Below are 52828 nucleotides of genomic sequence, written 5' to 3'. Positions count from 1 at the left end.
CCCGCGACCCCGAAGTGCACGAGTTCCGGTCGTACCGGATCGTGGACGCCGAGATCACCGAGGAGCCGGTCGAGATCGTCGGCTGAGTCCCCTCGGAATAAACCGCCGCGCCACCGGCGTCTGCGTGTAAGAACCCACCGGAGGTAAGAACCCATGGCCGTGACCGTCTCCATCCCGACGATCCTGCGCACCCACACCGGCGGCGAGAAGTCCGTCGAGGCGAAGGGCGCGACCGTCCTCGAGGTCATCGACGACGTCGAGTCCCGCCACGCCGGCATCAAGGGCCGCCTGGTGAAGGAGGAGAAGCTGCACCGCTTCATCAACGTCTACGTCAACGACGAGGACGTGCGCTTCGCCGGCGGGCTCGAGGCCGAGGTCAAGGACGGCGACACCCTGACCATCCTCCCCGCCGTGGCCGGTGGCTGATCGATGGCTCGCTTCGAGTCCCTGCTCGACGCGCTCGGCGGCACCCCGCTGGTCGGGCTGCCCCGGCTTTCGCCCACGCACGACGTGCGCCTGTGGGCGAAGCTGGAGGACCGCAACCCGACCGGCTCGATCAAGGACCGCCCCGCGCTGGCCATGATCGAGGCCGCCGAGCGCGAGGGCAAGCTGCGGCGCGGCTCCACGATCCTGGAGCCGACGTCGGGCAACACCGGCATCTCGCTGGCCATGGCCGCCAAGCTCAAGGGCTACGGGCTGGTCTGCGTGATGCCGGAGAACACCTCGACCGAGCGCAAGCAGCTGCTGCAGGCCTACGGCGCGCGGATCGTGTTTTCGCCGGCCGCGGGCGGCTCGAACGAGGCCGTCCGGCGGGCGAAGGAGCTTGCCGAGGCGAACCCGGACTGGGTGATGCTCTACCAGTACGGCAACCCGGCCAACGCCGAAGCGCACTACCGCGGCACCGGGCCGGAGCTGCTCAAGGACCTGCCGACGCTGACGCACTTCGTCGGCGGCCTCGGCACGACCGGGACGCTGGTGGGCGTCGGCCGGTACCTGCACGAGGCGAAGCCGGACGTCCAGGTCATCGCGGCCGAGCCCCGCTACGGCGAGCTGGTGTACGGCCTGCGCAACCTCGACGAGGGGTTCGTCCCGGAGCTGTACGACCCGAGTGTCCTCAATGGCCGCTACTCCGTCGGCGCGTACGACGCGCTGCGCCGCACGCGTGAGCTGCTGGAGAACGAAGGCATCTTCGCGGGCATTTCGACGGGCGCGGTGCTGCACGCGGCGCTGGCCGTCGCGGAAAAGGCCGCCGCTCGCGGCGAGACCGCGGACGTCGCTTTCGTCGTCGCGGACGCCGGCTGGAAGTACCTCTCGACCGGCGCCTACGCGGGATCGCTCGACGAGGCCGCGGCACGGCTCGACGGGCAGCTCTGGGCCTGAGTCACTCGGCCTTCCAAAGTTCGGGGAGGGCGAGGCCGATCCCGTCTGCCTCGGCGAGCCGCTCGAAGGTGGCCATGGTCGCGCCCAGGTCGTCGAACACCTTCGGCAGCAGCTTGAGCGGCTTCGAGAGCGGGCGCCAGAAGGCGTCCCAGTGGACCGGCCGCACGACGCGCGGGCCGAGCGCGCCGACGGTCTCCCGCCAGTACTGCTCCCGCCACTCCTCGGTCTGCTTTCCCGCCGCGCCGACGCCCAGGTAGACGACGTCCGCCGAGTAGCCCTCGAGGGCTCCGGGCACGAAGTTCGCCGACGCGTGGACCACGACGTTGCGCGCCGCGTGTGCGATGTGGAACGAGTAGCAGCGCCCGGTCTTGAAGGCCTTCGCCTTGGCCGGCAGCCGGACGGGCTCGGTGATCTCACCCGGCACCCGGTCGCCGGCGCTGTGCTCGGCATCGACCGGCGTCACCGTGAAAGCGCCGAACTCCACGGATTTGCCCGGGATGAGCTCCTCGAACGGCTCGGCGGCCAAGCCGTAACCTTCCTGGACCTTCCGGGTCGACGGCGAGCCGGCCAGCGTGGCGCCGGTCAGCTGGGCGACGACCGGCGCGTCGAGGGCGTGGTCGACGTGGGAGTGCGCCACCAGGACGGCGTCGAGCTTCGTGACGCCGAGGCGGCGCAGGGCCTCGTCGATCCGGCCGCGGTCCGGCGCCACGCGCGTCGCCACCTTCAGCAGCGACGGCCGTGAGAAGAAACCGTCGACCAGGACGCTCGAGGTGCCGTCGGTGACCAGGACGTTCGAAACCCCGGCGAAAGCCGTGCGCAGTTCGGGCATGCTGACATCATGAAGGTCATCGGGCTGCTGGGTGGGATGAGCTGGGAATCGTCGATCGAGTACTACCGGCTCGTCAACGAACGGGTGAGGACCGTGCGTGGGGGGTTCCACTCCGCGCACACCGTGCTCTACTCCGTCGACTTCGCCGCCATCGAGCGCATGCAGGCCGAAGACCGCTGGGACGACGCCGGTGCCGAGCTGAACCGGGCGGCTCGCGCGCTCGAAGCGGCGGGCGCCGGCTTCGTCGTGCTCTGCACCAACACCATGCACAAGGTCGCCGACCGGCTCACCGGCGGCCTCGGCATCCCGCTGCTGCACCTCGGCGACGCCACCGCCGCGGCCATCAAGGCCGCCGGGATCCGCCGGGTCGGCCTGCTCGGGACCGGGTTCACCATGGGGCAGCCGTTCTACCGCGACCGGCTGGCCGCGCACGGGCTGGACGTGCTCGTGCCGAGACCCGAAGACCGCGACCTCGTCCACCGCGTCATCTACGACGAGCTGGTGCTCGGCGTCGTGAAGCCCGAGTCCCGCGAGGCCTACCGCGGCGTGATCAACCGGCTGGTCGATGCGGGTGCCGAGGGCGTCATCTACGGGTGCACCGAGATCGAGCTGCTCGTCGGCCCGGAGGACTCGCCGGTGCCGACGTTCCCCACGACCCGCCTGCACGCCGACGCGGCTGTCGACTTCGCGCTGGGCAAGATCCCGCTGCCCGCGCCACCCGCCTGAGTCACACGGCGACCACCGGCCCGCCGCTCACGTGCGCCTCGTGCTGGGTCACGACCTGCCGCCACAGTCGCTCGCGCTCCCCGGCCGTGAACAGGTCCGGCGTGATGCCGAAGACGTCCGACGCGGCCGTCCACCAGTCCGCCGGGGAGTCGACGAGCTCCTTCACGCCGTGACGGTTCAGGGTCAGCGCCCGCAGGGTGTCGACGCCCGCCGAGTCCCGGCGTTGCAGCACGCAGACCCGGACGAACCCCGACTCCGGCGCCGTCGACAGCCACGCGTGCTTCTCCGCGAAGCCGGCCATCTCCGCCGCGCCCGGCGCGAAGTCGAAGCCGGTGAAGCTGCCCGACGGGTCGTGGTCGAACCGCCAGCCGCCCGGCGCCACCTCCGACGGCCGCAGCCGGTAGATGTGCGGGCCCTGGGTGTACAACCCTTCCCGTAGGGGGAGCGGCTCGTGGATGCCGTCGCCGAGCCCGGCGTCCACCAGCCACGTCGTCTCCGGCTCGTCCGGCACGCCGGTGACGGTCAGCGCCAGGTGGTTGCGGTCGATGTTCGGCGCGTCGCCCGCGCTGCCCTGCACCCCGCCGAAGTGACGCGTGACCTGGTAACCGAGCTCGCGCAGCAGGGCCGAGAAGGCGCCGTTCAGGTGATAGCAGTACCCGCCGCGACCACGCAGGATCCGCGCCAGCGACGCCGACGGCTCCAGCGGTGTCGACCGCCCGAGCTGGACTTCCAGCGCCTCGTACGGCACGCGCTCGACGTGCGCCGCGTGCAGCCGCCACAGCGCGGCCACGCTCGGCGGCTCCGCCTCCAGGCCGAGCCGCTCCAGGTATCCGGTTACGTCGAAGTTCCCCATGTCCGAAACGCTAGCGGGAGGCACCGACAAAATGAGGCTTGTTCTGGTTAGACCGGCGCGACGGACCGCAGGCCGCCGACCGGTGGTGACCTTTGCGCCGGGCGACGGCTGAACAAGCCTCACTGCCGGGATCAGGGATTTCACCCGAGGTGCGCGCGCCCGGACCGACGTAGCGTCGATCACGTGAGCACCTTGAACCCCGCCCCGGAAACCGACGCCGCCAAGCGCGTGCTGCCACCGCGGCCGAAGGCGGCCGCGCTCGTCGCGCTCTCGTTCACCCTGCTGCTCTACTTGGTCGAGCTGGTGGACGTGATCCTGCCCGGCGACCTGGACCAGGGCGGCATCCATTCGCGGGCGCTGTCCGGTCTCGACGGCGTGCTGTTCGCGCCGCTGCTGCACGCCGGCTGGTCGCACCTGTTCGCGAACACCGTGCCGGTGCTTGTGTTCTCCTTCCTCGCCATGGCCGCCGGGATCGGCCGGTTCGCCCTGGTCACGGCCATCATCTGGGTGGTGTCCGGGCTCGGGGTGTGGCTGATCGGGCCGGCGAACGCGGTCACCGTCGGCGCGTCCGGGCTGGCCTTCGGCTGGCTCGCCTACCTGCTGGTGCGCGGCATCTTCAACCGCGCGGCCGGGCAGATCCTGGTCGCCGTCGTCCTGCTCGGCGTCTGGAGCGGCATGCTGCTCGGGCTGCTGCCGGGCAACAGCGGTGTTTCGTGGCAGGGACACGTCTTCGGCGCGCTGGCCGGCGTCCTCGCGGCGTGGCTGACCGGCCGCACGGGCAAGTCGCGCAAAACCGAGCCGGCGGTGCCGGGTAACCTCGAAGGGTGACCTCTTCGCCCGCTGATGCCCCGATCGGCGTGTTCGATTCCGGTGTCGGCGGGCTGACGGTCGCGAGGGCGCTCCTCGAGCAGCTGCCCGCGGAGCAGCTCCGCTACGTCGGCGACACGGCGCACAACCCGTACGGCCCGCTCCCGATCGCCACCGCCCGCAGCTACGCGCTCGCGGCCCTCGACGAGATCGTCGAAAGCGGCGTGAAGGCGCTGGTCATCGCCTGCAACACGGCGTCCGCGGCCTGCCTGCGCGATGCCCGCGAGCGCTACGACGTCCCGGTCATCGAGGTCGTCCTGCCCGCCGCGCGCCGCGCCGTCGTGGCCACGCACACCGGCCGCGTCGGCGTGATCGGCACCGAGGGCACCGTGCGGTCGCGCGCCTACGAGGACGCGTTCGCCGCCGCGCCGGGCATCACGCTCACCAGCGTCGCCTGCCCGCGGTTCGTCGACTTCGTCGAGCGCGGCATCACCTCCGGCCGCCAGGTCCTCGGGCTCGCGCAGGGCTACCTGCAGCCGCTGCTCGACGCCGAGGTCGACACGCTCGTGCTCGGCTGCACGCACTACCCGCTCCTGCAGGGCGTGCTGCAGATCGTGATGGGCCAGGAGGTCACCCTGGTGTCGAGCGCGGACGAGACCGCCAAGGACGTCGTCCGGGTGCTCACCGAGCGGGACCTGCTGACGACCCGGGAGACGCCGCCGCGGCACGAGTTCCTCGCCACCGGTTCGGCCGAGCCGTTCACCCGGCTCGCCCAGCGGTTCATGGGGTTCGCCCCGGGTGTCCTCGCTCCCACCACCGCGTGATCAGGCTTCCCGGCGCTTAGGGTGGCGACGTGCGACTGACCATCCTCGGGTGCTCCGGCAGCATCCCCGGGCCCAACACCGCCGCGTCCGGATACCTGGTCGAGGCGGAAGGCTTCCTGCTCGGCCTGGAACTCGGCAACGGAACGCTGGCGCAGCTGCAGGCCGTGGCCGACCCGTTCGACCTGGACGCCCTGGTGCTCACGCACCTGCACCCCGACCACTGCGCCGACGTCAGCGCGCTCACCGTCCTGCGGCGCTACCACCCGGCGCCGCCGTACCCGGCGCGCCCGCGCCTGCTGCCGCTGTACGCACCGCACGACGCGCCTCTGCGGCTCGCGAACGCGTACGCGCCCAACGAAGCCGAACGGGCCATCACGGACCTCACCGACGTCTACGCCTTCCACCCGCTGCGGCCGGAGCCGTTCCGGATCGGGCCGTTCGAGGTCGTCGCGGTCGAGGTCGACCACCCGACTCCGGCGTACGGCGTGCGCATCTCCTACGGCGGCCGGATCCTCGCGTTCACCGGCGACACCGGACCGTGCACGGCGCTGAACGAGCTCGCCGACGGCGTCGACCTGCTGCTGGCCGAGGCGTCGTGGACGGATTCGGCCGAGCGGCCGGCCGGCGTGCACCTGTCGGGGAAGCAGGCCGGCGAGCTGGCGCGCGAGGCCGGCGTCGGGCGGCTGCTGCTGACGCACATCGCGCCGTGGACGGACGCGGGCGCGGTCCTGGCCGAGGCGTCGGCGGAGTTCCCGGGGGCCGAGGTCGTCAAGCAGGGTGCCGTCTACGACGTCTGAGCGGCCGGTCCTAGAGTGCTCCCGTGGCTCGAAAAGATGGCAGGAACGACGACCAGCTCCGTGACATCAAGATCACCCGGGGGTTCCAGCGGTGGCCGGCGGGGTCGGTGCTGATCGAATTCGGCGACACCCGGGTGTTGTGCGCCGCGAGCGTCACCGAGGGAGTGCCGCGCTGGCGGGCCGGGTCCGGGCTCGGCTGGGTGACCGCCGAGTACGCGATGCTGCCGTCCGCGACCAACACGCGTGGTGACCGCGAGTCGGTGAAGGGCCGGATCGGCGGGCGCACGCACGAGATCTCGCGGCTGATCGGCCGTTCGCTGCGCGCCTGCATCGACCTGGCGGCGCTGGGCGAGAACACGATCGTCATCGACTGCGACGTCATCCAGGCCGACGGCGGCACCCGCACGGCCGCGGTGACCGGTGGTTACGTGGCCCTGGCCGACGCGATCACGTGGCTGGGCGCGGCGAACCGGCTCAACGACCCGCAGCCGCTCTCGTCGTCGGTGGCCGCGGTGAGCGTCGGCGTGGTCGACGGCCGCGTGCGGCTCGACCTGCCGTACGAGGAGGACTCGCGCGCCGAGGTCGACATGAACGTGGTGGCGACGGACGCGGGCACGCTGATCGAGGTCCAGGGCACCGGTGAGGGCGCGACCTTCGCCCGGTCCACATTGGACAAGATGCTGGACCTGGCCCAGGCCGGCTGCGAAGAGCTGACCCGGCTGCAGAACGAGGCGCTCGCGCTGCCGTACCCGGGCGAGCTGCCGGAACCGCGTCCGGACAAGAAGAAGGGCTCGAAGTGACGAAGCTGCTTCTGGCCACGCGCAACGCCAAGAAGCTCGGGGAGCTGCGGCGAATCCTTGCTGCCGAAGGCATTTCCGGCATCGAGGTGCTCGGGCTCGCGGACGTCCCCGCGTTCCCGGAGGCCCCGGAGACCGCGCCCGATTTCGAGGGCAACGCGGTGGCGAAGGCCCGTGACGCGGTGGCGGCGTGCGGGTTGCCGGCCATCGCCGACGACTCGGGCATCGCGATCGACGCGTTGAACGGCATGCCGGGCGTGCTGTCGGCGCGCTGGTCGGGCCGGCACGGCGACGACGAGGCGAACCTGAACCTGGTGCTGGGCCAGCTCGGCGACGTCCCGGACGAGCGCCGCGGCGCGCAGTTCGTCTGCGCGGCGGCGTTGGTGCTGGTGTCCGGCGAGGAGACCGTGGTCCGCGGCGAGTGGCGGGGGACGATGGTTCGTTCGCGGCGGGGGACGAACGGGTTCGGCTACGACCCGATCTTCCGGCCGGACGGGGAGTCTCGGACGTCGGCGGAGATGGAGCCGGCGGAGAAGGACGCGGTTTCCCACCGGGGGCGGGCTTTGCGGGCGCTGCTGCCGGCGTTGCGGGAGCTGGCGGAGAGCTAGCCGGGCACCGGCGGCAGCGGCCTCGGGCTGCCGACCGGTGGTGCCGGGCGGGTGATCAGGAAGCCAGGCCCAGATCGCGGATCAGCTTCGCCACGTGGCCGGCCGCGCGGACGTTGTAGAAGGCGTGGGCGATCTTGCCGTCGGGGTCGACGACGAACGTCGAGCGGATCACGCCCTGGTACGTCTTGCCGTAGTTCTTCTTCTCGCCGTACGCGGCCCACGCCTCGATGACCTTCTTCTCCGGGTCGCCCAGCATCGGGAACGTCAGCTTCTCGTTCTCGACGAACTTCGCGAGCTTCGCCTGCTTGTCCGGCGAAATGCCGATCACCTGGTAACCGGCGTCGTTCAGCTCGGCGAGGTTGTCGCGGAAGTCGCACGCCTGCTTGGTGCAGCCCGGGGTGCTCGCCGCCGGGTAGAAGTACACGACGACGGACTTGCCGCGGAAGTCGCGCAGCGAGACGTCCTTGCCCTCGCTGTCGGGCAGGGTGAAGTCCGGGGCTTCGTCGCCGGGGGAAAGTCGCTCGGTCATGGCCCCGAGCCTACTGTGCTGTTTGTTGCCGATCCGACAGCAGTCACGGCGGAGACCGGCGCCTTGCGCTGGCCGGCCGCGAAACGTATCCGCCTGCTTTCAGCCGGATTGGCAAGGTCAGGCGGGACCGCAGTAGGTGACCGCGGCGGCTTCCGTCGCGCTCGGCCGGATCTGCAGCCGCAGCTGCGTCGCTTCCTGCGGTACCGCGAAAGCCAGGGTGACGTGCACCGAGCGGCCGGGTGCGACGTCCTTGCCCGCGTCGGCGATGCCGGTGAACCCCTGGGTCGTGTCCACGACCTGCTTGACCGGGGTGCCCGCCGAGGTGGCGGTGACGGTGAGGCCCGAGAGCTTGTACGTCGTGTCGCCGTCGTTCGTCAGCTGCACGTCGAAGGCCGCGCCGCGCGGGCTGCGCGGGTAGGCCGAAGCGCTGGGCTTGAACGACTCCGGCGAGCCGACCGAGATGGTGACGCCGCTGGGGAACCGGTGGTCGGCGCCGAACTTGAGGTCGTTGCCCGCCTGCGCCGCGCTGGCGCCCGCCTGCCCGCCACCCGCCCCGAGCGCCGCGGTGCCCTCCTGCGCCGAAGGGACCCCGCACGCCACCGCCAGGGAAAGCAGTCCTGTGGTGAACATGATCTTGCACGTGCGCGCGAGCGCCATCGCGGGTACTCCAGTCGGCGGGTCGGGGATGCCGTTCGGCAACGGGGCGTGCCGGGCGAACCCGCTCCACTCTGGCCGTGATCGCGCGTGGTTACGAGCGGACACGGGGGGTTGTCGCGCACCTGGTGCCGCGCCGTGGCCAATCCGTGACCGGAAAGGCACGGGTCGTGACAATCATCGGCGATATGCCACTTAAACCGCGAGGGCGAACAGCAGGATGAAGATCGCCACGCCGGCCACCCACGACGCCATCAGCCAGCCGAAATCGCGGACGGGGTCGACCGCGCGGCTCTCCTCGCCGGGCACGTAGACGCCGCGCTCCTCGAACCAGTCGGCCCAGCGGGTGAACCAGCTCAACGGGTTGCGCGACGACATGCTTCACCTCCGGGCACCGGCTTCCCCGTCACAGTACGGGTATGGCCGCGGCTACCGGAAGGCGCGTGACCGCTCACCGCCCGTGACCTGACGTGCCACGGGCGGGTGAGCGCCGACGTCACTCGTGTAGATCTTCAGAGCACTCCGTTGCGCTGCAGGATCGAGACCGCGCGGACGGTCGCGTAGCCGCTCCACTCGAGCTCCGCCACGGGCGAATAGCTCGCGAAGTCGACCCGCCAGCCGCCGTCGTCGTGCTGCTCGCCGGCGAGCCGCTGCAGCTCCGCGTCGATCACGGCGTCCTTGAACAACGCGCGGGCCGGGCGGTCCGGCAGCGGCGCGAAGTCCAGTGCGCGCAGGGTTTCCCCCTCCGATCCGCCCGCCACCGGGGCCAGGCCGTCGGGTGGGACGAACGGTGCCAGCCGGTCCAGCAGCGTCGCCGCCTCGGCGTGGAAGTCGTGGGCCGCGTCCACGAAGCCGACCGCGAACGACAGCACGATCGCGTGCGGCGTCTCGGTCAGGGCACGGATCTCGCGGAAGCAGTACTCCGTCGCCGCGGCGAGCCACGGGTGTTCGCGCACGGCCCCGTCACGGCGGGCGACGCGCAGGGCGACACCGGCGGCGAACGCCGTGCTCTGCAGCGTGGCCACCGCCGGGTCGGCCTGGACCCAGAACGGCGCGCAGCCCGCCGGATCCGCCACGGGCAGGGCGAAGGGCAGGCCGCCGTCCGGCGTGGACACCGAAGCCAGCCAGTCGCAGAGGAGGGCCGCGTGCGGGGTGGGTCCGGCCTCTTCGAAGACCTCGAAGGCGTGGAGGGCGCCGCCGGGCTGGCTCTCCGGCGCCCGCAGGTCGGGCTCGAGGCCCCAGCCGTAGCCCCCGTCGGGATTGCGGTAGCCGTCGACGGCCGCCAGCACGGCGTCGGCGTTCGTTTCGCCGCTGAGCAGCTCGAAGCGGCGTCGGTCGAGGAGCCGGGCGTGCGTCGCCATGAACGACGCCGCCGCGGAAAGGTTCACAGCCATGCGGTCAGCGTCGCACCGGCCCGGCCGCGGGTCTTGAACGGATCGGACCTCACGGAAGCCGCGCGGCCGGGGCGGCGGCCGCGCGCAGCCGCGCCGCGTCCTGGCCGGGCGGGGCGCCGAACAGGCGGCGGTACTCGCGGTTGAACTGCGACGGGCTGTCGTAGCCGACGAGGTGCCCGACGCCCGCGACGTCACCCGCGTCGGCCAGCAGCAGCGAGCGGGCTTCCTGCAGGCGGATGCGCTTCTGGAACTGCAGCGGGCTCATCGCCGTGACCGCGCGGAAGTGCCGGTGGAACGCCGACGGGCTCAGCCCGCTCAGCTTCGCGAGCTCGTCGACCCGCATCGGCTCGGCGAAGTTCTCGCGGATCCACCGGATCGCGCCGTTGATCGAGTGGGATCCGCTGTCGGCCAAGCCGATCTGCCGGACCAGGCCGCCGTGCGGGCCGGTGAGCAGCCGCCAGAGGATCTCCCGCTCGATCAGCGGCGCGAGCACGCGTGCGTCGGCGGGGTGGTCGAGCAGCCGCACCAGCCGGACGACGGCGTCGAGCAGTTCGGGACTCGCGTCACCGGTCGCGATCGGCGACGCCGGCGGGGTGCGCGAGAACCGGTCGGGCGGGGCTTCGAGCAGCAGCGGGGCGATGGCCGCGGGCCGCAGCGCGAGACCCAGCCCCAGGGCCGGCGTCTCCGGCGTCGCGCCGACGAAGTGGCCGGTCACCGGCAGATCGGTGCTGACCAGCAGGTACTGCCCGGCGCGGTACTCGTGCACCTGCTCGCCGAGCAGCAGGCGCTTGCCGCCCTGGGCCATGACGACGAGGAGCGGCTCGGCCAGCGAGTGGTGCGGCTCGCTGGTGTCCACTTCGGACAGCAGCAGGCCCGGGATCGGTGTGCGCAGGTCGGCGCGCGCGTGGGTGGCGACGAGGTCGCGGAGCTCGGTCAGCACTCCGCCAGGAAAGCACACCGGTTTGCCGAAAACAATCGAAGCCGAGAGGATCGTGCAAGAGGTCGCTTCGATCGATCTACCGCTGAACTGGGGTTTCGCGGTTTCCTGGTGGTGGTCAATCCGACACCTGAGGAGAGTTACATGCCACTCGACCACTACGTCACCCTCGGCCGCTCCGGGCTGCGCGTCAGCCCGTTCGCCCTCGGCGCGATGACCTTCGGCGAGGACCCCGGCGGCGCGGGGTGCAGCGTCGAGGAGTCCGAGAAGATCCTGCAGACCTACCTCGACGCCGGCGGGAACTTCGTCGACACGGCCAACTTCTACACGAACGGCCACTCGGAGAAGATCCTCGGCGACTTCTTCGCGGCGCGGCCGGGCCTGCGCTCGCACGTGGTGCTCGCGTCGAAGTTCTTCGGCAACATGCACGTGGGCGACCCCAACGGCGGCGGCGCGGGCCGCGCGTCGATCATCGCCCAGCTCGACGAGTCCCTGCGGCGGCTGCGGACCGACCACCTCGACCTGTACTGGCTGCACAACTGGGACCGCCACACGCCGATCGACGAGACCCTCCGCACCCTCGACGACCTCGTGCGCGCGGGCAAGATCCGGTACGTCGGCTTTTCGAACACCCCGGCGTGGGTCACCGCGCAGGCTCAGACGACGGCGTTGCTGCGGGGCTGGACGCCGTTGGTCGCGCTGCAGGTCGAGTACTCGCTGCTGGCGCGGACGGTGGAGGGGGAGCTGGCGCCGTTCGCGCTCGACCAGGGCATCGCGCTGACGCCGTGGAGCCCGCTGAAGAACGGCTTCCTGTCGGGCAAGTACCGGCGTGACACCGCCACGCCGGACTCCGCGCGCGCGGCGTTCGTGGGCGGTCCGTCCGAAGAGGAGTACGCCGTGATCGACGTCGTCGCTTCGATCGCTTCGGCTTTGGAGACGACTTCGGCGGCTGTTTCCCTGGCGTGGCTGCGGGCGCGGCCCGGGACGGTGGTCCCGATCGTCGGCGCCCGGCGGCTGGAGCACCTGACCGGCAACCTCGCGGGACTGGACGTGACGCTCTCGACCTCGGACCTGGCGCGCCTGGACGAGGTTTCGGCGCCGACGCTCGACTACCCGGCCCCGATGCACGGCGCCCAGCGCGCGATGCTGCAGTTCGCGGGCACGACGGTCGACGGCGAACCGTCCACTGTGTACCCGCCGCTGCTGCAGAGCGACGCGCGCTACTGACTTCGCGCACAGCCGAACGGTGGCCGGACCCTAACCGCGGAACGTCCGCCGATAGGTGTCCGGGGGCACGCCGACCGTCCGGTTGAAGTGCCTGCGCAACGTCGTCGCCGTGCCCATGCCGACCGCCGACGCGATCGTGTCCACTGCCGCGTCCGTCTTCTCCAGCAGTTCCTGCGCGCGGCGGATGCGCTGGACCAGCAGCCACTGCAACGGTGTCGTGCCCGTCGCCGCGTGGAAGTGGCGGGTCAGGTGGCGGGCGCTGACCTTGGCCTGCCTGGCCAGGTCCGCCACCGTCAGCGGCTGGTCGAGGCGGGCCGTGATCCACGGGAGCAGCGCCGCGAGCGGGTGGTCGTCGCGGGCGGGGACCGGGGCCGACACGTACTGGGCCTGGCCGCCCGCCCGGTGCGGCGGCACCACCAGGCGGCGGGCGACCGCGTTGGCCGCCGCCGGGCCGTGGTCGGCGCGGACCAGGTGCAGGCACAGGTCCATCGCCGCGGCCTTGCCCGCCGACGTCAGCACGCTGCCGTTGTCCACGTACAGCACGTCCGGGTCCACCGTCACCCGCGGGAACCGGGCGGCGAGGACGTCGGTGTGCGCCCAGTGCGTCGTCGCCCGGAGGCCGTCCAGCAGGCCCGCCGCGGCCAGCACGAACGCGCCCGTGCAGAGGGACGCCACCCGCGCGCCGGCCGCGTGCGCCGCCCGCACCGCCTCGACCAGGCCGGCCGGCGGGTCCGCGTCGACGTCGGCCCAGCCGGGCACGATCACCGTGCCGGCGTGCGCCAGCCGGTCGAGCCCGTCGTCGGGTTCCAGGACGAAGCGGCCGACCCGCACCGGACCCGAGCCACAGACGGCGAAGTCGTATCGCGGGTCCTCGCCGAACACCTCGGACGCGATCGTCAGCTCGAACGACAGCATCCCGTCGGTGGCGGCCAGCGCGACTGCGTGCATGTCCGAAAGTGTACGCATCACGTCGTTCCGGACACTGTCGCCGGCGCGGAACCGTCGCGAGGATGGCGTCATGACTTCGGTACTGGTGTACGGCGCCTACGGGCACACAGGACGTTTCGTCGTGGCCGAGCTGCGCAGACGCGGCTTCGAGCCCATCCTCTCCGGCCGTGACGCGGCCCGGTTGCCGGGTGGACGGCCGGCTTCGGTCGACGACCCGGCGTCGCTCGACCGGGCGCTCGACGGCGTCGCGGCCGTGATCAACTGCGCGGGCCCGTTCGCGGAGACGGCCATCCCGGTCGTCGAAGCGGCGGCGCGAGCCGGCGTTCCGTACGTGGACGTCGCGGCCGAGATCGAAGCCAATCTCGACACCTTCGCGCTGGACGTGGACACGGTGGTGGTGCCCGCGATGGCGTTCTTCGGCGGGCTGGGCGACCTGCTGGCCACCGCGGCGATGGGCGATTGGACGGCGGCCGAGGAGGTCCACGTCGCGTACGGGCTGAGCGGCTGGCACCCCACGCCCGGCACCCTCGCGGCCGGCCGGGTGTCCCGGGAACGCCGGGGCAGCAAGCGCATCCGGTTCGCGGACGGCCGGCTGGAGCACCGCGACGACGCGCTGCCGACGCTGGAGTGGACGTTCCCCGAACCGCTCGGCGTCCGGCCGGTGCTCGGCGAGTTCTCGATGGCCGACATCGTGACGATCCCGCGTCACCTGGCGGTTCCGTCCGTGACGTCGTACATGACGGTCGACGCGGCGAAGGGCCTGGCGGCGGCCGGTGAGCGTGATTCGGCCGAGAGCTTCGTGGTCGACGTCGTCGTCCGCTCCGGCGGTGAGGAGCGCCGGGCCGTCGCCCGCGGCGAGGACATCTACGCGGTCAGCGCGCCGCTCGCCGTCGAAGCGGTGGACCGGGTCCTGAGTGGACGGACGAAGGCGAAGGGTGTCGCGTCGGCGGGGGAGATCTTCGACGCGCCGGACTTCCTGCGCGCGCTGGCGCCGCACATCTCGGTCGCACTCAGCTGAGCGCGCCGCCGCGGTAGCCGCCGGGGGTCGTCGCGTACTCGCGCCGGAAGGCTTTGGCGAAGGCGAACGCCGACCCGTATCCGACGGCCGTGGCCACCTGCGCCAGGGGCTTGTCGGTGTCGCGGAGGAGCCGCGCGGCCGTCGTCATCCGCCAGCGGGTGAGGTAGGTCAGCGGCGGCTCGCCGACCAGGGTGGTGAACCGCCGGGCGAACGCGGCCCGCGACAGCCCCGCCGCGGCGCCGAGCTCCGCGACGGTCCACGCCCGGGCCGGATCGCCGTGGATCGCGTCCAGCGCCCGGGCCGTCACGGGGTCGGCGAGGGCGCCCGACCACCCCGGTGCCCCGGCGGTCTCGCTCAGCCACGCGCGGAGCATGTAGACGAGCAGGGCGTCGACCAGCGAGGGCGCGACCACGGCGGCCCCGGGCGGGTGCGCGGCGAGTTCGTCGCCGAGGAGCCGGACCAGTGTGCGCAGGCCCGGGTGGTGTCCGGGGAGGGCGGGCAGGTGCATGACCTCGGGCAGGTCCCGCAGCAGCGGGTGCGGCCGGTGCCGCCGCAACCGGTACGCGCCGCAGAGGATCGTCGCGCGGGCACCGGGCCCGGGGAGCGAAACGCGGCCGAAGGGCGTGGCCGGCGAAGGCCGGGTAGGCCGGAAGTCGACGAGGGCCGCACCGGGCGCGGAGGTCATGGCGTGCGGAACACCGCGACCGAGCAGGACGACGTCACCCGTACCGAGCTCGACCGGCTCGAACTTCGGGCCCCCGGGCAGCGGGGTGAGCCACGACGTACCCGCCAGCACGACGTGGAAGGCGGCACCGGTGGTGTGGTCGAAGCGCAGGCCCCACGGCGCGTGCGCCTCGGTGTGCGCAGCAACAGGCGTACCGGCGCGCAACGCCCCGAGCACATCCGCGAGCACGTCCACCACTTCACCCTAGCAAGACGCTGGGACAACACAACGCGCTTTTGAGCCATTCACCGTCTCGCCAACCGTGTCTAGCTTGAAGAGATGACAGTGTGGATCGAAGGCGCGACAGGCAAGGCCGGCCGACGCGTGACGCAGGCGCTGACGGCAGCGGGCATACCGGTCCGGGCGGCAAGCCGTCACCCCGCCAAAGCAAGCGGCTCGGTAACCCCGGTGAAGTTCGACTGGTACGACGAAACAACCTGGGCCCCGGCAGTGGGCGACGCAGAGGCGCTGTTCCTCAAAGGACTGGACAGCAACACCGACGCGGCGGCGATCTTCACACGCTTCCTCGCCGCGTTCCCGGCGGCACAACGCGTGGTCCTGATGTCCGCGGCAGGCGTAGACCGAACCCCAAACCGCGCACCGCGCAGAGCAGTCGAGCTAGCCGTCCAGAACTCAGGCACGAGCTGGACGATCCTGCGCCCGAACTGGTTCATGCAGAACTTCGACGAGGACGAGTGGGTCTTCGCCAAGGCACTACGCGAAAGCAACGAGCTGTACGCGGGAAGCGGCGAAGGCCGTGCAGCATTCACGGACACCCGCGACCTGGCAGACGCGGCCACAACAGTCCTGACCAATGAGGGCCACAACGGCCACGCCTACACCATCACAGGCCCGGACTCACTGACATTCGGAGAGGTGGCAGAGGTCCTGGCGAAGACATCAGGCCGCCCGATCCACCACGTGGACGCAACACCGCCAGAGCACCGCGCCCATTTCGCAAAGTCCGGCCGCCCGGAAGCATGGGTAGACCACATGCTGCACCTGTTCGAGCAAGTCCGACAAGGAGCATCCAGCCAGGTCACGAAAGACTTCGAGCACCTGACAGGCAAGAAACCACGCACCTTGACGGCCTACGCACACGAAAACTGGCAGCCGCAAACCCCAAGGTGACCACCCACGGAGGAGTCCGGGGGCGAAGCAGACCGGTGGCCAAAGACCAAAGGCGACCACCCACGGAGGGGGTCCGGGGGCGAAGCAGACCGGCGGCCAAAGACCAAAGGCGACCACCCGCGGAGGAGTCCGGGGGCGAAGCAGACCGGCGGCCAAAGACCAAAGGCGACCACCCACGGAGGGGGTCCGGGGGCGAAGCCCGCCGGGCGGGGTCTGGGGGTTGCACCCCCAGGAAATACGACGAAGCGAGGGAGGCCCGCGGAGGCGCGAAGCGCCGAGCAGGGTCTCGCGAGCGGCGGGTGGGCCCGGAGAGACTCGAACTCTCACTGGCACGGACCTAAACCGTGTGCCTCTGCCAATTGGGCTACGGGCCCGCAGCACTTGGAAGCGTAGCGTGCGGCGTGGCCCCTGCGGCGGGGGTGGGGCGGTCGTCTAAGTTGGGGCTCTGGAAGTCACTGCGGCGAGGAGGACACGTGGCCCGCGATCCCGAGACGATCGAGCGTGAGATCGAGCAGGCCAGGACGGCTTTGGCCGCGACGCTCGATCAGTTGACCGTCAAGGCCGACCCGAAGAAGCTGGCGGAGTCGGCGAAGGACGGCCTGCGTGCCAAGCTGGACAATCCGAAGGTGAAGTTCCCGCTGATCGGCGGGGGCATCCTCGTGCTGGTCCTGCTGGTGCGCAAGCTGCTGAAGTAGCGCTAGGCGCGGGCCTCGGCCGTCTTCTCGGCGGCGGGGGCCGGCTCGGCGGCCGGTTTGCTCTCCTCGACTGCCTTGGGGAGCTGCTTGCTCGGCGGCAACGCGGGCTTCTTCTCGGCGGCGGCCGGAGTAGTGGCCGGTGCCTTCTCGATGGTTTGCTGCTTCGGCACGCTGCCGGGCGGCGGGACCTCGAGCGGCGCCTGCTTGGGCAGGGTGAGCCGGGCGGTCATGTATGTCTGGGTGAAGTCCAGTGCGCTGCCGTTGAGCAGGTGCACGACGGTGTTCCTGCCGTCGCCTCCGAGCTCCTCGACCAGCTGGTCGGCCCGGTCCCGCGCGGCGATGATGCCGGGTGCGCGGGCGGTCAGCTCCTTGCCGCGGCCGCTGACCGTGATCGCCCAGTCGGCGTCCTCTTGGACGTACGTTGCCGTGATCGCTTCCACCATCTGCCTCACGCCCCTCTCCTTGCCTACACAACCGTGACGCGGTCTCCGTGATTCCATGACGCCGGTTTTCGGAATCGCGCTGCCGCGCCCCCTCTCGGTCGTGAAGGTCCAGCACACTTTCTACCGTGTCTTGAGTACCGTAGAGCAACTCTGTGTCACACGACACGACAGCGCTGAGTAACGACCGAATGGCCTAATGCACGCGCAGGCTACCGTGCACGGCTCTGCAGGCCGCTCCACAGCACGTCCATGGCGTATTCGGTGGCCGTTTCGGGGTTCACCTCATCGTGTCGCTCGCACCAGATCGCGAGGCGTTCGCACGCTCCGACCACGAATTCCGCGGCCGCTTCGGCCCTCAGGTCGTCGCCGCTGTCGAAGTAGCCGCTCATCAGCGCGGCGATCAGGTCGGTCTGCTGGCGCCGGGTCTCCTCGACTTCGTCGGCGGCCGGTGTGCCGATCAAGGCCATCTCGTGGCGCAGCAGCGACCACGCCTCGCGCCGGTCCCGGATGAAGACGAAGAAGGCCAGCAGGCCGCGGCGCAGCGCGTCCTCGGCGGTCGCGGCGCCGACCGTCGCCTGCTCGGTGACTTCGCGCAGGACCGACCGCGACTCGCGGATGCAGGCCAGCAGCAGGCCTTCCTTGGAGTTGAAGTACTCGTAGAGCATCGGCTTGGAGACGCCCACGAGTTCGGCGATCTCGTCCATGGACGCCGCCGCGTAGCCGCGCGCCGAAAACACCTGCTCGGCGACCTCGACCATCTGCCGCATCCGCTCGGCCCGGGGCATGCGCTTGCGCTTCGCGGTGGTCACGGGGGAGACTCTACCGCTAGTAACCTACTCTGAGTAAGCTGGACGACGGGTAACAGGAAAACAGGGCACAGGCAAACCGGGAGGCGCGATGGGCAACCGCACGGAAACCGGGGTGGTCATCGTCGGGACCGGGTTCTCCGGTCTCGGCATGGCGATCCAGCTGCGCAAAGAAGGGCGTGACGACTTCGTCATCCTCGAGAAGGCGCACGACGTCGGCGGCACGTGGCGGGACAACAGCTACCCCGGGTGCGCCTGCGACATCCCGTCGCACATGTACTCGTTCTCCTTCGAGCAGAACCCGGACTGGTCGCGGGCGTACTCGCCGCAGCCGGAGATCTGGCGCTACATGCGCGAGGTCGCCGACAAGCACGACCTGCGCCGCTTCGTCCGCTTCGGCCAGGAGATGACCGGCGCCCGCTGGGACGCCGAGGAGAACCGCTGGCACGTCGCCACGAGGGGCGGCGACGAGTTCGTGGCGGGCGCGCTGGTCGCCGGGGTCGGGGCGCTGCACCTGCCGCAGATCCCGGAGCTGCCGGGGATCGAGAAGTTCGCCGGCCCGGCGTTCCACTCGGCGCGGTGGCGCCACGACGTCGACCTGAAGGGCAAGAAGGTCGCCGTGATCGGCACCGGCGCCAGCGCCGTCCAGTTCGTGCCGAAGATCGCGCCCGAGGTGGGGGAGCTGACGCTGTTCCAGCGCACGCCGCCGTGGATCATGCCGAAGGCCGACCACGAGATGTCCGGGCGCACGCGTGCGCTGTTCAAGGCGTTCCCGCCGGCCCAGCGCGCCTACCGGAACGTCCTGTACTGGCTGCTCGAGGCGCGCGCGATCGGCTTCAACGGCCAGTCGTGGGTGATGAAGCTCGGGCAGCGCCTGGCCAAGCGCAACATCGACCGCGCGATCACCGACCCCGCGCTGCGGCGCAAGGTCACCCCGGACTACACCATGGGCTGCAAGCGCGTGCTCATCTCCAACGACTACTACCCGGCGCTGGCCCGGGACAACGTCGAGGTCGTCACCGACGGCGTGCGCGAGGTCCGGGAGCGCAGCGTCGTCGACGCCGCGGGTGTCGAGCACGAGGCCGACGTCATCGTCTACGGCACCGGCTTCCACGTCACCGACGCCTTCGACGACCTGGAGATCGTCGGGCGCGAGGGGCGCAACCTGGGCAAGGAGTGGGCGACCGAGGGGATGCGGACGCACCTCGGGATCACCGTCGCCGGCTTCCCGAACCTGTTCTTCCTGCTCGGCCCGAACACCGGCCTCGGGCACAACTCCGTCGTGTTCATGATCGAGGCGCAGATCTCCTACGTCGCCGAGGCGCTGCGGCTGGCCCGCGGGCGGGCCATCGAGCCGAAGCCCGAGGTGCAGGAGCGGTTCAACGGCGACATCCAGCGCAAGCTGGCGAAGGGGATTTGGACGCGCGGGGGCTGCAAGAGCTGGTACCTGGACGCGAAGGGCGTCAACCGGACGATCTGGCCGGGCTTCACCTGGCGGTACTGGCTGGACACGCGGAAGGTGCGGCGCGAAGACTTCCTCCTCGGCTGACCCGGCGGGTCCCCACCGGCGGAGGAGGCCGGTGGGGACCCGCGGGGATCAGCGGGAGACGTAGCGGCGGAGGCGGCCGATCAGGTCGACGGTCGGCAGCTCGCACAGTTCGGCCATGCGCTCCAGCGCCGGCAGGTCGAGCGCGACCTCGGCGGCCCCGTGCTCGCCGGCCTGGCGCAGCCGGTCCTCGGCCCAGCGGCGCAGCGGCAGCAGCTCGGGGGAAGCGTCGGCGACGACCTTGCGCAGGTCGACGCGGACCCGGCCGGGCTCGTCGACGAACACGCGGCGGTGCACCTTGGCCAGCAGGTCCTGGGGCAGCTCGTCCATCGCGACGCACAGCTCGACCAGGCGCACCACGGAACACTGTCTGGTGCCCAGTTCGTAGGTGGCCAGCGTCTGCAGCGAGATCTCGCTCTGCAGGTGCTGGTTCAGCTCCTTGCGCGTCCACCCTCGGCTGCGCCTGAGCTTGCGGAGCTCGTCTCCGAGAATCCGCTGGTAGTCCTCGGCGTCGATCAGCACATCAATGTCCCCTGCCGTGCTCTCCCGCGGCACCCTCACGGCGGTGACAACTTTCCCGTGCAGGTGCACCCTCACAGGTATGTAAGTGCGCAGGAGCCCGGCCCTTACGCGATTCCGGGCATGTCTTTGATACCGATTGCGCGAGTTAGGCCGAACGGGTTAACGACGGGGGATCAGGTCTGCAAATTGCACTTTGCAGGCCCCAAAAACGGTCTCAGTGTCCCTGATGGACGGTCGGGAAGGGGCGGTCCTCAGTTGACGCAGGGGACGCCTTCGGCGGTGATCGGCTTGTCCTCGTCCGCGACCGGCGGCGGAGCGGCCGACGAGGACGACGAACCCGCGGCCGCGCCGGAACCGGCGGCCGTGCCGGAGCTCGGGCCTTCGTAGTCCGAGCCGAGGAACACCATCACGTGTCCCGCCTGGACGCTCTTGTCCTCCTGGATCGTCGGCGAGCCGCCGAGTGCGTCCGCGACGGCCTGGCCCTTGTCCTTGCCGCCCTTGGGGACCCAGATGACCGTCGTCTTGCGCGAGGCCGAGTTCGCCGTGTCGCCGGAGGTGAAACCCTTGCCCTCCAGGGTCTTGGCGACGCTCGCGGCCAGGCCGGTCTTGCCGGAGGCGTTGCGGACGTCGACCGTGGTCGCCTTGTTCGCGGGGTCGGCCTGCTGCGCCGGCGGGGCCGCCTGGCCCGGCTGCGGCCCGGCGAGGCTCTGCACGAACTGCTTCACCTCGGCCGGGTCGACCTGGATGGCGACGCCGTCCTCGGGGGTCTTGTACTCGATGTTCTTCACCGGGATGGTGCGGAACTCGAGCTGGCCGCCGGTCAGGCCCTTCATCTGCTGGGCGAACCCGAAGATGTCCCAGTTCTGGTTGAGCACGACCGACTTCTTGATGGCGTCGATCAGGTCGGACAGCTTGCCGGGGTTGGTCAGCGTGCCGGCCGAGAGCACCTTGCGGGCCATGCCGGCCATGAACACCTGCTGGCGGACGACCCGGTCGAGGTCGCCGTTGGGCAGGCCGTGGCGCTGCCGGACGAACTCGAGCGCCTCGACGCCGGAGATCGTGTGCTGCCCCTTGGTGAAGTTCGCGCCGGAGTACTGGTCCTTGACGTTGTTGTTGAGGCAGACGTCGACGCCGCCGATGGCCTTGGTGATGTCGCTGAAGCCGAGCAGGTTGACCGCGGCGTAGTTGTCGATGGTCGACCCGGTGAGCTTCTCGATGGTTTCGATGAGCTCCTTCGCCCCGGCCTGGTTGGCCTTGACGTCGAGCTCCTTCGGGTCGGTGACGCCTTGCTTCTGCAGGTCCTTGCGGGCCTGCAGCATCGCCCGGGCGTAGGCGGAGTTGATCTTGTGCTTGCCGTAGCCGGGGATGTCGACGTAGGAGTCGCGCGGCAGTGACATCGCGACGGCCTTGCTGCCGTCGTTCGGGATGTGCACGAAGATCAGCGAGTCGGTGTTGAGCTCGCCGTCGGCGTCGCCGGCGCGCAGCTCGTCGAGCACCTCGCGCGAGAGCGGGTTGCCCTGGGCGTCGGTCCGGCTGTCGAGGCCGACGAGCAGGATGTCGCGGGCGCCGTCGGCGGGCTTGTCGCCACCGCCGCCGTCACTGATCACGTTCGCGTAGTTCAGCCCGTTGACCAGGCCCTGCATGGCGGCCCACGCGTACCCGGTCAGGCCCATCACCAGCAGCGACACCACGGCCAGCGCGATCTTCGCGCCGCGGAAGGAGTTGCGGCGGGCCCGTGCGGCCGGCCGCGGCTGGGGACGGCGGGGCGGCGGCGCGGTGCGGCGCGCGTCCACCGGCTCACGACGCGGTGCGGGCCGACGAGGCGCAGGGGTGGCGCGCCGGCCTGGCTCGTCCGGCCGGGGCCGGGCGGGGCGGCGGTCGCCTTGCCCGTTCCGAGGCGGATGATCCACGCGGGCGACTCCTCACTGCATCGATCGGTCGTGCTACGGGTTGGGACGCATGGTGCCTGCCCCGGGTTGCCGTAGCGTTACACATCCCCCCGGGAATGTGGCACGCACCACCCAGTTTCCCGCAGGTGTGCCGGTTTCGCCTGGTCAGGACGTCGCATTTGCCGGTCTGCGGGCCGGCAGCAGGGTGCCCGCCGTCGCGAGCAGGGCGAACCCGGCCGTCGCCGCGTGGAGCGTGACGCCGAGGAGCTCGGAAGTGCCGCCGCCGTCGGCGAACAGGAGCGAGGGCGCGCAGGCGAGCGCCGTGGTGAGCCAGGTGCCGGTCGCCGCGCCGGCCCCGAGCCGGATCGTGTGCAGCAGGAACACCCCGAGCAGCAGGTGCACCAGGCTCTGGATCGGGTCGAGCCGCAGGCCCAGCAGGTCGGCGTCGGCGGCCACCCCGCCGAAGCGGGTCAGCGCGAAGCCGAACACGCCGAGCGTCGCGTAGCCGATGCCGAACCCGGCCGCGGCCCTGGTCAGAGCCACCGTGCGGCGGCCGGGGAGCTCGGCCGCGCGGGGCCGCCGTCCGTGGTGGCCGTGCCGTTCGAACCACCAGAACACCAGCGTCGCGGGCACGGCGAGCAACCCGACCGCGACCAGCGTGCGCGGCCGGATCAGCCAGCTCAGCCCGTCGGCGATCCGGCCGGGCAGGTAGACGACCGCGACGAGCAGCAGCATCCCGGCGAGGAACGCCAGGTAGAGGCTCATCGGCGCGCGCACGACGAACCGGCACGCGGCGGCGACGCGCGGCCGCTCGGCGAACCTGCCGAGCGGGCGGGCCAGGAGCCCGAGCACGCCGAGCTGGACCAGGCCGAGCAGCAGCACGCCCCACGGCGGCGCCGAGAACGCCGCCGGGGCGCCGGGGCTGCCGAGCAGGACGGGCGGCCCGTCCCGCAGGACACTCGCCACGGCGAGGCCGGCGACCCCGGTCGCGGCGGCCGCGGCGAGAAGGCGTCGAGATGGGCGTACGCCGTCAGCGTGCGCGAAGGCGAGCTGCTGGGCCAGGAGGGCGAGGGCGAACGTCGCCGCGAAGCGGGGCAACGGCGAGCCGGTCGTGTTCGCCGCGACTTCACCGGCGACGACCAGCGCCAGCAGCCCGACCGCCGCGGCCGCCGGCACGCGGCGGTGCAGGGCCAGCAGCGGGGGCGCGCAGACGATCGTCAGCAGGTAGACCCCGAGCAGCCACAGCGGGTGCAGCGCGATCCGCATGACCGTCGCGGTCGTCCCGGCCGGGATGCCGAGGAGCTCGAGCGCGAGCGGCGTCAGGAGGGCGACGACCGCGAAGATCAACGCCGGGCGCAGCAGCGGGCTGGCGCGTTCGGCGAGGAAGTGGCGGTAGCCGCCGCCGTGGTCCTGTTCGGTGCGCCAGCCGGCCGCGTTGGCGTGGCCGCCGGCGAAGAAGATCAGCGGGACGAGCTGGGCGAGCCAGGTCAGCGGCCAAAGCGACGTCTCGGGTGCCCCGGCCCAGTGCGCGAGCGCCGTCACCGACTCGCCGACGAGCAGGAGGACGACCCCGGCGGCGCCGAGCAGCGCCCACCGGCCGACCGAGGCCGGGGCGGTGGCGGGAACCGGCAGCCGGGGCTCGCGGCGGGCGCGCAGCCAGCCGCGCAGCCGGACCACCAGCAGGCAGCCGATGACGAGCACGCCGGCGACCATCGGGCCGATCGGGTCGCCGACCGGCGGGCCCCAGCGCTGGTGCCACGAGTTGACGACCAGCCCGGCCGAGTAGAAGGACGCGACGATCCGGCAGGTGCCCGCGGAGTCCATCGGGTTGAGGTCGCAGGCGTGGTGCATGTCGTGCGAGAGCTGGTTGTCGAGGGCCTCGCGGACCTCCGGGCCGAGCGGGTGGCCCTTGCGGTCGGCGTAGCGCAGCAGGTCGTAGCCGAGGTCGTGGGCCTTGCACGGCACGGCGTAGTCCCACTTCGTGTTGTCGTCGCCCCACGGCGTCGAGCAGCCGCCGTCGACGTGGACGGCGCGGACCGTGCCGTCGCGGGCCGGCATCGCGCCGGGGGTGACGCCGCTGAGCGCGGTGAAGTCCTTCGGCAGCCGCGCGAGCGCGTCGGGGTGCGGGCCCGGGTGGACCAGCGCCTCGATGGCGTTCTGCGCGGCGAGCACGTCCCCGGTGGGTGGCCCCTGGTCCGGCGGGGACGGCGGACGCGAAGCGATCAGGCCGAAGGCGAAGACGATCAGCAGGACCAGCAGCAGCCAGCCGGACGTCGACCAGGGTCGGCGGACACGAGACGGCTCGGTCGGGGCTGGCATGGTCTCAAGGGTGCCAGCCCCGACACGGCGGCGACACGGGGATAACCCCCGGGACCGCTTCTGCCCGATCGGGTGGCGCGGGAGCTGCCCCTTCTTACGTTCCGCGGTGGGCCGGTGGCGGCGAGAATGGTCTCGGGGGCGCGGCGGACCAGGAGGGCGTGCGGTGGCCTCGACCGATCCCGGCGGGCGTTCGGCGCCGGTGGAGAACACGGTTCGCGCGTTGCGGCGGCTGGCTCCGGGTGCGCGGCTGCGTCCGGTCCCGCCCGAGCTGGAGGTGCTCGCCCGGGCGTTGCGCGAGTGTTCGCCCGCGGAGCTGGCTGTCCGCTGCCCGCCGGCGGTCGTGCGGGTGGTGCTGGCTTCGCAGCTGCGGGCGCTCGACCGGGCGATGACGGGGATCTTCGGCCCGGCGGCCGGTGGCCCGGAGACGGCTCGCCTGGTCCGGGCGGCCCGGTTCAGCGGACGGCGGCACGGCGCGCTGCTCGACCGGCTGAAGGCGGAGCCGGGGTTGCGCGCGGCGGCGCTGGGCTGGGCGGAGGCCGCGGGCGCGCGGCTGCTCGCGGACGAGCTGCGCGGAGGTGCGCCGGTTCCGGACGGTGAAGACGGTCGGTCGGCGGCGGAGCTGGTGGTGGCCGCCTGGGCCCCGCGCCCGGAGGACGGTGGCCGGGAGGTGCTGGTGCCCCGGGGCGCGGCCGGCCGTGGCTTCCTCGACGTCCGCTCGGTGCGGGTCGGCGAGCGAGGGTTCCGGGTGGACGTCCGGGCCGATGCGCCGGTCGAGCTGGTGCGCGACGGCGAGAGCCTCGCGGTGCGGGCGCTGTGGTGGAACGGCCTCGGCCGGGTGAGCGACGATCTCGGCCACGAGTACCTCGTCCTGGCGAAGGACCCGGACGGCACCGGAATCGTCCGCCACTGGTGCCACCCCCGCCCGGCGCCGGGGGCTCGCGTGCTGCGCCTGGAATCGGCGGGCTACCGCGGCGAGCGCCTGCGGCTCGACCCGGCGGCGTCCGGGACCTGCGCCGAGGTGCTGGTGAAGTCGGAGCTCACGGTGCGCCTGGGAACGTGAATCCTTCCGGCCACGCGGCCGCAGCGTGGCCTGGCGGGCCTTGCTCAGCGCCGTGGCCGTCAACCGGCCGCTCGGAGCACCGCAGCCACCTTTGCCGGAGAGGCCGGACCCGCTCGGCTCAAGGCCCATCCGGAGCCGGGAGCCCGCCGCCCGGGGTGTCCGGTGCGAAACACACCTGGTCGCGGCCGTTCTCCTTCGCCAGGTACACCGCCGCGTCCGCCGACTGCAGCAGCCGCTCCAGGGTGTCGCCGTGGCGGGGGTGGCGGGCCACGCCGATCGAGGTGGTCCGGTCGGCGATCGTCGCCGGGTCGCCGCGTTTGTCCGTCGTCACGATGTGCAGCTTGGCGATCGCGACCCGTATCCGCTCGGCCGCGTCCCACGTCGACTCTTCGTCGATGTCCGGGAGCAGAATGAGGAATTCCTCACCCCCGAAACGGCCGACCAAGTCGCTCGGCCGAGTCACTTCGTCGAGGGTTTGCGCAACCGTCCGGAGCACGTCGTCGCCCGCCGGATGTCCATAGGTGTCGTTAATCCACTTGAAGTGGTCGAGATCGACCATCAGCAGCGCCAGTTGATCACCCGATCGAGCGGTCCGTTCCAGTGCCCGCTCCGCCGACTCCGACCAGCCGCGCATGTTGAGAATCCCGGTTTTCGGGTCGGTCCGGACGTCGTTCTGGAGCTGATCGAGTTCCGCGAGGCGATTGAAGACCACGGTGACCACGGCCATCACCGCCACCATCGGCGGCACGGCGGCGAGCAGGATCGCGGTCACCGCCCCGAGGCCGATGGTGATCGCTTCGAGCGTGTTGTCGGCGGGGCTGCCGAGGACGTTGCGAACCGTGCGGCCGGCGGGGGATCCGAGCAGCAGGACCCCGCCCACGTACGCGATTTGGATGGCCTCGTAGATGGCCCCGGTGAGCACGATCGTGCCGAACTCGCGGAGGAAGCCGCCCCAGTCCGGCGGGCCCGGCAGGTGCGGCCCGAGTGACGTGTAGGTGAGGTGCGCGAGCGTGGCCGCGAGGCCGTGCGTGATCGACGAGAAAAGGAAGTTGTGGGCGGGCCGGCGGGCGATGAACCAGTGCTGCGCCCGGATCACCGCGATGACGAAGAGAATGAGCGGAACCGGCAGGATCATCGCGGCGGAAAACGTCCAGACGGCGGTGAGGTCGATCAGCACCGTTTTCGTGCGGTTCCGCCGCCGTTCTTCCTGGCGCTGGGTCAGCTGGATGTGCACGGTGGCGCCCGCCGCCAGAATCGCGAAATTGATCCAGTCGTTTCCGGACGGAATCGGCGAGCCCGCGAAAGCGACGACGAGAATCGCGACCGCGACGGCCTCGGCCGCGAGCATGAACGCGACCTGCACCGGCCGGCGGCGCCACAGTGCCCAGTTGCGCGGCCGGTACGGGTGCTCGCTCCGGGCGGTCGCGACCGGACCACCGGTCGTGTTCGCCGACCCGTCCGTGGTCACGCGCTGTTCGGCCGAGTCCGCGCCGGCGTGCGCCGGCCGTGCCGGGGCCGGCTCGTGCGGCGCGCCCGGGTCGCCGTCCGGTCCTGGATGCAATTGGTCACCTCCTTTCCAGGCTAGTCGCCGCCTTGAGTAATCTCATCGGTACCTGGCAGAGTGTTCACGCATTCCCCAGCCGGGTACCATCCCACAGCAACAGGCCGGCCAAGGTCCCGGAGGAACTGCCGGGAACGCGGCACAAAAGGTTCTGCGAGACTCTCCCCGCACGGAGGTGGCCCCCATGCGCAACCGCGACTTCTGAACCACCCGCGAATTGTCGCCCACGGCGTCCGCGAATGCCATTCATGATCTTGCTCGCACGGAGAGGTGACCCCCGATGGCCAACCGTGACTTCTGATCCGTTCCGCCGCGGAGAGCCCGTTCCCCGCTCATGACGGCGGTGGCTCCGGTTCCGCACCGCCGACCCGGCGCCAGGACAACGCGACCGGGACGGCCAGCAGCAGTCCCACCGCCCCCGCGAGCGCGATCGTCGTGTTCGCGGAACCGGCCCATTGGGCCACCAGCCCGCCGATGCCGACGCCCACCCCCTGGGCCACCCGCAGCCCGGTCCGGTAGAGCCCGCCGGCGCTGCCCCGGATGTCGTTCGGCACCCACGTGATGAACGTGGCCGAGACCGTGATGACATACGCGCCCGTCGCGCCGGCCAGCGCGAGCAGGATCAGCGCGAACGCCAGGTTCGGCTGCAGCGCGAACGCCGCGAGCGCGGCCAGCGGCAGCGCGGCCAGCACCCCCAGCAGCCGGCGCCGGTGCTCCGTCGAGACGAACCGCGACAGCAGGAACGTCCCGACGACGAAGCCCAGCGGATCGGCCGCCAGCAGCCAGCCCACCGCCTGATCGCCCGCGCCCAGCTGTGCGGCGAGCGGCGCGGCGAGGCCCTCCGGGATCACCGCGAGGCCGACGAGCCACGACAGGTAGAGCAGCACGCGGAGCCGTTCGTCGCCGAAAACCTGCCGGACGGCGCCGAACCAGGGGGTGCCGCCGTCGCCCGCGGCCGGTCGCCGCAGCACCGACAGCCGCACGGCGAGGGCGGCGACCAGGAACGTCGCCGCGTCGATCGCCAGCGCCCACGACGTGCCGATGCCGGTCACCAGCAGGCCGCCGGCGGCGAGGCCGGCCAGCATCGCCGTGTTGTTCGTGATCCCGCGCAGGTCCTGGCTCTGCAGGTAGACGTCGTCGTCGGCGAAGATCTCCCGGCCGAGCGCGTTCTGCGCCGCGTTGCCGGGGGCGTTCGCCAGCCGGGCGAAGACGAAGAGGACGAACAGCCAGCCCATCGGCATCCCGGGCACGGCCATCAGGCCGATCAGCACGGCCTGCGCGAGCGAGCCGGTCACCAGCACCGCGCGCCGCGGGAAGCGGTCCGCGAGCTGGGACAACCCGAGCCCGCCGGCGAGTGCGGGGAGGAACGTCAGCGAGTAGACGACGGCCGAGAGCAGCGGCGACCCGGTCCGGTCGAAGATCAGGATGGCCAGCGCGACGATGGTCAGCTGGTCGCCGAGCATCGACTGCGTTTCGGCGAACCACAGCGCGCGGAACTCCCGGTTGGCCAGGACGGCCCGGAGCCGGGGGGTCGCGCGCGTCGTCACCTCGTAACCACCGCCCCCCGATCGAGTGAATGTGGGTCGTCCCGCATTGTGCCTCGCCAGTGACGACCCCGTCCGGGGGAGTCACGGCTGACCACCCGGAAGCACTGACAGTATGCCGCCGGCTACGCGCCGATGTCTCTGGAACGACCGCCGCCGCTGCCCTTCCGAACCGATCGGATTACCCGCCATCGAGGGGCCTGGGTGAGCCGTGACCGGCGCGTGGGTACCTCCGGGCTGATCGAACCGGATTCGCTCGGCGCAGGGCGACGGCCGCTCGTCGTCGCGTCACTCCCCACTGGACCGAATGGGCCAAGACTGGACTGAGAGCCGGCCGGGGTGGACGGACCGCGCCGCCGCCGGCGCGCAGAGCGGGGAGATGACGATGGACGGGTTGATGCAGGGCAAGGCGGTCGTGGTGACCGGCGCCGGCCGTGGCCTGGGCGAGGCGTTCGCGGTGCACGTCGCGCGCGCGGGCGGGTCGGTGGTCGTCAACGACATCGACGTCGAGCTGGCCGAGCGCACGGCGGAGAACATCCGCGCGCACGGCGGCCGCGCCGTGGCCAGCGGGCACAGCGTGGCCGAGGCCGGCGAGGCGCAGGAGATCGTCGACCTGTGCGTCAAGGAGTTCGGCGGGATCGACGGGCTGGTCAACAACGCCGGCCTGAACTACGAGGCCCTGCCCTGGGAGGACGACGCCGAGCAGGCGCGCGAGCTCGTCCAGGTGAACGTCATGGGCGTGGTGAACACCGGCCTGGCCGCGATCAAGGCGATGGTCGGCGCCGGCACCGGTGGCTCGATCGTCAACATCTCCTCGGGTGCCTCGCTCGGGCAGCGCAAGCTCGGCGTGTACGCGGCGAGCAAGGGCGCGGTCGCGTCGCTCACCTACTCGTGGGCGCTCGACCTCGAAGAGCAGGGCATCCGCGTCAACGCCGTCTGCCCGCTGGCCCACACGCGGATGGTGTGGAAGTCCGAACGCTCCCTGCGGGCGTGCCCGCCGGACCGCACGCCGTCGCGGATCGCGCCGGTCGTGCTGTTCCTGCTCGGCGAGGGCTCGCACGGCATCACCGGCCAGATGATCCGGTGCAACGGCCCGCAGCTGCACGTCATGGGCCAGCCGTTCCTCAAGCAGCCGATCCTCGAACGTCCGGTGTGGGACACCGAGACGGTCCAGAAGGCGTTCGACGAGGTCTTCTCCGCCCACCTGGAGAACTACGGCCTGGAGAAGCGCGTCCCGCCCCGGCTGCGCAAGTGGACCGACACTTCGCCCCGCACCGCCTGACCACTTTGCGTCCCAAAGCCGCACTTTCCCTAGGAAAGATGCGTCCGAGGGCCCCCCAAACGCATCTTTCCTAGGGAAAGTGGCGTTCGAGGGGCCCTTAGACGCATCTTTCTCGGCGAAAGTGGCGGGTTGGTCAGGCGCCGGCGGCGGGTTCGGGGTCGCGGGTTGCCGCGTACAACGCTTCGATGTCGGTCGAGTAGCGGTCGTTGATGACCCGGCGCTTGAGCTTGAGCGTCGGGGTCAGCTCGCCGGACTCGGGCGTCCACGCCTTCGGCAGCACGTGGTAGCGCTTGATCTGCTCGATCCGGGCCAGCCTGCTGTTCGCCGACTCGACCGCGCGTTCCAGCTCGGCCCGCACCGCCGGGTGGTCGGCGAGCTCCTCCGGCGCAGCCTCGACGCCGTTCGCCGCAGCCCAGCCGGGCGCGATCTCGTCGTCGAGCACGATCAGCGCCGTCACGTACGGCCGGTCGTCGCCGATCGCGACCGCCTGGCCGATCAGCGGGTGCTCCTTGAGCAGGCCCTCGACGCGGGTCGGCGCGATGTTCTTGCCGCTCGAGGTGATGATCAGTTCCTTCTTGCGGTCGGTGATCGTCACGAAGCCGTCTTCGTCGATCGTGCCGATGTCGCCGGTGGCGTACCAGCCGTCGGCGTCGGTGGCGTCCTTGATCGTCCCGTCCTCCTGGAGGTAGCCGAGGAAGACGATCGGGCCGCGCACCAGCAGCTCGCCGTCTTCGGCGACCTTGACCTCGACGTCGGCGAGCGGCTTGCCGACCGTGCCCGCGCGGAACGCCTCACCGGAGTTCGACGTCGCCGCCCCGGTCGTTTCCGACAGGCCCCAGACCTCGCAGATCTCGACGCCGAGGCCGGCCAGGAAGTAGATGATCTCGACCGGCAGGGCGGCCGCGCCGCTGGACGCGACCAGCACCTTGTCCAGCCCGAGCAGCGCGCGGATCGGGGCGAGCGCGGCTTCGTCGGTCTGCTTGATCTTCTCGGCGAGCTCGGCCGGTACCGGCTGCCCGGCGCTGCGCAGCTTGTAGCCCTGCTGCAGCAGCTCGTTCGCCTGCAGCAACGCGGTCCGCCGGTCCTCCGGCACGCCGCCGAGCATGTTCTTCAGCCCGGCGACCATCTTCTCCCACACGCGCGGGACGCCGAAGAAGCTCTCCGGGTGCACCTGGCCGAGCGCGCCGACGACACCCGAGGGGTCGGCGAGCGTGTGCACGTGGCCGGCCCACACGATCGGCAGGTAGATCGACAGCTCCCGCTCGGCGATGTGCGCGAGCGGCAGGTACGCGATGTTCGTCGCGTGCATCGGCGGGTGGTGCAGCTCGGTGACCGCGTACGCCTGGTGGATGGCGTTGCGGTGCGACAGCACGACGCCCTTGGGGTCGCCCGTCGTGCCGGAGGTGTAGATCATGGACAGCGGGTCGTCCGGCTTGATCTCCTGCCAGGACGCCTCGAACGCGCCGGGGTCGGCGGCAAGCGCTTCCCGGCCCTGGTCCCGCAATGAGGCGAAGGAGAGGAACCGGTCGTCGCCGGCCGGGATCGCGGCCGCGTCCATGACGACGATGTGGCGCAGCGCCGGGAGGTCTTCGAGCACCGGCCGCCAGCGCGTCAGCTCGGACTCGCCGCCGAGCACCACGACCGGCGCCGCGCTGTGCCGCGCGACGAACCGGATCTGGTCCGGGCTGAGGGTGGCGTAGGCGGTGCACGGGATCGCGGACAGGTGCGTCGCGGCGAGGTCGGCGACGATGTGGTCCGGGCAGCCGGGCGCCATGATCAGCATGCGGTCACCGCGGGCGAGCCCGAGCCCGGCGAGGCCGCGGGACACCTCGGCGATCGCGGTGCGGAACTCCAGCCAGCTGAGCGTCGGCTTGCCTTCGAGGTCGAGCGAGGTGATCGCCGGCAGGTCCGGGTACTCGGCCGCGTTGCGGTGCAGCAGCCGCGGGATCGTCAGGCCTTCGGTCTGCTCGGCGACGGACGGGGTGGTCAACGCTGGCCTCCTCGGGTGCTGCGGATGGCCACACTGTAGGGGCTCCCGGGCCGGGTGGATAGAGAATCGCGGCCACGTCAGACGTCCCCTTCACACCGGCTCGCACCGTCAGCTCCCCACGTCTGTCCACAGTGCACACGTGCGTCCGCGCGCGAACCGCGCTTCACTGGAGAGGACGACCGACTCCGGGGGGAACCGATGGCGCGCTCGGCTCGTGCACTGCTCGACGAGATCCAGAAGAAGCTCGCACCGCGCGACGGCGACAACCTGCTCGTCCCGCTGATCACCGCGGGCCGCGCACCGCGCGCGGTGTTCGCCGCACTCGCCGCCGAAGAGAAGCGGATCACGTCGAGCGATTGGCGCAGCTTCCACGCGCTCGCCGCCCGCGCCGACGAACCGAACGCGCGCGCCTTCTTCGGCGGGCTCGCACCGGGAGAGCAGCAGGCGAACGGGATGCTCGACGCGTTGATCGCGGCCACTGGTCCGGACCACGGCGAGGAACGCCCGCGCGCGGGCTGCCAGGCGTACCCCGCGTACGTCGCGTGGCTCGCGCTGAACGGCGAATCCTCGGCGACGGCGGCGGGGATCTTCGCGAACTTCGCCGCGTTCGGCCGGTACTGCGCGGACGTCGCCGCCGGCATGCGCGAGCACTACGGCTTCGGCGACGACGCGTGTGCGTTCTTCGACTTTTTCGCTGCGGACGTTCCGGAAATTGAGGAACAAGCGCTCGCCGCCGTCCAGGCCGGGCTCGACGCGCACCGGCTCGACGAACGCGAAGCCCACCTCTGCGCCCGGCTCTTCCAGAGCTACGAGCTCCAGTTCTGGAACACCCTCGCCGCCGAGTTCCGGGCCTGATGTCGCGGAACCGGTTCCGGGCCTTTCGTCGGCGCCACCGGGAGTGGTTGAACCACTGCAGATACGGAATGGGGGGAATTCTGGCTCGCCGTCCGGCGAATCCGTGGCGATGCCGGCGAATGCCGTGCAATTCCGCTTTGATGCGGCCGCAAAGACCGGACGGAGTGACTGGCACCGGTCTTCGTGGCGAGTCCGTGACCTTTCTCACCGAACCATCCGGCGCTCACGTACGTAGCGGCTCCCGCTCCGGTGCTTGGGTCGATCGCACCACCGGACAGCCTGCATCCCGCTGACGGAACGGAAGCAGTGCTGGGACGAACGTCACGACTTTCGGTGGTGGACTTTCCAAGCGCAGGCAGCAAGTGTGGACGGGTCACCGTTCCAAGATCACGTTCTCGCCACGGACTTGACGCGCCTTGAAGGGCTGCATACCGTCGTCGCGGGCGAAGCAGACCACGGTGATGTTGATCCGGCTGGTCGGAATCCGGGTGTTGACCGCCTCGGGCGACCCGAAACCATGTACTGCCGGAAGGAAAACGGACCCAGGTGAAGCAGATTTCTCTTCGACGCAACCGGGGATCCTCGATTCGGAAGCGCGTGCTCACGATCGCGCTCATCCCCAGTGTGGCCTTGTTGCTCGTCGGGGTGGCGCTCGCGGGCTACCTCATCTACGACGCGGTCACCGGTCGTGACTACGTGAACCGGATCCGGGGCTCGGAAGCTCCGTCGATCCCGTTCTTCGGCGCGCTGCAGCAGGAGCGCCAGGCGACCCTGAGCCTGCTCGCGGGCCAGGGCAACCAGCGGGCCGTGCTCGCGGCCGTCCGTCCCAAGACGGACCAGAACGCCGCGAAGACGATCGAGTACCTGAGGGACAACTTCGCGGGCTACGACGACACCCCGCCGAGTGTCCAGAAGAACATCACCACGTTCTTCGGGCTCTTCCAGCAGCTGCCGCAGACGCGCCAGGCGGTCGACAGCGGCCAGATCCAGATCAGCCAGGCCTACACCTTCTACAACAAGATCATCGACCAGTTCACCGACGGCCTGGCCGGACTGGCGCAGAACGCGCGCGGCGCGCAGAACGCGTTCGACCGGCTGACCGCCATCCCGATGTTCACCGCGGCCGAGTCGATGCAGCGCAGTGACGCGCTCGCCGCCGCCGGGCTCGCCGCGGGCGGGCTGAGCAACGAGGACTTCCGCACCTACGTCGGCCAGGTCGGTGCCTACCACGCGCAGCTCGACGCGTCGGCGCCGAAGATGATCCCCGAGGTCAAGGCGAAGTACGACCAGCTGCTGGCGAGCCAGCCGTGGCAGGTGGTGACCCAGGTCGAAACCGCTTTCCTGCGCGGTGACCTGACCAAGCTGCCGGTGCCGCAGGACCAGTGGCGCACCAGCGCCCGGCTCGTCGGCGACGCCCTGTCGGGCATCTTCGTCCTGCAGAGCTCGAACGCCAGCCAGGCCGCGATCAACGACGCCGACTCGACGTTCACCGAGTCGCTGATCGCCGGTGTGATCGCGGTCCTGTTCGCGGTCTTCGTGGTGTTCGTCGCCGTCCGGTTGTCGAACCGGCTCATCGGCCGCCTGCACCGGCTGCGCGAGGACACCCTCGACGCCGCCGAGGTCCGGCTGCCCGAGCTGGTCGCCCGGGTCCAGGCGGGCGAGCCCGTCGACCTCGAAGAGGGCGGGCACTTCCTCGACCACGGCACCGACGAGATCGGCCAGGTCGCCGACGCGTTCAACAAGGCGCAGCAGACCGCCATCGCGGCCGCCATCGACGAGGCGAAGATCAAGGAGGGCACCAAGGCGGTGTTCCTCAACATCGCCCACCGCAGCCAGGTCATCGTGCACCGCCAGCTCAAGGTGCTCGACCAGGCGGAGCGCAAGCAGGAGGACCCGGAGCAGCTGGACACCCTGTTCCAGCTCGACCACCTCTCCACCCGCGCCCGCCGCAACGCCGAGAACCTGATCATCCTCGGCGGCGGGCAGCCGGGCCGGCAGTGGCGCAACCCGGTCGGGCTGGCCGAGCTGGTCCGCGGCGCGTCCGCCGAGACGGAGGACTTCGCCCGGGTCAAGACGGCCGCGCTGCCGCAGATCGCGATCCGCGGCCCGGTCGTCGGCGACCTCGTGCACCTGCTCGCCGAGCTGATCGACAACGCGACGTCGTTCTCGCCGCCGCAGTCGCGGGTCGAGGTGCGCGGCAACGTGGTCGGCAAGGGCGTCGTGATCGAGGTCGAGGACCAGGGCCTCGGGCTCGAGCCGGACCAGACCGAAGAGATCAACACGATGCTGTCCAGCCCGCCGGACTTCGGGATCATGGCGCTGTCCGACGAACCGCGCCTCGGCCTGTTCGTGGTCGCGCGGCTGGCGGCCCGCCACGGCATCCAGGTGCACCTGCGGGAGTCGGCCTACGGCGGCACCCGGGCCATCGTGCTGGTGCGCACCGACCTGCTGGCCCCATTGGCGGAGTCCGAGCCGGAGCAGCCGATCACCCCGCCGAAGCCGGAGCTGGTGCCGAACCCGGTCGAGCCGGAGCCGGTGAACGACGAGGTCGCGCCGCTGCGCCGGCCGGTCCGCCGCCCGGCGGCCCGCCACCGGACCGAGCCACCGATGCCCGTGTCCCAGCCGGTGTCGCAGCCCGAAACGGCCCCGGCGCCCGCCGCCCCGCCGGCACCGGTCCAGCCGCCGTCCGTGCCGACGCCGGTCCCCGTCGGATCCGTGTCCGAGCCGGTCAGCCAGCCGACGCAGGCGCAGCCGGCGGTCGCCCCGGTGCGCCCGCCCGTGCCGCCCGTGCGGACGTCCCGGCCGGCCCGCCCGGCCGCGCAGCCGCCGGTGTGGCCGCCGTCCGAACCGCGGCCCGCGATGCCCCAAGGCCGGCCGGAGCAGCCGCGCCGCCCGGAGGCCCCGGGCCGCCCGCCGCTGCCGCAACGGCGACGTCAGCAGAGCCTCGTTCCGCAGTTGCGGGAAGATAAGCCCGCCACGCAGGAGCGGGAGGAAGTCCGGCTGGATTCGCCGGAGGCCGCCCGCAGCCGGCTGTCCGCCTTCCAGCAGGGCACCCGGCGCGGCCGTGACGAAGAACCAGCCGAGAACGACGACAGGTACGGAGAGCGCGAGTAATGGCCAACTCAGGCGTCAGTGAGCTCGACTGGCTGCTGGACGACCTCGTCAAGCGGGTCGCCGGGGCGGATCGCGCGGTGGTCCTGTCCTCGGACGGCCTGCTCATCGGCAGGTCGGGGAACCTCTCCGAGGAGGACGCCGAGCACCTTTCGGCGGTCGCTTCGGCGTTCCAGAGCCTGGCGCGCGGGACCGGACGGCACTTCGGCGGCGGCAACGTCCGCCAGACGATGGTGGAGATGGACCACGCGTTCCTGTTCGTGACGGCGGCCGGCCGGGGTGCCTGCCTCGCCCTGCTGGCCCGTGAAGACGCGGACATGGGGCTGGTCGCGTACGAGATGAACCTGATGGTGAAGCGCGTCGGCCAGGTGCTCACCTCGGCCCCGCGGACCGGTGCCGGCGTCCTTCCCACGTCGCCATGAGCGGACGGCACGAAGCCTGGTTCGACGACGAGGCCGGCCCCCTGGTCCGGTCGTACGCGGTCACGGGCGGCCGCACGCGGTCGGACACGCTCGGGCTCGACCTCATCACGCTCGTGGTGGCGCTGCGCACCGCGCACGAAGCGGGCATGCTCGAACCGGAGTACGCGCGCATCATCGCCCTGTGCCAGCGGCCGGTCTCGGTGGCCGAGGTGGCCGCGCGGGTCGACCTGCCGCTGCCCGTGGTCAAGGTGATGCTCAGCGACCTCATCGAGCAGAACCTGGTGCTGTTCCGTACCGCGGCACCGGCCCAGGAATCCCCCAACCGACACGTATTGCAGGCGGTCCTTGATGGCATCCGGAAACTCTGACCCCCGGCGGAACCTGACCGCGACCGCGGTCAAGGTACTCATCGCCGGCGGGTTCGGGGTCGGCAAGACCACGATGGTCGGCTCGGTGAGCGAAGTGCCGCCGCTGCGGACCGAAGAGGTCATCACGACCGCGTCCGAGGGCGTCGACGACCTCTCGGGGATCGAGCAGAAGACCACCACGACGGTCGCGCTCGACTTCGGCCGCATCACGATCAACCCGGACCTGATCCTGTACCTGTTCGGCACGCCGGGGCAGGACCGGTTCTGGTTCATGTGGGACGAGCTGGCGGAGGGCGCGCTCGGCGCCGTCGTGCTGGCCGACACGCGCCGGCTGGACAGCTGCTTCGCGGCGGTCGACTTCTTCGAGCGCCGCAACCTGCCGTTCGTCGTCGGCGTGAACTGCTTCGACGGCGCGTACCGCTACGGCACCGAGGAGGTCCGGCAGGCGCTCGACGTCGGCATGGACGTCCCGCTGCTGCTGTGCGACGCCCGCGAGCGCGAGTCGACGAAGCAGGTGCTGACCAGCCTGATGGAACACGTGATGGCGCGGTCGGACCTGGCGGCGGCTCAGGGCGGCTACTGACTCCACGCAAATGCCTCTGAAGGCCACCATGAGGGCATCCAGTGCCCTGATGGTGGCCTTCAGAGGCTTTTGGTGAGCTCAGCGGCGGCGCTTGAGGAGCGTGTCGAGGGCGAAGCGGCCCGGGCCGATCGCGGCGAACAGCAGGAAGACCCACGCGTAGACGGCGGACGGCTCGCCCATGTTCTGCAGCGGCAGCAGGCCCATCGGGGCGTGCACGGTGAAGTACGCGTAGGCCATCACGCCCGACAGCAGGATCGCGGCCGGCCGGCTGGCGAGCCCGACGAGGAGCAGCAGCGCGCCGGCGAGCTCGAGGACGCTGCCCCACCAGCCGGGGAACGAGCCGAACGGGACGCCGCCGCCCTGGCCGTCGATGCCACCGAAGAAGCCGAATCCCTGCAGGCCGTGGAAGCCGAACAGGAACGAGATCACGATCCGCGAGGCGCCGACGACGATGCCGGTGACCGGGTTCGTGGCCTCGGTGCGGGTGGCGGCGGTCTGGGTCTGGGGGGTGATCGTGGTGGTCATCGGGGTTCCTCTCCTGGGTTCTTCCTTGCCTTCTGCCTACGCGTCGAGTGGGTTCTCCCCGGATCGACAGCCCCGCGAAATCTTTTTTGGCGACTTTCGGGAGACTGTGTCGATGGCGGGCAAACGCAGTGCCGGGCTCCTGCTCCACCGCGGGCGGGGCGAGGACGTCGAAGTGCTGCTCGGGCACATGGGCGGGCCGTTCTGGGCGAAGAAGGACGCGGCGGCGTGGTCGCTGCCGAAGGGCGAGCTGGACCCGGACGAGCCGCCGGAGCACGCGGCCCGGCGCGAGTTCGAGGAGGAGCTGGGCCTGCCCGCGCCCTCCGGTGAGTACGTGCCGCTCGGTGAGGTGAAGCAGTCGGGCGGCAAGGTCGTCACGGCGTGGGCGGTCGAAGCCGACCTCGACCCGGCCGCGGTGGTGCCCGGGACGTTCTCCTTGGAGTGGCCGCCACGCTCGGGTCGCCAGCAGGAGTTCCCCGAGGTGGACCGGGTCGAGTGGTTCCCGCTCGAGGTCGCGCGCGAGAAGCTCGTGAAGGGCCAGCTGCCGTTCCTGGACCGGCTGCAGGCGCTGGTCAGCGGCTGAGGAGGGCTTCCAGGGGCTTGGCGGTGAACGACGGCAGCACGACGTCGGCCTGGCCGAAGTCGAGGCTCTCGGTGATGGCGTTCGGCACGGCGACGCAGGTCAGTCCGGCGGCTTTGGCGGAGGTGACGCCGTGGGGCGTGTCCTCGAAGGCGATGGTCTCGGCCGCTTCGGCCCCGAGGGCGTCGAGCGCGGCGAGGTAGAGGTCCGGGTCGGGCTTGGCCCGGTGCAGGTCCCCGGTGAGGACAGCGTCGAAGTAGCGCGCGATGTCCAGCCGTTCGAGGTGCGGGTTCACCCAGGCCCCGGACGAGCTGGAGGCGACGGCCAGCTTGAGGCCGTGGTCCTTCGCGGTCTCCAAGTAGCTTCGGACGCCTTCGCGCGGGCCGAGCTTTTCGAGGAGTTTCAGCACGCGGGCCCGGGTGACGGGCCGCAGCGCCTCCGGATCGATGCCGGGGACGTGCTCGCCGAGCAGGGCGAACATGGCGGCGGTGGTGTGCTGCGTGCCGATGACGGCGTACCAGGCTTCCATCGGCAGCTCGACGCCGTGCTCGCGGAAGACGTCCCGCCACGACTGCAGGACGGCGGATTCGGTGTCGGCGAGGGTGCCGTCGAAGTCGAAGACCAGGGCGCGGGTGGGCACGCCTGCACCCTGCCCGGTCGGTGATCGTTCAGGCAAGGGAGTTGTGACGAGCCCGGAAGGCGTTCACGGCGGCTTCCCCGCGCAGGGCGAAGACGACTTCCTCGATCGGCCCGGGCTCGGCTTGGACCACGGTGGTCAGGGCGATTTCGGCGGCCGACTCCAGGGGCCACCGGTAGATCCCGGTGGAGATGGCGGGGAAGGCGACGGTCCTGGCGCCGAGTTCCCTCGCCACTCGCAGCGAGTTCCCGTGGCAGTCGGCAAGGAGTCCGGAGCGGTCTTCGGCCGGCGACCACACCGGGCCGACGGTGTGCACGACCCAGGTGGCGGGCAGGTTCCCGGCGCTGGTGGCGACAGCCTGCCCGGTCTTGAGCCCCTTCCCGTAGTGCCCGGCCCGCAGCTTCCGGCACGCGGCGAGGATCTCGGGGCCACCCTTGCGGTGGATGGCCCCGTCGACCCCGCCGCCACCGAGCAGCGAGGAGTTGGCGGCGTTGACGACGACGTCGACTTCGAGCGTGGTGATGTCGGCGTCGATGATCCGGATGCGCACGGGCCGATCCTCCTGGACACAATGGCTTCGTGCTGAACGCTATCGCCGAGCTGGCGACGGAGGAGTACCTGCTGGAGCCGGCGGACCACGTCGCCGAAGCGCGGCAGAACTCCTGGTACGTGGGAGCGTCCCCGGAGCAGCGGGCCGAGGTGACGGCCGAGCGGATCGTCGCGGCCTTCGAGGCCGTGGCGTCGGCTCTCGACGCGCGCTTGCGCCCCGGCGGGCCGGCGACCTTCTACGTCTGGCACGACGAGCAGGTCGGCGCCCTCAAGGTCTCGCTCACGTCGCTCGGCCCCGACGAGCTTCCCTTCGCGGCCGAGTACGTGCCGGCCGGGGAACTCGGCCCGATCGTCGAGGCCTTCCTCGCCGACCCGAGCCCGGGGTTCATGCCGTGGGACGACCTCGAGCCCGTCGCGGCCGGCGAGCCCGATCCGCCGATCCCGCCCTTCCTTGTCTGGGTCCGGACGATCGCCGCCTAGCTCAGGTAGAACTCCGCCAGGACCGGGGCCAGCGCCGCGGCCTTCACGATGTGCGTCTGGCCCGGCAGCGTCCGGTACTCCGCCGACGGCAGCACCTTCGCCAGCGACGACACGCCGTTGCGCATCCAGGCCGGGCTGCGGCCGCCGTCCACGACCAGTGTCGGGACGTTCACCTCCGGCCACGCCGCCGGCAGCGGCGACCCCGCCTGGTGCTCGACGACCAGCGCCGTGTCGTACGGGATCGTGTGGGCCACGCGCTTGAGCTTCGACCAGAACGGCATGATCCGCATCATCGCCACCATCGCGCCGCCGAGGCCGACGCCTTCGGTCATGAACATCTTCACCGCCGTGCCGCGCTTTCCCGCGGCCAATGCCGAGCCGAGGCGGGCCGCATAGTCGGCCGGGACGCGGGGACGGGTGCCGTCGACGACGAACGGGGGCTCGTACAGCGCCAGCTTGGTCACCGGGAGAGTGCGAGCCGCTTCGAGCGCCAGCGCCGCGCCCGACGAGATGCCGAACAGGAACGCCTCCCCGCCCGCTTCCTTGACCAGCGCGGCGATGTCCTCGACCTCGCGCTCGGCCGCGTACGGCCCGGTGTCGGTGCTCTCGCCCCGGCCGCGGCGGTCGTAGGTGTACACGGTGAAGCGCGTGGACAGTTCCTTCGCGAGCGCGTCGTTCGGGGACGAGCCGCGGTAGCACATCGCGCCGTCGACGAGGACGAGCGCGGGGCCGGAGCCGGCGCGGGTGTAGGCGATCTTCGTGCCGTCGGCGGCTGAAACCATGGTGCTCATCGGGACTCTCCTCGCGGCATCAGGTGGACGGACGTGGTGGCGAGCCAGACCCAGGCGATCGCCACGGCCGCCCAGAAACCGAGGATGACGGCCGGGCTCGCCGAGCCGGACGCTACGCCCGCGAAGCCCACGAGGAACAGCAACCCGCTGAGCCGCGAGTACCACGCTCGCGCGGGCGTGAGGTGCGAGCCGATCGCGAAGCAGGCCGCGACCAGGGCGGCAAAGCCGATACCGCCGGCGACGAAGTGCAGCGTGCCGTGCCAGCTGATCGCCGCCGGCGGACCGGCGGGGGTGCCGGCCGGGAAGCCGTCCTGCGGGTCGGCGCGGAAGACGCCCGCGCAGAGCAGGCTCACGCCGTAGACGGTCAGCAGTCTCGGCCCCCACCGGCCGGGCAGGACGCGCCGGATCCCGGCCGCGGCCGCGATCGTCAGCAGGCCGGTGATCAGGAAGTTCGTGATCTGGAGGAACCCGAGCGAGCCGTTGGAAAGGACACTCGCGGGGTGGCGCGTGAAGTCGAAGCCGGCGCGGGTCAGGCCTTGGCCGACGCCGGTGAGGACGAAGACGGGCCCGGCGAGGACGCCGCAGGTCAGCAGCCCGCGGGTGGTGGTCGAAGGAACGAGGGACCGGGGGCGGATCGCGGTGGTGGTCATGGCGGACAGCCTGACATCCGACGATCGAAAGTGTCAAGACAAAAAAAGTTGTCGGTAGGGAACGATCCCCTCTGTGGCCTGGGGGCGCTCGGGTCAGGCGGAGCGCAGGGTGAGGAGCGTGATCTCGCTGGGCGCGAAGACCCGGAACGGCGGTCCCCAGAACCCGGTGCCCCGGCTGTTGTACAGCTGGGTCGGGCCGTGCCGGGTCAGGCCCGACAGCGTCGGCTGGTCGAGCCGGACCAGGAGGTGGAACGGCCAGATCTGCCCGCCGTGCGTGTGCCCGGAGATCTGCAGGTCGACGCCGGCTTCGCGCGCCTCGCGCACCTGCTTGGGCTGGTGCGCGAGCAACACCACCGGGACGTCGGCGGGCCGGTCGGCCAACGCGGCGGCCAGGTCGGGACCGTGGCCGGGCAGGCCGGACGCCGCGCCCGTCGGGTCGTCGATGCCGGCGAACAGGATGCGGTCGCCGTCGCGCTCCAGGAGCGTCGAGCGGTTGTGCAGCGTGTCCCAGCCGAGCCCTTCCATGTGGTCGAGCCACGCCTGGGCCTCGCCGAAGTACTCGTGGTTGCCGGTGATGTAGAACCGGCCGAGCGCGGCCTGGACGCCGCCGAGCGGGTCGACCTGCTTGCGGCGCTTGGCCACTGCGCCGTCGGCGAGGTCGCCGGCGTGGCAGACGACGTCCGCTTCGAGGGCGTTGACCGCCGCGACGACCTGCTCCGACCACTTCGTCCGGTCGATCGGCCCGTAGTGGGTGTCGGTCAGCACGGCGACGCGCAGGCCGTCGAGGCCCGGGCCGAGCCGCGGGATGACGACGTCGGCCGCCTTCACCGGCGGCACCCGCATGGCGACGCGGTTGCCGTGCACGAGCAGGCCGGCCGCCACCACGAAGGTCACGCCCGCGACGATCCGCGACCGCGCCGGATCGTCGACGCCGAGCAGCGCGGCGCGCAGCACCAGGCTCAGCACGGACCAGCTGAACAGCACCCAGATCACGGCCAGCAGCGAGTCGCCGAGGCGCGCGCCGCCGTCGCGCTGGCGCCGCCCGTGGCCGCGGACCATGGCGACCGGCATGGTCACCAGGCCCAGCGCGAACACCGCGGTGCCGGCGATCGTGGCCGCCGTGCCCCAGTCCGGCGCGAGGACGAGCGTCCACCAGGGAACGGTGAACAGCAGGAGCAGCGCCAGGATCGGCACGACGACGAATTGGCCTCTCATCGAACCAGGTTACAGCCCATCGGGCTGTTAGCTCGGGACGGCAGGGGTCCCGATTCCGCTACCCTGGGGTCACGAAGAGGAAGGGGGCGACCGCTGTGAACACCCTGCTGGAGCTCGCGTTCCCCGTCGTGACCAGCCCGACGGCCCTGGTCGCCTTCGCCTCTCTCGCCGCCGCGAGCCTCCTGGTCGTGCTGCTGGTCGGCAGCACGCACGGGTGCGAGGTCGCCCTGTGGTCGGTGCCCGTGCGCGGCCGCGTCGCCGCCTTGCGCCGCCGGGCCCGGCGCGCCGAGTCGATCCGCCTGCGCGACCCCGGCGCCCCGGGGCGCAGCAGGCCGCGAGCACCCGCTTCCCGCAGCACGGCTGCGTAGGAGCACCTGGGAAACGCAGCCATTCCGCTCACTCACACCCCTTCCACTCTTGCGGAGTGCTGCCCATGTTCGGCTTCCTCGACGTGCCCGTGGCGGGCGCGTACCACCTGATCCACGCGCTCACCGGCCCGCTCTCGACCGCGCTGGCCATCGTCCTGTTCACCCTCGGCGTGCGGCTGCTGCTGCACCCCCTCGCCCGCTCGGCGGCCCGCGGCGAGCGCGCCCGGGCCGCCCTGATGCCGGAGATCCAGGAGCTGCGGGCCAAGCACGGCCGTGACCGCGACCGGCTGGCCGCGGAGATGACGAAGCTGCAGCAGGAGTCCGGGGCCTCGCTGTTCACCGGCTGCCTGCCGATGCTGCTGCAGCTGCCGTTCTTCATGGTCATGTACCGGCTCTTCACGACGCCCACGGTCGGCGGCGAGCCCAACTCGCTGCTCGGCGCGACGCTGTTCGGGACGCCGCTGGGCGCGCACGGCCTGGCCGGCGGCCCGCTCGTGTTCGTGGTCGCGGCCGGGCTGGCGGTCGTCGCGTGGTTTTCGGTGCGCTGGCAGGACCGCCACCGCGACGCGACCGCGCAGGTCCCGGGCGGCAGGCTGCTCCGGTTGCTGCCCTACGGCACGGTGCTCGCGACGCTGGTCGTGCCGCAGGCGGCCGGGATCTACCTGCTCACGACGACGGCGTGGACGGCAGCCGAACGAGCGTTGCTACGACGCGGCTCGTGAGCGCCGCCAGTCCTCGACGGCTTCCTCGACGTCCACCAGCGCGACGGTGAGCGGCGGGCCGGTGTGGTGGTTGAGGTAGGCCTGGCGGATCCGCTCGTTGAGGTCCGCCACGACCTCCCGCACCCGCTCTTCGGCCCGCTCGCCGGCGAGCCGCTCCGGCAGGTCCTGGACTTCGCGCTTGAGGGCGAGGGCCGGGGGCAGCAGCGCCTTCGTGTCGTGGCCGCCGGCCCGGACCTGCCGCAGCACCCAGTCGGTCGCGGCGTCGTTGCCGGTGGGCTTCGGCAGCGGCTTGCCGGTGCCGGGGAGGTCGTCGAACTCGCCGCGTTCGCGGGCCTCGCCGATCTGCCGGTCGACCCACCAGCGGAAGGAGACCTTGGGCGGTTTGCGTCCGGTCATACCTCCAGAATGCCAGGTCGGACGGCCGGCCCGGGTAGGATCGCGCCGGAGGAGCGAGGGGAGCGCATGACCGCCGAACGCACTGGCGCCGAAGAGGTGGACCGGACGCTCGCGCTGCTCTGGCGCGCCCGCGGTGGTGCCACCGAGCCGACCCGGGGCCGCCGTCCGACGCTGACGGTCGAGCGGATCGTCGCCGCCGCGATCGCGGTCGCGGACGCCGACGGGCTGTCCGCCGCGTCGATGCACCGCGTCGCCAAGGAGCTCGGCGCCGGCACGATGACGCTCTACACCTACGTGCCCGGCAAGGCCGAGCTGGTCGACCTGATGGTCGACGACGTGCTCGTCGAGCGGCGCCTGCCCGGGCCGGGCGAACCGCGCCCGGCGGACTGGCGCGAGCAGGTGGCGCTCTACGCCGAGCGGACGCGCGCGGCGTACCGCACGCACCCGTGGCTGTGCGAGGTTTCGCGGGTCCGGCCGCCGCTCGGGCCCGGTCAGCTGGCCGGGCAGGAGTACCTGCTGTCCATCATGGACGAGTTGGGCCTGCCGCCGCGGGAGGCCGTGGCGGCGGCCAACGGGATCGGCACCTACGTCGACGCGAACGCGGCCCTCGGCGCGGAGAACACCCGCCTCGAGCGCAGCACCGGGCAGTCGACCGAGGCGTGGTGGCACCAGCGGTCGTCGTTCTGGGAGAACTACTTCGTGGTCGACGCGCACCCGGCGATGAACCGCGTCTGGCTCGGCGGCGGCTTCGACGAGAGCGCGAAAGCCCAGGGCGACACCGCTTACGAGTTCGGCCTGAACCGCATGCTCGACGGCATCCAGGCACTGGTCGGCTAGCGGCGGACGCGCCACCTCGACCGGCGGCGTTCCTGCCGGGGCACCGAGGGCTCGGCGGGAGCCTCACGCAGGACGTCCCGGCACACGGGGTCGAACCGGCCGGGCGCCTCGATCATCGGCGCCGCGAGCACCACGTGCCCGCACACCGCGCGGAACCGCCCGTCGTGCCGGCCCGCCGCGAACTCGTCCTCGGTCACGGCGTGGGTGTAGCCGTCGGCGTCGCAGCGGATGTGCACCAGGAACGGCTCCACCGGGCTCACGTCGTCGGGCTGGTGGTGGTGGTTTCGGTCGCCGTGCTCACCGAGTCGGCCGGCGTGCTGGCCGGCGCCGTGGTGCTGGTCGTCGGCGTGGTGCTCGTGGTCTCCGGCGGCGGCGTCGTGGACGACGGCGGGGTCGTCGTCGGGTCCGTGCTCGGCGTTCCCGGCGTCGTCGCCGGGGTGGACGACGACGGCGACGTGCTGGTCGGCGAAGTCACCGTGCCCGGTAGCGAGCCCGGCGGCTGGGCGGCCACGGGCGGCGCGGGCGGGGCGGGTGCACCGACCGGGCCACCCGCGGCGGCGGCGTCCGGAGCGTCCGGCGCACCGATCGGCACCTCGCTGTCGGGCAGCTGGGCGACCCCGCCGCGGTAGGCCGCGGCCCACGCCATCACAGTGTCCACATAGGACTGCGAGTTGTTGTAGCGGCGCACGGCGATCCGCTGGCCCGCGTCGGTCGAGAGGTCGAGCCCGCCGGAGCACAGGTAGCGCCCGGTGGCCAGGGCCTCGTCGTAGATGTTGTTCGGGTTCGAGACGCCGTCGCCGTTGCCGTCGGAGGCGTAGCCCTTCCACGTGGCCGGGATGAACTGCGTCGGGCCGACCGCGCGGTCCCAGACGGCATCGCCGTCGTACTTGCCGCCGTCGGTGTCGGGGATCGCGGCGAACGCGCCGGCGCCGTTGAGCACCGGGCCGAGGATGGGCTCGAGGGTGTCGCCGCCGGCGTTGACGTACCCGCCGCGCGCGTGGTTCGACTCGATCCGGCCGATGCTCGCGATCAGTGCCCAGTCGAGGTGGCAGTTCGGCTGTTCCCGGGCGAGGATGTCGGCGGCGTTCTGGTACGCCTTGAGCATGCTGGCCGGGATGCCGAGCGGTCCGGAGATGCCCGCCGAGCCGGCGTGCCCACCCGGCACGACCAGCGGCATCGGCACCGGCGGCTGCGGGAGGCTGCCGTCGACGGCGATGGGGGGCATGACGATGTTCGGCTGCTGCAGCGGAGCGGCCTGGTCGGGCAGGGTCTCCCCGGCACCGGCGATGACGACCGGCGTGGGCAGGCCGGTGGTCAGCGTGGGCAGCACGACGAGCGCGCCGCCGGCGAGCGCGGCCGCGGTGCGGCGGACACCGCGTGTGCTCTTGCGACGTGGCCGGTGCTTCGGCATGGTCGTCCCCGCTTCCCTCGATCTTCGCTGATCGCCTCACCCGATCGGCCCCACCCACCGGTACTGACCGGTAGGAGCAAGCTATCCGATGGAAGCGAACTTTGGCGAATGGCACAGCGAAATCGGGGCCGCGAAGAGAAGTTCGTCCTGATGGCACAAAACCTTCGTAGGGAATCTGTCACATTCACCAGGACTTAACGGGTCGCTGAGGAGAGTTCGTCCAGCAGGGCACCGGGTACGGCGATCCCGCGGTGCGTCACGTCCGAAGAAAACCGCCGGACGAGCGAATCCGACGGCGTCGCGGTGAACGTGACGACATCACGGTGCAGAGCGGGCTTCAGCCGCCGCAGCGCACCCGCGAACGTGCGGGTCAGCGCCGTCGTCGGGACCAGCGCGACACCCAGCCCGGCCGCCGCGAGCTGCGCCGCCGTCGCCGCCTGCTTCGTCCGCATCACCGCGCCGAGCACGGTAGCGCGCTGTGCGGCTTGCTCGTCGAGCCAGGCTCCGAGGCCGTTGTCCGGGTGGTAGTGCACCACCGGCACCCCGGCCAGGTCGGCCATCGATACCGCCGCCCGGGTGGCGAGCGGGTGGTCGGCGGCCAGCGCGACGACGATCTCTTCGCGTCCCACCAGGTCCGCCGGCCCGGTCCAGTGGCTCGGCCGCGGCCCGACCGCGACGTCGGCCTCGCCCGCGTCCAGGGTCGCCACCAGCGCGTCCGCGCTCGTCGTCTCGGTGAGCGTGATCAGCACGCCCGGGCGGTGCCGGTGCCACTTCCGCAGCACGGGAGCGAGCAGCCCGGCGGTCATGCTCTCCGCGCACGCGATCCGCAGCGTGCCCTCGCCGCCGGTGGCGACCGCGCGACCGGCCCGGACCACGCGCTCGGCGGCGGCCAGCGCGGCGCGCGCGTCGGCCAGGACCGCCCGCCCGGTGGCGGTCGGCCGGACCCCGCGCGGGAGCCGTTCGAGCACCGGCGTGCCCAGTTCCCGTTCGAGCGCGGCGATCTGGTGCGACAGCGCGGGCTGCGAGAGGTGCAGCCGGGCCGCCGCCTCGGTGATCGACCCGGCGTCCAGCACCGCGACCAGGCACTCGAGCGCGCGCAGCGTAGGCATTCGCTCATTCTATCGCAGTCGTCGAAAACGTCGGGATCGCGAAGGGATTGTTCCGGCGGTGTCGGGCGCTGACTCCGGTGTGCGAGACGGAAGGAGCACGGAAATGTCGTTCGGAGGAAAGCGGCTGGTCGTAGTCGGCGGCGGATCGGGGATCGCGCGCCGGATCGCGGCGGACGCGCACGCGGCCGGTGCCGAAGTCACCTTGGCCGGGCGGGATCCGGCGCGGATCGGCGTTCCCGGAATTCGCGCCGCATTCGCGGATCTCGGCAACGAATCGTCGCTGAAAGCGCTTGCGGCCGAAGTGGGCGAACTCGACTACCTGGTCTCGCTCGCCGGAGCGCCGGCGAACGGACCGGTCGCGGGCTTGGCGCGGGACGCGGTCACGAGGGCGTTCGACGCCAAGGTGATCGGGCCGCTCATGCTGGCCAAGCACTTCGCCCCGCGGTTCCGCGACGGCGGCGCCATCGCCTTGTTCTCCGGGGTCGCGGCGTGGCGGCCGGCCCCGGAGCGCACGGTCATGGCCACGACGAACGGCGCGGTCGCGTTCCTCGCGCAGGCGCTCGCGGTCGACCTCGCGCCGATCCGCGTCACCGCGATCTCGCCGGGGATCGTCGACTCCGGCGCGTGGGACCGCCTCGGCGCGGGAAAAGAAGATTTCTTCCGCCGGACCGCGGAAGCGACTCCGGCGCGGCGGGTGGGCAGCACCGCGGACGTCGCGGCGGCGACCCTGCAGGCGCTGGCGAACCCGTTCGTCACGGGCAGTGTGCTGCATGTGGACGGGGGCGGCCGGCTCGGCTGAAACTCTGGGTGAGCGAGCCTTTACAGAACCCTGAACCATTCCTATGATCGGCCGTCCGGACGCAGTGCCCGCGCCCGGACGGCCCAGGTGGAGGGTTTGATGGCACGCAGGGCTCCGCGCAGTGAGGCGGTCACCGTGGCCGAGCTGCTGGTCCGGTCCGCCGAGGCGCACGACCGTCAGCGCGTGGCGAACAGTCGAGCGCGGCACCGGGAGAAGTCGCCGGCTCTGGGATCCCTGGCCCGGATTCGGGTGTTCTCCGTCGTCGCCGGCGCGCTCGCACTGACCGGCGGAGTCGCGACGGCGGTGTCGATGCCGGTCGAGCGGAGCGCGGGCGCGGCGTGGCCGCAGGTCGACCTGGAACCCGCGACGGTCCCGCTGGTGCCGTTCCCCGCGGACGTCGTGATTCCGCCCGCGAAGCCCGCTCCGGAATCCGTGGCGCCACCCGTCGATCCGGGCGGAATCGTCCCGGCGGCTGCCGAGCCGAAATCGAGTTCCGGAGTATCGCCCGCTCGCCGCGGAAACCTCGCGAAGGCGGTCAAGATCATCGGCCAGGCGAATCTGCCGGTGAAACCGCTGAAGCAGGCGAAGCCGCAGGGCTCGCCGAAGCAGGTGGCTCCGGTGCGGCACGAGATCCCGGATTCCTCGCTGTGGTGGCGAGGGTGGAGTGCCGGCCACGACGGCGGCCGCCACCACGACTGCGGCGGCGGTGGCCGTCACCGCCGGTGACGTCAGGAGCCGAGCGGGATCTGGTACTGCATGAACCCCTTGTCGAGGGCGACCTGGTCGTAGAGGCGCCGGGCGGTGGTGTTCGAGGTGTGCGTGTGCCAGTAGACGCGGACGCAGCCCCGCTCGCGCGCCCAGTCGGCGACGGCCTCGATCAGGGTGCGGCCGACCCCGCGCCCGCGCGCCTTGTCATCGGTGAACAGGTCCTGCAGGTAGCAGACGTCGGCGGACGTCGTGCTGACGTGCGTGAAGAAGTGGACGATGCCGACGAGTTCGCCGTCGAGCCGCGCACCGAGCGCGTGCATCCGTTCGCCGGTTCCGAACTCACGCCAGGCGCGGTCCACCAGCTCGGGCGCGAGCGTCCGGCCGTAGAACGTGTTGTAGCCGGCGAACAGGTTTTCCCAGGCCGGACGGTCTTCCGCGCCGAGGCTCCCCACAGTGATCATGCGCCGAGGCTAGCGTCCTGGCTGACGGGTTCGGCGAACACGCCGGACAGAACTGGCCAGTAAGGTGACGAACCCGAATCAGATTCATAGAATCACCAGCCATCAGGTCCTGATCGGCCCAATCCAGCGGAGGTTCCCGATGGCGCGCACGGCCCACCGTGCCAGTGGCAAGCCCGTCACGGTGGGGGAGCTGATGCTCCGGCCGGACGTCCACGGCAGACGCCGGCCCGAGGACCTCGAAGTGCTCGAGCTCGCCTACCGGATGCGCCGCAGGGTCGGCCCGGAGCCGGCCGTGGTCCGGACGCCTCGGTCCCGAGCGCTGGCCGTGGTCACCGGCCTTTGGCGGCGCAAGCCTCGGTAGTCCCGCCGCTTCGAGTGGGGTCGTCCCTGATCAAGCAGCGCTGATTCGTTCACGCGGGCCACTCTCGTCGAGGGTGGCCTTTTTCGTGCCTGCACTCCGTGACAGTTGTTGCGCATAGCCGGCACGCGACCTTCTTGGCGGCGGAGATCGCCAGCCGGCCCGGCTGCCGGCGCGAGGTCGATGTTGGGCGTGGGTGTAGGCCCGTAGCCGGTTGGCTGCGGGCTCGTTCGCCGGCCTGCATCGGCAACTCCGGAGAGTTGAAAGTCAGGTCGATGGCGTCGGAGAAGGCGTCGCCGTAGCGTTCCAGTGGGGAGCGTAAGTCTGGGCCCTCGTCGGTGCTGTGGCGCTCGGCGAGCGAGTCGAACAGGGCGCTGGCTCGGGCGCCGGTCTCGTCGTCGAAACGGCCGTTCAGCTCCCAAAATCCGGTTCTCTTGCGACGCAACGACAATTCGCGGCTGGGCGGCCGGTTCGGTCTCGTCGGGTGCGGCGCCATCAGGGTCGAGGTGGGCCAGGATGCGTGCACCAAAGCGGCGACCTGCTTGTGCCCGGCTTCGGCGGCGAACGTGAGCAGGTGCTGCTCGGCATCATCGCGGTGCTCGGGCGGGATCTGGGTCGTCACCCCGACGATCGTGTCGATCATCGGGCTGCTCAACCGCCCCTCCGAGGCGGCAGCGCCGGTGGCGGCAGCGCCGGTGGCGGGAGCGATAGCGGGAATGGGCGTGCCATCCAGGGTGCGGCTCGGAGTGAGAGCGCGGGCTCGCTTGACCACGGTCTCGGCAGCGGACTTGGGAACGTCGGCGAGGTGTTTGAAAAGCCGTGCGGCAGAACGGTATCCGAAGAGTTCCATGACGCCGCGGGACTCGATTTCCGCCAGCAGAGAACCGATCTCGGCCTCGGCAGACCGCACAACGGTGAGCAGTGCGGAGATGCGGTCGGCCAAGGCCACCGCGTCCGCTTGCCACACCGTTTCCCGGTCCATACAACAAGATTACCGAAGATCGAACGTATGTCATCACTCGAACTGGTGAGAACAAGTCCTCGGCAGGGACACCGTTGCGTGGGAAATCGGCGCTCCGGCACCGAGCGGTAAGCAAGGACAAGAAGCGCCGATTTCCCACGCCCCGGCGAAGCCGTATCAGTGGATGCCAGCCACACAAGGGACAACCCAAGCCCCACGTGCAAAGCGTCACCCTCGATGCAGCATACTGCTCGAAACGGCGGCCAACAGCGCAACCGGATGCGCGATAGGCGACCGAGAGCCCAAGCTAGGAGTACCGCCGATGGCCCGGCACGAACGGTTGACCACCCTGCTGGACATGTTGGGGCAGCGGGAAAAGATCGACGTCGAGGACGTCGCCGCGGAGCTGGACGTCTCCGCCGCCACCATCCGGCGGGATCTCGACCACCTCGCCGAACAGCAGCTGCTCACGCGCACCCGCGGGGGCGCCGTCGCCAACGATCTCGCCTATGACCTCCCCCTGCGCTACAAGACCGCGCGGCACGTCCCCGAAAAGCAGCGGATCAGCGCCGCCGCCGCTGCCTTGGCCGCGAAGGGGATGGTTGTCGGCCTCAACGGGGGGACCACCACCGCCGGCGTCGCCCGTGCGCTGGCCATCCGCTCGGACCTGGGCGGCCGGGGGGACGCGCCCGGGATCACCGTCGTCACCAACGCGCTGAACATCGCGCACGAGCTCGCCGTGCGGCCGAACGTCAAGATCGTCGTCACTGGGGGCGTCGCGCGGCCGCAGTCGTTCGAACTGAGCGGGCCGCTCGCCACGCGCGTGCTCAGCGAGCTCACCATCGACCTGCTGTTCCTCGGGGTTGACGCCTTCGACCCCGACGCCGGCGCGTTCGCCCACCACGAGGGCGAGGCGAGCATCAACCGGCTGATGGTGGAACGTGCCGAGCGTGTGGTCGCCGTCGCGGACGGCTCGAAGCTGGGCCGGCGCGCCTTCGCGCGGATCTGTGAGACGGCGCAGGTGCACGCCCTCGTCACGGACACCGACGCCGCTCCAGAGGCCGTGCGCGCCTTCGAAGCCGCCGGGGTCGAGGTTCAGGCCGTCTGACTCAGCGCGTTTCCATCCGGAGGCTGTGCTGTCGCGGTCACCGGAGTCGCGAATGACAGCCGTCCGGCTCAGCGCGCGAACGCCAAGGCCGCCGTCAGGGCGCGGTGGCCGGCCGCGGTCGGGTGGACGTCGCAGCCGCCGCCCGGCAGCTTGATCAGCAGCCCCGCCGCGCACGGGTCGCCGCCGGTGCGCAGGGATGCCAGGAAGAACGCCGTGAAGCCGTCCGCGATCTTGCCGTGGTAGCGGCGGGTCACCTGCGTCAGCGCCGCGTTGATCGCCTTGACCTGCGCCACTTGGGCCGGGTCGCGGTAGTCGAGCGAGTAGTACGACACCAGCACGACGTCGCCGCGGTAGTGGGCGCGCACCGTGGAGAGGATCGCCGCGAGATTCCGGCTCACCTGGGCCAAAGCGGCGTCGAAAGTGGCGCCCGTGCAGTGGTCCGGCGTCGTGTCAGGGCACCGGAACATGTCGTTCGCGCCGATGGTCAGCGTCACGAGCCGGGTGTCCCGGTGGGTCCGCAGGTACTGCACGGCGTAGTCGATCTGCGCGCCCGCATACGAAACGTGCAGGGGATAGGCCAAGCGGTAGCCGTTTTCGCAGCCGTTGCTCGGTGCGGTGACGACCAGCAGGCTGCCCGTCGTCTCACCCGGGCAGGACGCGTTCGCGAGCCGGAGGCCGCGCAGTGCCGCGTACTTCTCGGCGTAGCCGCTGAAGTTGGCCGCGTTCAAATAGGCCGCGCCCGCGTCGGGCCGGTAACCGAACGCCACGGAATCGCCGAGCGCGAGATACCCGCCGTGGCGGGGCGTCGCTTGCGCCGGTGCGGTCAGGAGCGAACTCGCCGCGATGACCACCGCGGCCATGGCGAGAAATCGGCGAAGCATCGAAAGCTCCCTCCGTCGCGGGGGGGGGGGGGGGGGGGGGGGGTTGGGGGGGGGGAGGGGGGGGGGGGGGGGGGGGAGGGGGGGGGGGGGTTTGTTTTGTGGTGAG

At 71.5% G+C, this 52828-nt stretch carries 60 protein-coding genes and 1 tRNA gene (1 of these 61 cut by a window edge); 30 read left to right on the top strand and 31 right to left on the bottom strand.

Features of this window, described 5'->3' with window-relative positions:
- The 3 genes from ACZ4TR_RS21405 to ACZ4TR_RS21395 form a co-directional block, all read left to right on the top strand.
- Nucleotides 1-86, top strand: partial view of a M67 family metallopeptidase gene (locus tag ACZ4TR_RS21405; RefSeq protein WP_093948156.1) — the end only. Its footprint begins 322 nt before the window's first position; 86 of the gene's 408 nt are visible here — the last part of the coding sequence; its start codon lies off the left edge, out of view; the stop codon is at nt 84-86.
- 67 nt (nt 87-153) lie between these two features.
- Nucleotides 154-426: a MoaD/ThiS family protein gene (locus ACZ4TR_RS21400; RefSeq protein ID WP_086679767.1), complete on the top strand. Its 273-nt coding sequence runs from the start codon at nt 154-156 to the stop codon at nt 424-426.
- A gap of 3 nt (nt 427-429) precedes the next feature.
- Entirely contained in the window at nt 430-1380 is a 951-nt protein-coding gene (locus tag ACZ4TR_RS21395) for a PLP-dependent cysteine synthase family protein (protein WP_364520617.1), read from the top strand.
- 1 nt (nt 1381) lies between these two features.
- On the opposite strand, the gene ACZ4TR_RS21390 is transcribed toward ACZ4TR_RS21395, so the two are convergent.
- Entirely contained in the window at nt 1382-2209 is an 828-nt protein-coding gene (locus tag ACZ4TR_RS21390; RefSeq protein ID WP_465288660.1) for an MBL fold metallo-hydrolase, read from the bottom strand.
- Between the two features lie 9 nt (nt 2210-2218).
- Between ACZ4TR_RS21390 and ACZ4TR_RS21385 the strand changes: the two genes are divergently transcribed.
- Entirely contained in the window at nt 2219-2935 is a 717-nt protein-coding gene (locus tag ACZ4TR_RS21385; RefSeq protein WP_465288659.1) for an aspartate/glutamate racemase family protein, read from the top strand.
- Nucleotide 2936: 1 nt separating this feature from the next.
- Here ACZ4TR_RS21385 and ACZ4TR_RS21380 read toward each other — a convergent pair whose 3' ends face one another.
- The gene (locus ACZ4TR_RS21380; RefSeq protein ID WP_465288658.1) at nt 2937-3788 is read right to left on the bottom strand and encodes an arylamine N-acetyltransferase family protein; all 852 of its coding nucleotides are present in this window, start codon (nt 3786-3788) and stop codon (nt 2937-2939) included.
- Between the two features lie 183 nt (nt 3789-3971).
- Between ACZ4TR_RS21380 and ACZ4TR_RS21375 the strand changes: the two genes are divergently transcribed.
- From ACZ4TR_RS21375 to rdgB, 5 genes are read left to right on the top strand one after another with little or no spacing between them, the layout of a single operon-like run.
- Nucleotides 3972-4616, top strand: a complete 645-nt coding sequence (locus ACZ4TR_RS21375; RefSeq protein WP_465288657.1) for a rhomboid family intramembrane serine protease — start codon at nt 3972-3974, stop codon at nt 4614-4616.
- Nucleotides 4613-5419 carry a glutamate racemase gene (gene murI, locus ACZ4TR_RS21370; RefSeq protein ID WP_360675249.1) on the top strand — a complete coding sequence of 269 codons (807 nt, stop codon included), beginning with the start codon at nt 4613-4615 and terminating at the stop codon, nt 5417-5419. The genes ACZ4TR_RS21375 and murI overlap by 4 nt, the downstream gene beginning before the upstream one ends.
- 29 nt (nt 5420-5448) lie before the next feature.
- Entirely contained in the window at nt 5449-6216 is a 768-nt protein-coding gene (locus ACZ4TR_RS21365) for an MBL fold metallo-hydrolase (protein ID WP_465288656.1), read from the top strand.
- 23 nt (nt 6217-6239) lie between these two features.
- Nucleotides 6240-7016, top strand: coding sequence for a ribonuclease PH (rph, locus tag ACZ4TR_RS21360; protein ID WP_364520627.1), 777 nt, complete (start codon nt 6240-6242; stop codon nt 7014-7016).
- Nucleotides 7013-7621 (top strand): RdgB/HAM1 family non-canonical purine NTP pyrophosphatase, encoded by a 609-nt coding sequence (gene rdgB, locus ACZ4TR_RS21355; RefSeq protein WP_465288655.1) that lies wholly within the window; start codon nt 7013-7015, stop codon nt 7619-7621. The genes rph and rdgB overlap by 4 nt, the downstream gene beginning before the upstream one ends.
- A gap of 55 nt (nt 7622-7676) precedes the next feature.
- On the opposite strand, the gene bcp is transcribed toward rdgB, so the two are convergent.
- From bcp to ACZ4TR_RS21330, 5 genes are all read right to left on the bottom strand, one after another.
- Nucleotides 7677-8150, bottom strand: coding sequence for a thioredoxin-dependent thiol peroxidase (gene bcp / locus ACZ4TR_RS21350; protein ID WP_465288654.1), 474 nt, complete (start codon nt 8148-8150; stop codon nt 7677-7679).
- Between the two features lie 117 nt (nt 8151-8267).
- Nucleotides 8268-8807, bottom strand: a complete 540-nt coding sequence (locus ACZ4TR_RS21345; protein WP_364520630.1) for a DUF4352 domain-containing protein — start codon at nt 8805-8807, stop codon at nt 8268-8270.
- A gap of 192 nt (nt 8808-8999) precedes the next feature.
- A complete protein-coding gene (locus ACZ4TR_RS21340) occupies nt 9000-9182 on the bottom strand; it encodes a hypothetical protein (RefSeq protein WP_329055806.1) in 183 nt (60 codons plus the stop codon).
- Nucleotides 9183-9316: 134 nt separating this feature from the next.
- Complete coding sequence (locus ACZ4TR_RS21335; RefSeq protein WP_465288653.1) at nt 9317-10198, bottom strand: hypothetical protein; 882 nt, start codon at nt 10196-10198, stop codon at nt 9317-9319.
- 49 nt (nt 10199-10247) lie between these two features.
- Nucleotides 10248-11138, bottom strand: a complete 891-nt coding sequence (locus ACZ4TR_RS21330; protein ID WP_465288652.1) for an AraC family transcriptional regulator — start codon at nt 11136-11138, stop codon at nt 10248-10250.
- A gap of 141 nt (nt 11139-11279) precedes the next feature.
- Between ACZ4TR_RS21330 and ACZ4TR_RS21325 the strand changes: the two genes are divergently transcribed.
- Nucleotides 11280-12362, top strand: coding sequence for an aldo/keto reductase (locus ACZ4TR_RS21325; protein ID WP_465288651.1), 1083 nt, complete (start codon nt 11280-11282; stop codon nt 12360-12362).
- A 30-nt stretch (nt 12363-12392) separates the two neighbouring features.
- Here the strand turns inward: ACZ4TR_RS21325 and ACZ4TR_RS21320 are convergent, their stop codons facing one another.
- Nucleotides 12393-13310 carry a helix-turn-helix domain-containing protein gene (locus tag ACZ4TR_RS21320; RefSeq protein WP_465288650.1) on the bottom strand — a complete coding sequence of 306 codons (918 nt, stop codon included), beginning with the start codon at nt 13308-13310 and terminating at the stop codon, nt 12393-12395.
- Between the two features lie 70 nt (nt 13311-13380).
- Between ACZ4TR_RS21320 and ACZ4TR_RS21315 the strand changes: the two genes are divergently transcribed.
- Nucleotides 13381-14328: a saccharopine dehydrogenase NADP-binding domain-containing protein gene (locus tag ACZ4TR_RS21315; protein WP_465288649.1), complete on the top strand. Its 948-nt coding sequence runs from the start codon at nt 13381-13383 to the stop codon at nt 14326-14328.
- On the opposite strand, the gene ACZ4TR_RS21310 is transcribed toward ACZ4TR_RS21315, so the two are convergent.
- Nucleotides 14321-15247, bottom strand: coding sequence for an AraC family transcriptional regulator (locus ACZ4TR_RS21310; RefSeq protein ID WP_465288648.1), 927 nt, complete (start codon nt 15245-15247; stop codon nt 14321-14323). The genes ACZ4TR_RS21315 and ACZ4TR_RS21310 overlap by 8 nt on opposite strands.
- Before the next feature lie 84 nt (nt 15248-15331).
- Between ACZ4TR_RS21310 and ACZ4TR_RS21305 the strand changes: the two genes are divergently transcribed.
- Complete coding sequence (locus ACZ4TR_RS21305; RefSeq protein WP_465288647.1) at nt 15332-16183, top strand: NAD(P)H-binding protein; 852 nt, start codon at nt 15332-15334, stop codon at nt 16181-16183.
- A gap of 300 nt (nt 16184-16483) precedes the next feature.
- Here the strand turns inward: ACZ4TR_RS21305 and ACZ4TR_RS21300 are convergent.
- A tRNA-Leu gene (locus ACZ4TR_RS21300) sits at nt 16484-16557 on the bottom strand.
- A 99-nt stretch (nt 16558-16656) separates the two neighbouring features.
- Between ACZ4TR_RS21300 and ACZ4TR_RS21295 the strand changes: the two genes are divergently transcribed.
- Nucleotides 16657-16878, top strand: coding sequence for a DUF3618 domain-containing protein (locus tag ACZ4TR_RS21295; RefSeq protein ID WP_364520638.1), 222 nt, complete (start codon nt 16657-16659; stop codon nt 16876-16878).
- A gap of 2 nt (nt 16879-16880) precedes the next feature.
- Here the strand turns inward: ACZ4TR_RS21295 and ACZ4TR_RS21290 are convergent, their stop codons facing one another.
- Complete coding sequence (locus tag ACZ4TR_RS21290) at nt 16881-17321, bottom strand: hypothetical protein (protein ID WP_465288971.1); 441 nt, start codon at nt 17319-17321, stop codon at nt 16881-16883.
- Between the two features lie 209 nt (nt 17322-17530).
- Entirely contained in the window at nt 17531-18130 is a 600-nt protein-coding gene (locus ACZ4TR_RS21285) for a TetR/AcrR family transcriptional regulator (protein ID WP_364520639.1), read from the bottom strand.
- Between the two features lie 88 nt (nt 18131-18218).
- Between ACZ4TR_RS21285 and ACZ4TR_RS21280 the strand changes: the two genes are divergently transcribed.
- A complete protein-coding gene (locus ACZ4TR_RS21280) occupies nt 18219-19676 on the top strand; it encodes a flavin-containing monooxygenase (RefSeq protein WP_465288646.1) in 1458 nt (485 codons plus the stop codon).
- 48 nt (nt 19677-19724) lie between these two features.
- Here ACZ4TR_RS21280 and ACZ4TR_RS21275 read toward each other — a convergent pair whose 3' ends face one another.
- The 3 genes from ACZ4TR_RS21275 to ACZ4TR_RS21265 form a co-directional block, all read right to left on the bottom strand.
- Nucleotides 19725-20195, bottom strand: coding sequence for a helix-turn-helix domain-containing protein (locus tag ACZ4TR_RS21275; protein WP_465288645.1), 471 nt, complete (start codon nt 20193-20195; stop codon nt 19725-19727).
- A 251-nt stretch (nt 20196-20446) separates the two neighbouring features.
- Complete coding sequence (locus ACZ4TR_RS21270; protein WP_465288644.1) at nt 20447-22105, bottom strand: LCP family protein; 1659 nt, start codon at nt 22103-22105, stop codon at nt 20447-20449.
- Nucleotides 22106-22249: 144 nt separating this feature from the next.
- Nucleotides 22250-24403, bottom strand: a complete 2154-nt coding sequence (locus ACZ4TR_RS21265) for a phospholipase A2 (RefSeq protein WP_465288643.1) — start codon at nt 24401-24403, stop codon at nt 22250-22252.
- Nucleotides 24404-24566: 163 nt separating this feature from the next.
- Here ACZ4TR_RS21265 and ACZ4TR_RS21260 point away from each other — a divergent pair, with 163 nt between their 5' ends.
- The gene (locus tag ACZ4TR_RS21260) at nt 24567-25463 is read left to right on the top strand and encodes a hypothetical protein (RefSeq protein ID WP_465288642.1); all 897 of its coding nucleotides are present in this window, start codon (nt 24567-24569) and stop codon (nt 25461-25463) included.
- Between the two features lie 118 nt (nt 25464-25581).
- Here ACZ4TR_RS21260 and ACZ4TR_RS21255 read toward each other — a convergent pair whose 3' ends face one another.
- A complete protein-coding gene (locus ACZ4TR_RS21255) occupies nt 25582-27024 on the bottom strand; it encodes a sensor domain-containing diguanylate cyclase (protein ID WP_465288641.1) in 1443 nt (480 codons plus the stop codon).
- A gap of 332 nt (nt 27025-27356) precedes the next feature.
- The gene (locus ACZ4TR_RS21250) at nt 27357-28571 is read right to left on the bottom strand and encodes an MFS transporter (protein WP_364521551.1); all 1215 of its coding nucleotides are present in this window, start codon (nt 28569-28571) and stop codon (nt 27357-27359) included.
- Between the two features lie 382 nt (nt 28572-28953).
- Here ACZ4TR_RS21250 and ACZ4TR_RS21245 point away from each other — a divergent pair, with 382 nt between their 5' ends.
- Complete coding sequence (locus ACZ4TR_RS21245) at nt 28954-29850, top strand: SDR family NAD(P)-dependent oxidoreductase (protein WP_465288640.1); 897 nt, start codon at nt 28954-28956, stop codon at nt 29848-29850.
- 133 nt (nt 29851-29983) lie between these two features.
- Here ACZ4TR_RS21245 and ACZ4TR_RS21240 read toward each other — a convergent pair whose 3' ends face one another.
- Nucleotides 29984-31840: an AMP-dependent synthetase/ligase gene (locus ACZ4TR_RS21240; protein ID WP_465288639.1), complete on the bottom strand. Its 1857-nt coding sequence runs from the start codon at nt 31838-31840 to the stop codon at nt 29984-29986.
- 198 nt (nt 31841-32038) lie between these two features.
- Between ACZ4TR_RS21240 and ACZ4TR_RS21235 the strand changes: the two genes are divergently transcribed.
- The 5 genes from ACZ4TR_RS21235 to ACZ4TR_RS21215 all read left to right on the top strand — a co-directional run bounded on the left by ACZ4TR_RS21235 (nt 32039) and on the right by ACZ4TR_RS21215 (nt 37179).
- On the top strand, nt 32039-32695 hold the full coding sequence (locus tag ACZ4TR_RS21235) for a transcriptional regulator (protein WP_465288638.1): 657 nt from the start codon (nt 32039-32041) through the stop codon (nt 32693-32695).
- Nucleotides 32696-33292: 597 nt separating this feature from the next.
- Nucleotides 33293-35809 (top strand): sensor histidine kinase, encoded by a 2517-nt coding sequence (locus ACZ4TR_RS21230; RefSeq protein ID WP_465288637.1) that lies wholly within the window; start codon nt 33293-33295, stop codon nt 35807-35809.
- Nucleotides 35809-36228 (top strand): roadblock/LC7 domain-containing protein, encoded by a 420-nt coding sequence (locus tag ACZ4TR_RS21225; RefSeq protein ID WP_284745731.1) that lies wholly within the window; start codon nt 35809-35811, stop codon nt 36226-36228. The genes ACZ4TR_RS21230 and ACZ4TR_RS21225 overlap by 1 nt, the downstream gene beginning before the upstream one ends.
- The gene (locus tag ACZ4TR_RS21220) at nt 36225-36596 is read left to right on the top strand and encodes a DUF742 domain-containing protein (RefSeq protein WP_155541361.1); all 372 of its coding nucleotides are present in this window, start codon (nt 36225-36227) and stop codon (nt 36594-36596) included. Before ACZ4TR_RS21225 ends, ACZ4TR_RS21220 begins: the two co-directional genes overlap by 4 nt.
- The gene (locus ACZ4TR_RS21215; protein ID WP_086674902.1) at nt 36577-37179 is read left to right on the top strand and encodes a GTP-binding protein; all 603 of its coding nucleotides are present in this window, start codon (nt 36577-36579) and stop codon (nt 37177-37179) included. Before ACZ4TR_RS21220 ends, ACZ4TR_RS21215 begins: the two co-directional genes overlap by 20 nt.
- A 78-nt stretch (nt 37180-37257) precedes the next feature.
- On the opposite strand, the gene ACZ4TR_RS21210 is transcribed toward ACZ4TR_RS21215, so the two are convergent.
- On the bottom strand, nt 37258-37704 hold the full coding sequence (locus ACZ4TR_RS21210) for a DoxX family protein (RefSeq protein WP_465288636.1): 447 nt from the start codon (nt 37702-37704) through the stop codon (nt 37258-37260).
- A 112-nt stretch (nt 37705-37816) separates the two neighbouring features.
- On the opposite strand from ACZ4TR_RS21210, the gene ACZ4TR_RS21205 reads away from it, so the two are divergent.
- Nucleotides 37817-38284, top strand: coding sequence for an NUDIX hydrolase (locus tag ACZ4TR_RS21205; RefSeq protein ID WP_465288635.1), 468 nt, complete (start codon nt 37817-37819; stop codon nt 38282-38284).
- On the opposite strand, the gene ACZ4TR_RS21200 is transcribed toward ACZ4TR_RS21205, so the two are convergent.
- Together ACZ4TR_RS21200 and ACZ4TR_RS21195 are read right to left on the bottom strand one after the other, a co-directional pair.
- Nucleotides 38274-38921, bottom strand: coding sequence for an HAD family hydrolase (locus tag ACZ4TR_RS21200; protein ID WP_465288634.1), 648 nt, complete (start codon nt 38919-38921; stop codon nt 38274-38276). The two genes, ACZ4TR_RS21205 and ACZ4TR_RS21200, sit on opposite strands and share 11 nt — an antisense overlap.
- A gap of 28 nt (nt 38922-38949) precedes the next feature.
- Nucleotides 38950-39468, bottom strand: a complete 519-nt coding sequence (locus tag ACZ4TR_RS21195; RefSeq protein ID WP_465288633.1) for an O-acetyl-ADP-ribose deacetylase — start codon at nt 39466-39468, stop codon at nt 38950-38952.
- A gap of 29 nt (nt 39469-39497) precedes the next feature.
- On the opposite strand from ACZ4TR_RS21195, the gene ACZ4TR_RS21190 reads away from it, so the two are divergent.
- A complete protein-coding gene (locus ACZ4TR_RS21190) occupies nt 39498-39947 on the top strand; it encodes a hypothetical protein (RefSeq protein WP_465288632.1) in 450 nt (149 codons plus the stop codon).
- On the opposite strand, the gene ACZ4TR_RS21185 is transcribed toward ACZ4TR_RS21190, so the two are convergent.
- The 3 genes from ACZ4TR_RS21185 to ACZ4TR_RS21175 form a co-directional block, all read right to left on the bottom strand.
- Nucleotides 39944-40738, bottom strand: coding sequence for an alpha/beta fold hydrolase (locus ACZ4TR_RS21185; RefSeq protein WP_465288631.1), 795 nt, complete (start codon nt 40736-40738; stop codon nt 39944-39946). The two genes, ACZ4TR_RS21190 and ACZ4TR_RS21185, sit on opposite strands and share 4 nt — an antisense overlap.
- Entirely contained in the window at nt 40735-41388 is a 654-nt protein-coding gene (locus ACZ4TR_RS21180; RefSeq protein WP_465288630.1) for a DUF998 domain-containing protein, read from the bottom strand. Before ACZ4TR_RS21180 ends, ACZ4TR_RS21185 begins: the two co-directional genes overlap by 4 nt.
- 93 nt (nt 41389-41481) lie before the next feature.
- Nucleotides 41482-42603, bottom strand: a complete 1122-nt coding sequence (locus ACZ4TR_RS21175) for a metallophosphoesterase (RefSeq protein WP_465288629.1) — start codon at nt 42601-42603, stop codon at nt 41482-41484.
- A 95-nt stretch (nt 42604-42698) separates the two neighbouring features.
- Here ACZ4TR_RS21175 and ACZ4TR_RS21170 point away from each other — a divergent pair, with 95 nt between their 5' ends.
- Both ACZ4TR_RS21170 and ACZ4TR_RS21165 read left to right on the top strand, forming a co-directional pair.
- The gene (locus tag ACZ4TR_RS21170; RefSeq protein ID WP_364521540.1) at nt 42699-42971 is read left to right on the top strand and encodes a DUF6412 domain-containing protein; all 273 of its coding nucleotides are present in this window, start codon (nt 42699-42701) and stop codon (nt 42969-42971) included.
- A 65-nt stretch (nt 42972-43036) separates the two neighbouring features.
- A complete protein-coding gene (locus ACZ4TR_RS21165) occupies nt 43037-43693 on the top strand; it encodes a YidC/Oxa1 family membrane protein insertase (protein WP_465288970.1) in 657 nt (218 codons plus the stop codon).
- On the opposite strand, the gene ACZ4TR_RS21160 is transcribed toward ACZ4TR_RS21165, so the two are convergent.
- On the bottom strand, nt 43676-44089 hold the full coding sequence (locus ACZ4TR_RS21160; RefSeq protein WP_465288628.1) for a DnaJ family domain-containing protein: 414 nt from the start codon (nt 44087-44089) through the stop codon (nt 43676-43678). The two genes, ACZ4TR_RS21165 and ACZ4TR_RS21160, sit on opposite strands and share 18 nt — an antisense overlap.
- A 66-nt stretch (nt 44090-44155) precedes the next feature.
- Here ACZ4TR_RS21160 and ACZ4TR_RS21155 point away from each other — a divergent pair, with 66 nt between their 5' ends.
- Complete coding sequence (locus ACZ4TR_RS21155) at nt 44156-44926, top strand: TetR/AcrR family transcriptional regulator (protein WP_465288627.1); 771 nt, start codon at nt 44156-44158, stop codon at nt 44924-44926.
- Here the strand turns inward: ACZ4TR_RS21155 and ACZ4TR_RS21150 are convergent.
- The 3 genes from ACZ4TR_RS21150 to ACZ4TR_RS21140 all read right to left on the bottom strand — a co-directional run bounded on the left by ACZ4TR_RS21150 (nt 44923) and on the right by ACZ4TR_RS21140 (nt 47446).
- Nucleotides 44923-45186 carry a hypothetical protein gene (locus ACZ4TR_RS21150; RefSeq protein WP_465288626.1) on the bottom strand — a complete coding sequence of 88 codons (264 nt, stop codon included), beginning with the start codon at nt 45184-45186 and terminating at the stop codon, nt 44923-44925. The genes ACZ4TR_RS21155 and ACZ4TR_RS21150 overlap by 4 nt on opposite strands.
- Nucleotides 45183-46337, bottom strand: a complete 1155-nt coding sequence (locus ACZ4TR_RS21145; RefSeq protein WP_465288625.1) for a lytic transglycosylase domain-containing protein — start codon at nt 46335-46337, stop codon at nt 45183-45185. The genes ACZ4TR_RS21150 and ACZ4TR_RS21145 overlap by 4 nt, the downstream gene beginning before the upstream one ends.
- Before the next feature lie 194 nt (nt 46338-46531).
- Nucleotides 46532-47446 carry a LysR family transcriptional regulator gene (locus ACZ4TR_RS21140; RefSeq protein WP_465288624.1) on the bottom strand — a complete coding sequence of 305 codons (915 nt, stop codon included), beginning with the start codon at nt 47444-47446 and terminating at the stop codon, nt 46532-46534.
- A gap of 103 nt (nt 47447-47549) precedes the next feature.
- On the opposite strand from ACZ4TR_RS21140, the gene ACZ4TR_RS21135 reads away from it, so the two are divergent.
- Both ACZ4TR_RS21135 and ACZ4TR_RS21130 read left to right on the top strand, forming a co-directional pair.
- Nucleotides 47550-48245 carry an SDR family oxidoreductase gene (locus ACZ4TR_RS21135; RefSeq protein WP_465288623.1) on the top strand — a complete coding sequence of 232 codons (696 nt, stop codon included), beginning with the start codon at nt 47550-47552 and terminating at the stop codon, nt 48243-48245.
- Nucleotides 48246-48344: 99 nt separating this feature from the next.
- The gene (locus ACZ4TR_RS21130) at nt 48345-48971 is read left to right on the top strand and encodes a hypothetical protein (protein WP_465288622.1); all 627 of its coding nucleotides are present in this window, start codon (nt 48345-48347) and stop codon (nt 48969-48971) included.
- 2 nt (nt 48972-48973) lie between these two features.
- On the opposite strand, the gene ACZ4TR_RS21125 is transcribed toward ACZ4TR_RS21130, so the two are convergent.
- A complete protein-coding gene (locus ACZ4TR_RS21125; RefSeq protein ID WP_465288621.1) occupies nt 48974-49414 on the bottom strand; it encodes a GNAT family N-acetyltransferase in 441 nt (146 codons plus the stop codon).
- A gap of 139 nt (nt 49415-49553) precedes the next feature.
- On the opposite strand from ACZ4TR_RS21125, the gene ACZ4TR_RS21120 reads away from it, so the two are divergent.
- On the top strand, nt 49554-49775 hold the full coding sequence (locus tag ACZ4TR_RS21120) for a hypothetical protein (protein ID WP_465288620.1): 222 nt from the start codon (nt 49554-49556) through the stop codon (nt 49773-49775).
- Nucleotides 49776-49824: 49 nt separating this feature from the next.
- Here ACZ4TR_RS21120 and ACZ4TR_RS21115 read toward each other — a convergent pair whose 3' ends face one another.
- Nucleotides 49825-50754: a DUF222 domain-containing protein gene (locus ACZ4TR_RS21115; RefSeq protein WP_465288619.1), complete on the bottom strand. Its 930-nt coding sequence runs from the start codon at nt 50752-50754 to the stop codon at nt 49825-49827.
- 301 nt (nt 50755-51055) lie between these two features.
- On the opposite strand from ACZ4TR_RS21115, the gene ACZ4TR_RS21110 reads away from it, so the two are divergent.
- The gene (locus tag ACZ4TR_RS21110) at nt 51056-51841 is read left to right on the top strand and encodes a DeoR/GlpR family DNA-binding transcription regulator (RefSeq protein WP_465288618.1); all 786 of its coding nucleotides are present in this window, start codon (nt 51056-51058) and stop codon (nt 51839-51841) included.
- Nucleotides 51842-51909: 68 nt separating this feature from the next.
- Here the strand turns inward: ACZ4TR_RS21110 and ACZ4TR_RS21105 are convergent, their stop codons facing one another.
- Nucleotides 51910-52722, bottom strand: coding sequence for an SGNH/GDSL hydrolase family protein (locus ACZ4TR_RS21105; RefSeq protein WP_465288617.1), 813 nt, complete (start codon nt 52720-52722; stop codon nt 51910-51912).
- Between the last annotated feature and the right edge of the window lie 106 nt (nt 52723-52828).

The organism is Amycolatopsis sp. NPDC028719 (assembly GCF_055565395.1).
Note: the sequence above shows the minus strand (reverse complement) of the source record. Positions and strands in the feature narration are given on the sequence as shown.

Excerpts from the sequence above, each read along its gene's own strand:
- ACZ4TR_RS21180 (WP_465288630.1), bottom strand. The coding sequence starts at position 41,388 with ATGACCACCACCGCGATCCGCCCCCGGTCCCTCGTTCCTTCGACCACC.
- ACZ4TR_RS21225 (WP_284745731.1), top strand. The coding sequence starts at position 35,809 with ATGGCCAACTCAGGCGTCAGTGAGCTCGACTGGCTGCTGGACGACCTC.
- ACZ4TR_RS21110 (WP_465288618.1), top strand. The coding sequence starts at position 51,056 with ATGGCCCGGCACGAACGGTTGACCACCCTGCTGGACATGTTGGGGCAG.
- ACZ4TR_RS21385 (WP_465288659.1), top strand. The coding sequence starts at position 2,219 with ATGAAGGTCATCGGGCTGCTGGGTGGGATGAGCTGGGAATCGTCGATC.
- ACZ4TR_RS21220 (WP_155541361.1), top strand. The coding sequence starts at position 36,225 with ATGAGCGGACGGCACGAAGCCTGGTTCGACGACGAGGCCGGCCCCCTG.
- ACZ4TR_RS21305 (WP_465288647.1), top strand. The coding sequence starts at position 15,332 with ATGACAGTGTGGATCGAAGGCGCGACAGGCAAGGCCGGCCGACGCGTG.
- ACZ4TR_RS21380 (WP_465288658.1), bottom strand. The coding sequence starts at position 3,788 with ATGGGGAACTTCGACGTAACCGGATACCTGGAGCGGCTCGGCCTGGAG.
- ACZ4TR_RS21325 (WP_465288651.1), top strand. The coding sequence starts at position 11,280 with ATGCCACTCGACCACTACGTCACCCTCGGCCGCTCCGGGCTGCGCGTC.
- ACZ4TR_RS21210 (WP_465288636.1), bottom strand. The coding sequence starts at position 37,704 with ATGACCACCACGATCACCCCCCAGACCCAGACCGCCGCCACCCGCACC.
- ACZ4TR_RS21165 (WP_465288970.1), top strand. The coding sequence starts at position 43,037 with ATGTTCGGCTTCCTCGACGTGCCCGTGGCGGGCGCGTACCACCTGATC.
- ACZ4TR_RS21340 (WP_329055806.1), bottom strand. The coding sequence starts at position 9,182 with ATGTCGTCGCGCAACCCGTTGAGCTGGTTCACCCGCTGGGCCGACTGG.
- ACZ4TR_RS21395 (WP_364520617.1), top strand. The coding sequence starts at position 430 with ATGGCTCGCTTCGAGTCCCTGCTCGACGCGCTCGGCGGCACCCCGCTG.
- ACZ4TR_RS21125 (WP_465288621.1), bottom strand. The coding sequence starts at position 49,414 with ATGATCACTGTGGGGAGCCTCGGCGCGGAAGACCGTCCGGCCTGGGAA.
- ACZ4TR_RS21140 (WP_465288624.1), bottom strand. The coding sequence starts at position 47,446 with ATGCCTACGCTGCGCGCGCTCGAGTGCCTGGTCGCGGTGCTGGACGCC.
- ACZ4TR_RS21155 (WP_465288627.1), top strand. The coding sequence starts at position 44,156 with ATGACCGCCGAACGCACTGGCGCCGAAGAGGTGGACCGGACGCTCGCG.
- ACZ4TR_RS21245 (WP_465288640.1), top strand. The coding sequence starts at position 28,954 with ATGGACGGGTTGATGCAGGGCAAGGCGGTCGTGGTGACCGGCGCCGGC.
- ACZ4TR_RS21145 (WP_465288625.1), bottom strand. The coding sequence starts at position 46,337 with ATGCCGAAGCACCGGCCACGTCGCAAGAGCACACGCGGTGTCCGCCGC.
- ACZ4TR_RS21205 (WP_465288635.1), top strand. The coding sequence starts at position 37,817 with ATGGCGGGCAAACGCAGTGCCGGGCTCCTGCTCCACCGCGGGCGGGGC.
- ACZ4TR_RS21335 (WP_465288653.1), bottom strand. The coding sequence starts at position 10,198 with ATGGCTGTGAACCTTTCCGCGGCGGCGTCGTTCATGGCGACGCACGCC.
- ACZ4TR_RS21175 (WP_465288629.1), bottom strand. The coding sequence starts at position 42,603 with ATGAGAGGCCAATTCGTCGTCGTGCCGATCCTGGCGCTGCTCCTGCTG.
- ACZ4TR_RS21315 (WP_465288649.1), top strand. The coding sequence starts at position 13,381 with ATGACTTCGGTACTGGTGTACGGCGCCTACGGGCACACAGGACGTTTC.
- ACZ4TR_RS21160 (WP_465288628.1), bottom strand. The coding sequence starts at position 44,089 with ATGACCGGACGCAAACCGCCCAAGGTCTCCTTCCGCTGGTGGGTCGAC.
- ACZ4TR_RS21105 (WP_465288617.1), bottom strand. The coding sequence starts at position 52,722 with ATGCTTCGCCGATTTCTCGCCATGGCCGCGGTGGTCATCGCGGCGAGT.
- ACZ4TR_RS21290 (WP_465288971.1), bottom strand. The coding sequence starts at position 17,321 with ATGGTGGAAGCGATCACGGCAACGTACGTCCAAGAGGACGCCGACTGG.
- ACZ4TR_RS21265 (WP_465288643.1), bottom strand. The coding sequence starts at position 24,403 with ATGCCAGCCCCGACCGAGCCGTCTCGTGTCCGCCGACCCTGGTCGACG.
- bcp (WP_465288654.1), bottom strand. The coding sequence starts at position 8,150 with ATGACCGAGCGACTTTCCCCCGGCGACGAAGCCCCGGACTTCACCCTG.
- ACZ4TR_RS21320 (WP_465288650.1), bottom strand. The coding sequence starts at position 13,310 with ATGCACGCAGTCGCGCTGGCCGCCACCGACGGGATGCTGTCGTTCGAG.
- ACZ4TR_RS21135 (WP_465288623.1), top strand. The coding sequence starts at position 47,550 with ATGTCGTTCGGAGGAAAGCGGCTGGTCGTAGTCGGCGGCGGATCGGGG.
- ACZ4TR_RS21400 (WP_086679767.1), top strand. The coding sequence starts at position 154 with ATGGCCGTGACCGTCTCCATCCCGACGATCCTGCGCACCCACACCGGC.
- ACZ4TR_RS21185 (WP_465288631.1), bottom strand. The coding sequence starts at position 40,738 with ATGAGCACCATGGTTTCAGCCGCCGACGGCACGAAGATCGCCTACACC.
- ACZ4TR_RS21215 (WP_086674902.1), top strand. The coding sequence starts at position 36,577 with ATGGCATCCGGAAACTCTGACCCCCGGCGGAACCTGACCGCGACCGCG.
- ACZ4TR_RS21130 (WP_465288622.1), top strand. The coding sequence starts at position 48,345 with ATGGCACGCAGGGCTCCGCGCAGTGAGGCGGTCACCGTGGCCGAGCTG.
- ACZ4TR_RS21345 (WP_364520630.1), bottom strand. The coding sequence starts at position 8,807 with ATGGCGCTCGCGCGCACGTGCAAGATCATGTTCACCACAGGACTGCTT.
- ACZ4TR_RS21120 (WP_465288620.1), top strand. The coding sequence starts at position 49,554 with ATGGCGCGCACGGCCCACCGTGCCAGTGGCAAGCCCGTCACGGTGGGG.
- ACZ4TR_RS21390 (WP_465288660.1), bottom strand. The coding sequence starts at position 2,209 with ATGCCCGAACTGCGCACGGCTTTCGCCGGGGTTTCGAACGTCCTGGTC.
- ACZ4TR_RS21235 (WP_465288638.1), top strand. The coding sequence starts at position 32,039 with ATGGCGCGCTCGGCTCGTGCACTGCTCGACGAGATCCAGAAGAAGCTC.
- ACZ4TR_RS21115 (WP_465288619.1), bottom strand. The coding sequence starts at position 50,754 with ATGGACCGGGAAACGGTGTGGCAAGCGGACGCGGTGGCCTTGGCCGAC.
- ACZ4TR_RS21280 (WP_465288646.1), top strand. The coding sequence starts at position 18,219 with ATGGGCAACCGCACGGAAACCGGGGTGGTCATCGTCGGGACCGGGTTC.